This is a genomic window from Vibrio echinoideorum (assembly GCF_024347455.1).
Classification (GTDB): Bacteria; Pseudomonadota; Gammaproteobacteria; order Enterobacterales; family Vibrionaceae; genus Vibrio; species Vibrio echinoideorum.
Map to the genome: position 1 here is coordinate 1,787,448 of NZ_AP025484.1, position 57,671 is coordinate 1,845,118.

At 44.0% G+C, this 57,671-nt stretch carries 46 protein-coding genes and 1 pseudogene (2 of these 47 cut by a window edge); 19 read left to right on the plus strand and 28 right to left on the minus strand.

The genetic code is table 11. The features are described from left to right. From OCV36_RS23925 to OCV36_RS23935, 3 genes are all read right to left on the minus strand, one after another. A protein-coding gene (locus tag OCV36_RS23925; protein ID WP_135454212.1) for an ABC transporter ATP-binding protein crosses the window boundary here: on the minus strand, window positions 1–329 show its 5' portion. 1,492 nt of this gene lie to the left of the window's left edge; only the first 329 of its 1,821 coding nucleotides appear in the window; it begins with the start codon at window positions 327–329; its stop codon lies beyond the left edge, outside the window. Between the two features lie 6 nt (window positions 330–335). Continuing rightward, window positions 336–1,967, minus strand: a complete 1,632-nt coding sequence (gshA, locus tag OCV36_RS23930) for a glutamate--cysteine ligase (RefSeq protein WP_135454210.1) — start codon at window positions 1,965–1,967, stop codon at window positions 336–338. A 160-nt stretch (window positions 1,968–2,127) separates the two neighbouring features. Then, entirely contained in the window at window positions 2,128–3,063 is a 936-nt protein-coding gene (locus OCV36_RS23935; protein WP_135454208.1) for a LysR substrate-binding domain-containing protein, read from the minus strand. A gap of 120 nt (window positions 3,064–3,183) precedes the next feature. On the opposite strand from OCV36_RS23935, the gene add reads away from it, so the two are divergent. Further along, on the plus strand, window positions 3,184–4,182 hold the full coding sequence (gene add / locus OCV36_RS23940; RefSeq protein ID WP_054545970.1) for an adenosine deaminase: 999 nt from the start codon (window positions 3,184–3,186) through the stop codon (window positions 4,180–4,182). A 167-nt stretch (window positions 4,183–4,349) separates the two neighbouring features. After that, window positions 4,350–4,934, plus strand: a complete 585-nt coding sequence (locus tag OCV36_RS23945) for a sugar O-acetyltransferase (RefSeq protein WP_065206604.1) — start codon at window positions 4,350–4,352, stop codon at window positions 4,932–4,934. Between the two features lie 37 nt (window positions 4,935–4,971). On the opposite strand, the gene OCV36_RS23950 is transcribed toward OCV36_RS23945, so the two are convergent. Then, entirely contained in the window at window positions 4,972–5,928 is a 957-nt protein-coding gene (locus OCV36_RS23950; RefSeq protein ID WP_245300886.1) for a helix-turn-helix domain-containing protein, read from the minus strand. A 239-nt stretch (window positions 5,929–6,167) separates the two neighbouring features. Between OCV36_RS23950 and OCV36_RS23955 the strand changes: the two genes are divergently transcribed. From OCV36_RS23955 to OCV36_RS23970, 4 genes and pseudogenes are all read left to right on the plus strand, one after another. Beyond that, a complete protein-coding gene (locus OCV36_RS23955) occupies window positions 6,168–7,412 on the plus strand; it encodes a membrane dipeptidase (protein ID WP_135454206.1) in 1,245 nt (414 codons plus the stop codon). A gap of 629 nt (window positions 7,413–8,041) precedes the next feature. Beyond that, entirely contained in the window at window positions 8,042–8,809 is a 768-nt protein-coding gene (locus OCV36_RS23960) for a transcriptional regulator (protein WP_135454205.1), read from the plus strand. A gap of 168 nt (window positions 8,810–8,977) precedes the next feature. After that, a pseudogene (gene ygjK, locus OCV36_RS23965) lies at window positions 8,978–11,515 on the plus strand (alpha-glucosidase). A 363-nt stretch (window positions 11,516–11,878) separates the two neighbouring features. Next, window positions 11,879–12,592, plus strand: a complete 714-nt coding sequence (locus OCV36_RS23970; RefSeq protein ID WP_135454203.1) for a GntR family transcriptional regulator — start codon at window positions 11,879–11,881, stop codon at window positions 12,590–12,592. A 29-nt stretch (window positions 12,593–12,621) separates the two neighbouring features. Here the strand turns inward: OCV36_RS23970 and OCV36_RS23975 are convergent, their stop codons facing one another. Continuing rightward, a complete protein-coding gene (locus tag OCV36_RS23975; RefSeq protein WP_135454201.1) occupies window positions 12,622–13,821 on the minus strand; it encodes an enolase C-terminal domain-like protein in 1,200 nt (399 codons plus the stop codon). Window positions 13,822–14,082: 261 nt separating this feature from the next. Here OCV36_RS23975 and OCV36_RS23980 point away from each other — a divergent pair, with 261 nt between their 5' ends. From OCV36_RS23980 to OCV36_RS23990, 3 genes are all read left to right on the plus strand, one after another. Beyond that, window positions 14,083–15,516 carry a PTS transporter subunit EIIC gene (locus OCV36_RS23980; protein WP_135454199.1) on the plus strand — a complete coding sequence of 478 codons (1,434 nt, stop codon included), beginning with the start codon at window positions 14,083–14,085 and terminating at the stop codon, window positions 15,514–15,516. Between the two features lie 106 nt (window positions 15,517–15,622). Continuing rightward, the gene (locus OCV36_RS23985; RefSeq protein WP_135454196.1) at window positions 15,623–16,579 is read left to right on the plus strand and encodes a sugar kinase; all 957 of its coding nucleotides are present in this window, start codon (window positions 15,623–15,625) and stop codon (window positions 16,577–16,579) included. 15 nt (window positions 16,580–16,594) lie between these two features. Then, window positions 16,595–17,224 carry a bifunctional 4-hydroxy-2-oxoglutarate aldolase/2-dehydro-3-deoxy-phosphogluconate aldolase gene (locus tag OCV36_RS23990; RefSeq protein WP_135454195.1) on the plus strand — a complete coding sequence of 210 codons (630 nt, stop codon included), beginning with the start codon at window positions 16,595–16,597 and terminating at the stop codon, window positions 17,222–17,224. A gap of 103 nt (window positions 17,225–17,327) precedes the next feature. Here the strand turns inward: OCV36_RS23990 and OCV36_RS23995 are convergent, their stop codons facing one another. From OCV36_RS23995 to melR, 3 genes are all read right to left on the minus strand, one after another. Continuing rightward, on the minus strand, window positions 17,328–17,882 hold the full coding sequence (locus OCV36_RS23995; protein WP_135454193.1) for a disulfide bond formation protein B: 555 nt from the start codon (window positions 17,880–17,882) through the stop codon (window positions 17,328–17,330). Window positions 17,883–17,891: 9 nt separating this feature from the next. After that, a complete protein-coding gene (locus tag OCV36_RS24000) occupies window positions 17,892–18,047 on the minus strand; it encodes a DUF5993 family protein (protein ID WP_165689598.1) in 156 nt (51 codons plus the stop codon). Window positions 18,048–18,575: 528 nt separating this feature from the next. Beyond that, window positions 18,576–19,580 carry a transcriptional regulator MelR gene (melR, locus tag OCV36_RS24005; RefSeq protein ID WP_135454191.1) on the minus strand — a complete coding sequence of 335 codons (1,005 nt, stop codon included), beginning with the start codon at window positions 19,578–19,580 and terminating at the stop codon, window positions 18,576–18,578. A 327-nt stretch (window positions 19,581–19,907) separates the two neighbouring features. Between melR and melA the strand changes: the two genes are divergently transcribed. Further along, window positions 19,908–21,260: an alpha-glucosidase/alpha-galactosidase gene (gene melA, locus OCV36_RS24010; protein ID WP_135454189.1), complete on the plus strand. Its 1,353-nt coding sequence runs from the start codon at window positions 19,908–19,910 to the stop codon at window positions 21,258–21,260. 70 nt (window positions 21,261–21,330) lie between these two features. Beyond that, complete coding sequence (melB, locus tag OCV36_RS24015) at window positions 21,331–22,767, plus strand: melibiose:sodium transporter MelB (protein WP_135454187.1); 1,437 nt, start codon at window positions 21,331–21,333, stop codon at window positions 22,765–22,767. A 140-nt stretch (window positions 22,768–22,907) separates the two neighbouring features. On the opposite strand, the gene OCV36_RS24020 is transcribed toward melB, so the two are convergent. Then, entirely contained in the window at window positions 22,908–23,168 is a 261-nt protein-coding gene (locus OCV36_RS24020) for a DUF5062 family protein (RefSeq protein WP_076679323.1), read from the minus strand. Between the two features lie 447 nt (window positions 23,169–23,615). On the opposite strand from OCV36_RS24020, the gene OCV36_RS24025 reads away from it, so the two are divergent. Next, window positions 23,616–23,831, plus strand: coding sequence for a hypothetical protein (locus OCV36_RS24025; protein WP_029225137.1), 216 nt, complete (start codon window positions 23,616–23,618; stop codon window positions 23,829–23,831). A gap of 173 nt (window positions 23,832–24,004) precedes the next feature. Here OCV36_RS24025 and OCV36_RS24030 read toward each other — a convergent pair whose 3' ends face one another. Next, entirely contained in the window at window positions 24,005–24,661 is a 657-nt protein-coding gene (locus OCV36_RS24030) for a Qnr family pentapeptide repeat protein (RefSeq protein ID WP_017075695.1), read from the minus strand. Between the two features lie 319 nt (window positions 24,662–24,980). Between OCV36_RS24030 and OCV36_RS24035 the strand changes: the two genes are divergently transcribed. Beyond that, window positions 24,981–25,550 (plus strand): TetR/AcrR family transcriptional regulator, encoded by a 570-nt coding sequence (locus OCV36_RS24035; RefSeq protein ID WP_017075694.1) that lies wholly within the window; start codon window positions 24,981–24,983, stop codon window positions 25,548–25,550. A gap of 188 nt (window positions 25,551–25,738) precedes the next feature. Here the strand turns inward: OCV36_RS24035 and OCV36_RS24040 are convergent, their stop codons facing one another. From OCV36_RS24040 to OCV36_RS24105, 14 genes are all read right to left on the minus strand, one after another. Then, a complete protein-coding gene (locus OCV36_RS24040) occupies window positions 25,739–26,998 on the minus strand; it encodes an anaerobic sulfatase maturase (protein ID WP_135454185.1) in 1,260 nt (419 codons plus the stop codon). Window positions 26,999–27,172: 174 nt separating this feature from the next. Next, window positions 27,173–28,918, minus strand: a complete 1,746-nt coding sequence (locus tag OCV36_RS24045) for an arylsulfatase (RefSeq protein ID WP_135454183.1) — start codon at window positions 28,916–28,918, stop codon at window positions 27,173–27,175. 45 nt (window positions 28,919–28,963) lie between these two features. Next, window positions 28,964–29,380, minus strand: coding sequence for a tetratricopeptide repeat protein (locus OCV36_RS24050; protein ID WP_135454181.1), 417 nt, complete (start codon window positions 29,378–29,380; stop codon window positions 28,964–28,966). Between the two features lie 218 nt (window positions 29,381–29,598). Beyond that, entirely contained in the window at window positions 29,599–30,780 is a 1,182-nt protein-coding gene (locus OCV36_RS24055) for an iron-containing alcohol dehydrogenase (protein WP_135454179.1), read from the minus strand. Between the two features lie 224 nt (window positions 30,781–31,004). After that, window positions 31,005–31,448 carry a hypothetical protein gene (locus OCV36_RS24060; protein WP_017075689.1) on the minus strand — a complete coding sequence of 148 codons (444 nt, stop codon included), beginning with the start codon at window positions 31,446–31,448 and terminating at the stop codon, window positions 31,005–31,007. Window positions 31,449–31,516: 68 nt separating this feature from the next. Next, complete coding sequence (locus OCV36_RS24065; protein WP_135454177.1) at window positions 31,517–32,932, minus strand: coniferyl aldehyde dehydrogenase; 1,416 nt, start codon at window positions 32,930–32,932, stop codon at window positions 31,517–31,519. A 273-nt stretch (window positions 32,933–33,205) separates the two neighbouring features. Continuing rightward, window positions 33,206–33,688 carry a MarR family winged helix-turn-helix transcriptional regulator gene (locus OCV36_RS24070; protein WP_017075687.1) on the minus strand — a complete coding sequence of 161 codons (483 nt, stop codon included), beginning with the start codon at window positions 33,686–33,688 and terminating at the stop codon, window positions 33,206–33,208. A 361-nt stretch (window positions 33,689–34,049) separates the two neighbouring features. Continuing rightward, window positions 34,050–35,300: a choline ABC transporter ATP-binding protein gene (gene choV / locus OCV36_RS24075; protein ID WP_135454175.1), complete on the minus strand. Its 1,251-nt coding sequence runs from the start codon at window positions 35,298–35,300 to the stop codon at window positions 34,050–34,052. Between the two features lie 2 nt (window positions 35,301–35,302). Beyond that, window positions 35,303–36,145: a choline ABC transporter permease subunit gene (choW, locus tag OCV36_RS24080; RefSeq protein ID WP_009845976.1), complete on the minus strand. Its 843-nt coding sequence runs from the start codon at window positions 36,143–36,145 to the stop codon at window positions 35,303–35,305. A gap of 95 nt (window positions 36,146–36,240) precedes the next feature. Next, window positions 36,241–37,212: a choline ABC transporter substrate-binding protein gene (locus tag OCV36_RS24085; protein WP_135454173.1), complete on the minus strand. Its 972-nt coding sequence runs from the start codon at window positions 37,210–37,212 to the stop codon at window positions 36,241–36,243. 122 nt (window positions 37,213–37,334) lie between these two features. Further along, a complete protein-coding gene (gene betA / locus OCV36_RS24090; protein WP_135454171.1) occupies window positions 37,335–39,062 on the minus strand; it encodes a choline dehydrogenase in 1,728 nt (575 codons plus the stop codon). A 72-nt stretch (window positions 39,063–39,134) separates the two neighbouring features. Next, window positions 39,135–40,595 (minus strand): betaine-aldehyde dehydrogenase, encoded by a 1,461-nt coding sequence (betB, locus tag OCV36_RS24095; protein WP_135454169.1) that lies wholly within the window; start codon window positions 40,593–40,595, stop codon window positions 39,135–39,137. 96 nt (window positions 40,596–40,691) lie between these two features. Further along, the gene (betI, locus tag OCV36_RS24100; protein WP_135454168.1) at window positions 40,692–41,294 is read right to left on the minus strand and encodes a transcriptional regulator BetI; all 603 of its coding nucleotides are present in this window, start codon (window positions 41,292–41,294) and stop codon (window positions 40,692–40,694) included. A 429-nt stretch (window positions 41,295–41,723) separates the two neighbouring features. After that, a complete protein-coding gene (locus OCV36_RS24105) occupies window positions 41,724–42,824 on the minus strand; it encodes an alpha/beta hydrolase (RefSeq protein ID WP_135454166.1) in 1,101 nt (366 codons plus the stop codon). A 279-nt stretch (window positions 42,825–43,103) separates the two neighbouring features. Between OCV36_RS24105 and OCV36_RS24110 the strand changes: the two genes are divergently transcribed. From OCV36_RS24110 to OCV36_RS24130, 5 genes are all read left to right on the plus strand, one after another. After that, window positions 43,104–43,808, plus strand: a complete 705-nt coding sequence (locus OCV36_RS24110) for a response regulator (RefSeq protein ID WP_017075673.1) — start codon at window positions 43,104–43,106, stop codon at window positions 43,806–43,808. Window positions 43,809–43,844: 36 nt separating this feature from the next. Then, the gene (locus OCV36_RS24115; RefSeq protein WP_135454164.1) at window positions 43,845–45,164 is read left to right on the plus strand and encodes a sensor histidine kinase; all 1,320 of its coding nucleotides are present in this window, start codon (window positions 43,845–43,847) and stop codon (window positions 45,162–45,164) included. 219 nt (window positions 45,165–45,383) lie between these two features. Next, the gene (locus tag OCV36_RS24120) at window positions 45,384–45,659 is read left to right on the plus strand and encodes a hypothetical protein (RefSeq protein ID WP_017065177.1); all 276 of its coding nucleotides are present in this window, start codon (window positions 45,384–45,386) and stop codon (window positions 45,657–45,659) included. Window positions 45,660–46,216: 557 nt separating this feature from the next. Next, window positions 46,217–48,607, plus strand: a complete 2,391-nt coding sequence (locus OCV36_RS24125) for a M4 family metallopeptidase (protein WP_135454162.1) — start codon at window positions 46,217–46,219, stop codon at window positions 48,605–48,607. Window positions 48,608–48,767: 160 nt separating this feature from the next. Continuing rightward, complete coding sequence (locus tag OCV36_RS24130; RefSeq protein ID WP_135454160.1) at window positions 48,768–50,318, plus strand: M28 family metallopeptidase; 1,551 nt, start codon at window positions 48,768–48,770, stop codon at window positions 50,316–50,318. 177 nt (window positions 50,319–50,495) lie between these two features. Here OCV36_RS24130 and lhgO read toward each other — a convergent pair whose 3' ends face one another. The 4 genes from lhgO to OCV36_RS24150 form a co-directional block, all read right to left on the minus strand. After that, window positions 50,496–51,710, minus strand: coding sequence for an L-2-hydroxyglutarate oxidase (lhgO, locus tag OCV36_RS24135; RefSeq protein ID WP_135454159.1), 1,215 nt, complete (start codon window positions 51,708–51,710; stop codon window positions 50,496–50,498). A gap of 25 nt (window positions 51,711–51,735) precedes the next feature. Further along, window positions 51,736–53,913, minus strand: a complete 2,178-nt coding sequence (locus OCV36_RS24140) for a TRAP transporter permease (RefSeq protein WP_135454157.1) — start codon at window positions 53,911–53,913, stop codon at window positions 51,736–51,738. Between the two features lie 152 nt (window positions 53,914–54,065). Then, the gene (locus OCV36_RS24145) at window positions 54,066–55,079 is read right to left on the minus strand and encodes a TAXI family TRAP transporter solute-binding subunit (protein WP_135454155.1); all 1,014 of its coding nucleotides are present in this window, start codon (window positions 55,077–55,079) and stop codon (window positions 54,066–54,068) included. Window positions 55,080–55,400: 321 nt separating this feature from the next. Continuing rightward, window positions 55,401–56,741 carry a sigma-54-dependent transcriptional regulator gene (locus OCV36_RS24150; protein ID WP_135454153.1) on the minus strand — a complete coding sequence of 447 codons (1,341 nt, stop codon included), beginning with the start codon at window positions 56,739–56,741 and terminating at the stop codon, window positions 55,401–55,403. A gap of 229 nt (window positions 56,742–56,970) precedes the next feature. On the opposite strand from OCV36_RS24150, the gene OCV36_RS24155 reads away from it, so the two are divergent. Continuing rightward, on the plus strand, window positions 56,971–57,671 hold the 5' portion of the coding sequence (locus OCV36_RS24155; protein ID WP_135454151.1) for an ATP-binding protein. It continues 1,381 nt past the right edge of the window; 701 of the gene's 2,082 nt are visible here — the first part of the coding sequence; its start codon is at window positions 56,971–56,973; the stop codon falls past the right edge of the window.

The following is a 57,671-nucleotide window of genomic DNA, read 5'->3' on the forward strand; positions in this document are numbered from 1 at the left end:
CGAGAATAAAATGATGGCGATAAGCGTGAGAACTTATGGAAAAGCTCGCTACGCATGACTCGTGTAATGCCAATCGCCGCGCCATAGAGTTTGCTCTGCCATACATAACGCAACCCGTACATGGCAAATGCCGAACCCGCTATACCACCCACATAAAGCATGAGCAATGATAGAGTCAGTTCACCATCACTGATGCTATCAACGATGCGACCAATCAGCCATGAGGGTACTAGGTTGAACAATGCGACCACTTGTAAAACAACAAAGGCGATCAAATATTGGCGGCTGAACATTTTAATGTAGCCACGTAATTTCCAAAGAATATCCATAACTTGTTAAACCATCATTTCTTGTTGTTTGCAGTCGCGCTGTAGTTGATTTTGCTTTTTCAAAAAATCATCAAAGCTGATGTCTGGCTGCCTTTCCATTTGTTGTTGCTTGGAAAGCGATTCATCAACCAACGCTGTTAAGTTGTCCATTTTTTCCGTCTCAACTTGGTGTTGCAAATGCACTAACAAGTGCTCATCAGAAAGACGTTGCATTAAGCCTTGATGACTCAATCCTTGGTCTTTCATTTGTGCCAACAGTTTTGCCGAAGGGGTTAAGTCACTGTTTTGCAGTTTCATACGTTCACTGAAGATACTGGTTTGGTATGAATCCGTAGAAAAAGCATCATCAAACAGCGCTGCTATTTGTTGGATAGCGTCCAACAGATCAAGCCCCAAAGTTTCTAATGACACTTCGCCTTCTAATGTAGGAAGTGTTAAGTCCGGTTTTCGGCCTTGTGTTGCCACGAGTTCTTGACGTTGAACGACAATGGCGCGTTCCTCTTCGGTCAACTCGGGGCTTGGCGCTAATGCACTGTAAACCAGCAAAAGATCCAAAAAGTGGCTCTGCTCTTGCGCAATACCAAGTGGTAAATATGGATTGTTATCCATGCTGCGCAGCTCAACATACTGCACACCGTAATGACACATCGCATACAACGGACGCAGTGTATCGTTAACGATTTTTGGCCGCACCGAGCCATACAATTCGTTTTCCAGCTGTAACACAGAACCATTCATTTGCTGATCGATGTCTAGGTGCAAATAGCGCTCACTTGGACGAGTCAAAGCGTTATGCAAATCAGATAAATACTGCTGCCTGTTATTAAAACTTATTGGGTACGATGACTGCTCATCACTGCTGTAACCGAGATTACTCAGACGCAATGATGTCGCCCACGGTAAGTAACAAGTCTCGTCATCAAACACTTCAAGCGCATGTGCTTTGCCTTGCAAATAACTGTTATCTACCGCAGGGGAAGCACCAAATAAATAGGGTACTAACCAACCATGACGCAGCACGTTGCGAATCATATGAAAGTAGCGTTCAGAAACGAATGCTTCCAGAGGCATTTGAGCGACACTGCTATCGATACTCTTCTGGTGATCGTACAGCGCAATCCAAAATGCTTCCGGCAGAGAAAAGTTGTAATGAATTCCAGAGATAAGCTGCATGCGTTTGCCATAACGATTGGCTAACCCTTCTCGATAACGTTTTTTCAGTAGGCCAGCATTCGAAGTGCCATAGCTAGCGATTCTAATCGCGTCCTCACTTTCCGTCTCATCATTCGGCAATTGTGGTGGCATGCTCGCGGCCCATAAGGTTTCACCTTCAGGTAAGCGAGCCGCAACAAAATGATGCAGTGAAGCAAGCGAATCGAATGTCGCGGTTCGATCATTCATCGCTGGAGTCACTAACTCTAACTGAGCCTCGGCAAAATCAGTGGTGATATAAGGGTGTGTGAGCGCAGAACCAAGTTCGACTGGATGAGTTTTATCTGAGATACCACCGGTCGCTTGTGTGCGAATTAACTCTCGTTCAATACCGCGCCGGATACCCGCCAAAGAAGCATGAACTTGTTCATTTTGTAGGAAGGAAGCAAGATTGGCTTCAATTTTTAATACTTGATTATTTTTCATTGTTTCGTCTTAAAAAAGCTATAGCAACGTAATTAAGACGAGGCTCATAATAAAAAGACGAAATAAAAACAAAAAAATATCCAACAAGTTTCTAATTCGATATTTTTCTTTTAATTTTCAATAAGTAACTAATATTAACTCTTAATTATATTATCGTTTATTATTGAATCTGTTCGATGATCAAATCGCGAAGCCACTTATGGCTCGGCTCTGAATCGAAATATTTATGCCACAATAGGAACAAACCTCCCGGTACCAAATCGACCGGAACAGGCTTCATCACCAACTCTCCGCTATCAATGTAATCGCGTACCGAGTTGTATGGATAACACATCAGCAAATCACTCTGCTTACACAATTTAATGGCGCTGGTAATGTCTGACACGTTAGCGGCTTTATTGATTTCCAACTGCTTAGAGTTCAGCACTTCCATCAATAGCCAATCCCCCGCTCCGCCCGTCACCAACTGTATGTGTCGATACTTCAAGAAGGTGTCGAGGTTCCACTCTTCCTTTAACGCCGGATGGTCATTTCGCATAAAACACACAGAATAGTCCAAGCACAGTTCTACGTAATCCAGATCATCGGGAATACACTGCACATGGGTAGATGCTCGCTCATCCAGCTCAAAAATACCGATGCCAAAATCCACTTCACGTTTTAGCAAACGCTTGAAGCTGTCGCTGCTCCACGTTGAGCTGTTGATGGTAATGTGAGGCGCCTCCGCAAGAGCAGTCGGCATAAAGTGCGGATAAATCGCGGTGTAGGCGGTTTCGACAAGGTCTATAGTGAAGGTACGCTCACTGGCTTTAGGATCAAAAACTTCGGGAACGGTCAGCTTTTCAATTTGCAGTAGGATTTGGTGGACCTTAGGTGCCAAAGCGAGTGCTTTGGGCGTTGGGAACAACCCCTTTGATTCTCGCTCAAACAGCGGATCATCAAACAAAGCTCTGAGTTTAGTGAGCTGTTTACTTACCGCTGACTGGCTCAAAAAGAGTCGATCTGCCGTTTTGCTCACACTTCGTTCTTCAATAAGAACGTGTAAGCAAAGCAGCAAATTCATATCGCATTTAAGTAAGCTTTTCACATCTACCATGATATTCCCTAAATTCAGGTTAATGATGATTAATTGTCACTTTAAATCATATCATTGTCTTGGTAAATTTAGCGCATGTGAGTTAACACGCTCAAATAATAATAGAATTAAGGAATACTCATGGATTTTCTAGCACTACCAAAGATTGATTTACACTGCCACCTAGACGGAAGTGTTCGTCCAGATACGATTATTGACCTAGCAAAACAATACAATATCGAACTACCTGAAGATCGCGATGCGGTTGTTCAATCTCTAACGGTGCCAGAAGATTGTAAAAACTTAGATGAGTACCTGGCTTGTTTCAGCCTGCCATTACAAGTAATGCAGACTGAAGAAGCGATTGAACGTATCTCTTTCGAGCTTTACGAAGACGCTGCACTAGAAAACGTTAAGTACCTAGAAGTTCGCTTTGCACCAATCCTGCACGTAAACAAAGGTCTGTCTCTTGATGCAATAATCGCTAGTGCAGTTAAAGGCATGAAGCGTGCTGAAGAGAAATACGACATCAAAGGCAACTACATCATGTCTGTGCTTCGTATGTTCCCTAAAGACTCTATCAAAGACGTGATCGATGCAGGTCAACCTTACCTAGGTAAAGGTGTTGTAGCATTTGATATCGCTGGCGGTGAAAAGCCAGGCTTCTGCGCTGAATTCCCTGAGTACACACAATACGCTCTTGAAAAAGGCTACCGCATTACAGTGCACGCTGGTGAGCAATGGCATGGTCAAAACGTTTACGATGCAGTTACTTTGCTAGACGCTGAGCGTATCGGCCACGGTGTTCACATCCAAGGCAACGAAGACGCGTACAACATCGTGAAAGAAAAGCAGGTTGCGCTTGAAACTTGCCCAACAAGTAACGTGCAAACTAAATGTATTCACAAGTTCAGCGACCACCCAATTGCTGAATTCAAGAAAGACGGCATCGTTGTCACTATCAACACAGATAACCGCACTGTGTCGAACACAACCATGACTAACGAAGTGAAGCGTGTGTGTGAAACATTCGGCCTAACTAAAGAAGACTACGCAGAGATCTACAAATACTCTGTAGACAGCGCTTTTGCTTCAGACGAAGTGAAACAGCACCTAATGGGTTTCGTTGAGCAAATCTAATTTGGCAAAGCGCGCCTTTTGCTGAATAGCTGGGCTCACTTAGCATTAGTGCTTAAAGCACAAAATAGGAAGAGAAAGGCTGAGGCTTTTCTCTTTTTTTATGTCCAAAAATCGCTAATCTTGCAGTATTCGTCATTTAGACCGAGACTCTCGGAAAGTGGGTAAGCATGAGTAATACAAGCGATAAAACTGAACTGGAAAAGATGCTATCTGGGCAAGTGTATGACGGGGCAGACCAAGAAATTGATACCATGCGTTCCAATGCAAAAAAAGCGCTAATGGCTTTCAACAACCACCAAACCCCAGATCAACAACACACATTGCAAGAGCAGCTATTCGGTAAGGTTGGTAGTAGCAGCTTAATCCAGCCCCCTTTTCATTGTGAGTTTGGTAAAACCATTGAGATTGGTGACGACACCTTCATCAACATGAACGTGGTGATGCTGGATGGTGCGAATATCAAGATCGGTAACAATGTTTTAATTGGACCAAGTGCCCAATTCTATACGCCATCACACTCCCTTGATTATCGTAGCCGCCGTAAATGGGAAACCTTCTGTTTACCAATAACAATCGAAGATGATGTGTGGATTGGCGGTAACTCAGTGATCAACCAAGGCGTGACAATTGGGGCTCGTTCAGTGATTGCAGCGAACTCTGTGGTCAACAGCGATGTACCACCAGACTGCTTATACGGTGGTACGCCAGCCAAGTTGATTCGACACTTGAATACTGAGCAACAGAGCGACTAATTCAGCAACAGTCTAAATCTAAGAAAGGCCATGTTTATCACTCAACATGGCCTTTCTTCCATTGATAAGGTGTAATCCCATTTACTCGCTTAAATGCTCTTATAAACTGCGATGAATCGGCATAACCTAAGTGAAGTGCGACATCAGAAATAGTATAGGTTTGCTGAGAAATAACTCGCTTAGCGAAATCAAACGCGAGCGTCTCTTTTATCTCTTTGAAGGTTGTATTTTCTTTATTCAACGCTCTTTGAATAGTACGCTTTCCAATCCCGATCAAATCGCAAAATGTATCTAAGTCCATATCGACTCGACCAATATATGGCGACAAAGCCTCAGTGACTTTGCGAGTATCGGCCATGGGTTTCACTTTGGTTTCCACCAAATTTTCCACTTCAAACCGATCGTATTGAATACGCGTATTCTCTTGCCCAAGGTATTGAGGTGTCTCAGTTTGGATTTTTAACTCGCTTAATGCCTGCGACTTCGTTGTCACTAAATCATATCGAATTGGGTTACCGAGCTCAGCATATTGCGCCTTCAAATAAGCGTGAGTATAAGCGATAAGAAACAACTCAGATTCAACGTGACTAACTGACTGCATTGACGTCGTAAACGAGACAGAAAACTCTGCCCCACTTTGTTCCACAGATATCTTTTCAATGGGGAAAGAATCAAGGAAATCTTGCATCGAAAGAGCAGGAAATCGAAGTTCTTTAGCTGCTCGAGTTGCACTCTCTAACAGCACAGCAATGAAGTCATTCGGGCCTAGATTAACCCTGATATGGTGTAAGAAGAGGGAAAAAACGTTATACGGAACATAGCTAGCCGATGACGTATCCATACTGAATGGAAGTTTCACTTCTAACGCCAGATCTGCAACCAATGAACGGCCGAGAGCAAGCGAGTTATCTTCTTGCAAACACTGTTGAAAGTAGTTCACTACACGCTTATCAATCAGAGGAATATCAAGCCCCATCACTCTATCCTTTTCCATATTAACTAGTGACGCAAAATGCACATTTTCATTTCAGAGCTTAGCTACAATTATCTCAAGTTAACAAGGTTCACTTACAGTTTTCACTAATAAAGTGAACCACATAGCCAACAAGAGCAGCTTTGATTGCAAAGTATGACAGGGTTATCAATTTTAAATAATCCCGAGATACCGTCAGGGTCTACTATTAAATATAGATATTGAATAAATGGACTTAAACCAATAATTGAGAGGTTTTCATGTTTAAAAAGATCACGTTAGTAGCAGCGAGTATAGCAATGAGTTTTGGTGTTGCTAACGCCAGTGTTGAAAGCAAAACTTGGCCAGCATCAGACAAAGCCAAAACATTCGTTCAAGACACGATCGTCATTGGTATGCTCGCGAGCCCATATGGAGCGGGCTGGAGTGACGACCAACAATTATTGGATTACTTCCAAGGTGCACGTGACGCGGGTATTACAGGGCATGAATACACCATTACTGCTGCCGACCACAACTTTGATGACTTCTTGTTCCACCATCACAAGCATCGTTCTGTGATGGCAAAACAACCTGATAAGTTCATCGTTGCCCACTCTAATCACGATATTGAAAAAGCCCATACAGAAAGAAAGACTGCCGTTCTATGGAATAGCCAAATTGCGACAATTTTGGAAGAAGATGTCACCAAGATGGCGATTCTTAAAGACATGGGTCTCAAAAGCATGATCTTGTCTTATAACGACATTTTCAGAACAGGTTCGGGACAACTGGCTGCATATAATGGCAGAGACATCGGCTTAACATCTTGGGGAGAGTCTGTTATCGATTCGATGGTCAAGTATCAGGTGATTCTAGATCTCAGCCATACAGGCTCAAAAACGGCTAACGATGCCATGAGTTATATGGAAGAAAACTACCCTGATGTGCCATTTGTATACACCCACTCTGTGCCTGCCGGTTTATACAAAAACGAAGCGAATGCGACACCAAAAGGCTGTTACCGTGCCATTCCTGATGATGAAGCAATACGCGCAGCTAAATCAGGAGGCTACGTTGCTCCAACCTTCACGGAATGGATGATGGACGGCGTTTGGCCTGAAGATATCTCTCCAGTTCAAGCTGCCGATATGATCGACTACTACGTAAAATTGGTCGGCGTTGACCACGTAGGTATCGCCACCGATGACATGTTCTCAACTGACATGGTGGTTGATTTCGCAACCAAGAACGCGAAAATGTACGACGATGGTGGTTACATGATCGAGGCGTTCAACAAAGGCGCGACGGGCAATGGTGAATTAGCGAAGATCCTTGCAGCCATCACCGATGAACTGTGGAAACGTGGCTACAGCAATGATGATCTTGCGAAGATCTACGGCGGTAACAAGATGAGAGTTTACGCTCAAGTTTCTGAAGGTGCAGACCCCGACAAGTTCCAAAAAGAGTATGCAAAACGCCTAAAAGAACTAACCAAGTTAAGAAATGAAAACTTAGCCATGTAGCTCGCAACTAACAAAGCTCAAGCATTCGAAGCACGTCCTATTGGGCGTGCTTTTTTATTAACTGATTGTATGTAATCTCTCCCTTCCCCCTAACTAACCAGGAGGAAAATGGTGAGGCACCAAATAGTTTTCAGGTCTAACAATAAATAGAATAAATACATGAAAATTTGGAACATAACTATATAATATGATTACGCTTCAATAATCCCACTCTCCATTTAACTAACCTCCTTACTCCTTATAACAAGGTTTTTACTGGTCATCAACTCAATGAAATACCAGTCACTCACGAATATTTTGTGATATCAAGCTAGACTAAATCCCTAAGTACAGCTTTTTGATACTTCCCACCTAATAAATTAACCTCTCGAAAGAAAACTTTTACTAAAAACTACCGTGAACTTAATTTTATGCATCAAAACAATTATACTCATCGCATACTGACAAAGAGATAGCCACTAATCATATTGAGTAAAACTTGTACAGACAACAACAAGTAAAAACCTAAAGTTTGGCAATTATTTAACTCACAGTAAATGTTGAAAATATTTGGAACCAGAATCACAAGAGTAGGACTCTCTTGAATTTATTATCAGGGATGCTGACGAAAATAAAATAGGCATTGTTAGATGAATAATTCTGCAACGTATTTACTTGCTGCTTTACGAGACAAAATAAAAGAGAAAGGGATTTGTTATTCCGACCTCTCTGTTGGGATGGCAATCCCTCTCTCAACTATTAAAAGGCAACTGCACAATACGTCTTTGGGGCTAGACAAAATACTTTCGTACGCCACTCATTTAGATACTGACTTGGTAGAGCTATCTATGCGTGGCAAGCAGTTGCAACAAGATAACGAGCAGTTTATCACCGATATTAACAGTGAAATATTTCGCCAATATCCATACTTGTTTGATTTTTTGTACCTATTACGAAGAAAAGGCTGGTCACCACATGATATCGCCAATAAATATCAACTAAGTCATACCTCTATGGCCATATATTTTCGTGCATTAGAAATGATGAATTACATTGAATTAAAAGGCGATGACCAATACAGATTTAAAGATCAAGGTCGTTTTATTTTTGAAGAAGGTTCCAAGCTGGATACTTTATTCGCTAAACGTTTTCGAGATGAAGTGTTCAGCCATGATGTACGGCCCCCAATCTGTATAGGACGTATCGCTATTACTGAAGAACAAGAAGAGAAGCTGGCGAACGAAGTTTACAACAAGCTGATTGAGTTTGATGTACAAAACAAAAATGGAGAAGGCGGAGAACGGCTAAGAAATGTATTGATGACCTACACGCCGGGCAATCAGATATTTCTTTCTGATACGATCCCTAATATTGATGGCGAATTATTAAAGTCTATATCGATAGCTAATGAACAATAATTGATACGTAATAAAAAATAAATAAAGAAAAGACGTAAATAAGCGATCTTTTCTCACATCCATACGTGAAATAAATAAGGCTGAATCTTCATCACGAAACTCGGCAGGGATTGTCTCGACCTTTTTTCGCCTGATCAGGTTCAAAAACCAATAAATGAGGGATATAACATGCACTTTAAGACGTCTTTATGCGCAATTGCTGTCGGGATGGCTCTAACACTAAGCGGATGCAACAGTAGTGATAATAGCTCGAATGTGGATGTTCCACTTAAAGCGACCGAATTCCACAACACCATCGATCGTGCAGGGGTACCAGTGGCATTGCGTGATTTACACGGCGGTCACCTGCGCTACATTCCAATGTTCGATAACGGCTCATGGCATGGTCACACGTTAGACACCAAAGGTGGTGAAATCACTCTAGGCGGTACGGCGCTATTGACCGAAGAATACGTGTCATTCATGGCTGCACGTTTCGACCGTTTGGCGCTGACTGTCGATGGTAAGCTTATGCCACTTAAACTGACAGACGCATACTCACAACCTGGCGCGTTGATTCAAACGTATACTGGCGAGAACGGTATTGAAGCCGAGCTAGAAATACGTTTTGTGACCAATCGTACTTCTCTTGTAAAAACCACCATCAAAAACCCAAATAAGCTAGATATTCAAGGCGAATGGGATGGTGAGTTGATGCAAAACTATCGCGCGGATGATGGCACGGCATACAAGAATGAAGACAGTACAGTCCGTAGTGTTGAAGAAGCTTACCCAACATACTCTCGTGAAATTACAGCGACAGACAATGGTGTAGAAGTCTCTTTTGGCGCAGTTCGTGATTCCTGGTCGTTGCTGACTTCTGGCGATTCAAAGTTCGAAGTAACGCGCTCTATCAAACCAGAAACTTCTACCATCAATGATGACAAGATAGGTTTCGTGCAAACGGCCTCTCTAGGCGATGGCGAAGAGATCACGTTATACACGGCTTACACTCACGTTCAAAACACCAAAGAGCAAGCGTCTGAGTTTAAAAAATTGAATAAGGTGATGGCCGATCCAAAAGGTTACATGCACGATTCAGCTATGCGCTGGGAAGAATACCTAGAAAACGGTCTCACCAACGATGCGGCTTCAAAAGAACATGAGTTTGTTGCAGTAAAAGCAATGGAAACATTAAACGCGAACTGGCGTGGTGCTGCGGGTGCAATTGATCACGACACCGTTACACCTTCCGTTACGGCCCCTTACTTCTCGGGCAACATGACATGGCCGTGGGATACGTGGAAACAAGCTTATGCGATGTCTCACTTCAACCCAGATGTAGCGATGGAAAACATTCGCACTGTATTCCAATACCAAGTGCAATCTGATGATCCCGTACGCCCTTGGGATGAAGGTTACCTGCTTGATGTTGTGACATACAACCTACCAGAAGAACGCTGGGAAGGCATGTCAGCGGAATACAAAAAAGTGTTCCCTCAAGCGACCGATGGCCTGAACTGGAATGAACGAAATACCAAACCATCACTGGCGGCATGGGCGGTATGGGAAGTGTATACCGCGCTGAAAGACGAACATAATCGTCCAAAAGAAGCACAGAAATAGCTGGAAGAAATGTATCCGAAGCTAGTTGCGTTCCACGATTGGTGGTTACGCGCTCGTGATACGAACAAGAACGGCATTCCAGAATACGGCGCAGCGAAAGATCCAATCCACACGGTTTTCGAAGGTGACGTGAATGACGGTTCTTGGGGATCAGATGCGTCTGTTGACGATATGAAGTTCCAATACAAAGACCAAGCAAATGGCGATAAGTGGATCAAAGAAACCGGCATCGAAAAGTACAATGAATTGCTGACTTCTGGTAATTACACGGCGATGAGTATCCCTGCAAAAGTCGCAGCGGGTTGGGAATCAGGACGTGATAACGCGGGCGTGTTTGGCTTTATCAACACTATCGATAACCTACAAGGATTGTCTGAACAACCAACGCAAGAAAAAGGGGAAGTGAAATTCAATGAAAATACTGACGATTCAAACAACTTATCAGGTTACTCACTGATGCAAGAATCGGTAGACCAAGCCTCTTACTGGTACTCAGACAACCTATACCTATCGCAAATTGCCGACGTATTGGGTAAAGCCGACAAAGCCGCTGAGTTTGCAGAAAAAGCAGCTGACACCAAAGAGTACATCAACCGTTGTATGTACGATGAGTCAACGGGCTTCTACTACGATATCGAAGTGGTACCAAATGGACTCCCTAACCAATGTGCAGGTCCGGTACTGGTGAAGCGAGGCATGGGGCCTGAAGGTTGGTCACCACTATTCAACAACGCAGCGACGCAAGAACACGCAGACAAGGTCGTGGAGAACATGCTAAATACCAGCAAGTTTAACTCGCCTAAGATACCGCTAGGGACGGCATCAATGGACAACCCGGCTTACGGCCCAGACATTTACTGGCGTGGTCGCGTATGGCTTGATCAGTTCTACTTTGGTGTACGCGGTATGGACAACTATGGATACGGTGTAGAAGCGCGTCAAATGGTCGACAAGCTATTCCAAAATGCGCAAGGCCTAACAGAAGCTACCCCTATTCAGGAAAGCTACAACCCAGAAACGGGTGAGGTTCAGGGCGCGAATAACTTCTCTTGGAGTGCAGCGCACCTTTACATGTTATACAACGGTTTTGTGGGCAAATAGCAACTACACTCACTAGGTATTAGGCGTTGCAGATGACCCTCTAGCATCTGCAGCTGTTTAAACCTCTTCAAGTCAGGTTCAATTAAGTTAGGTTCAATTAAGTTAGGTTCAAAAGTCACAGTAAATACTGTGGCTTTTGTACTAGTTACTTGCATGTGAGCTCGCCCTCCCCTTTATCTAATTAAGAAAGAGAATGAAGTCACACACCCAGAAGTAATACTCAAATTCGCCCTCAAAAACGCCCTATATCCATCATCTAATCGGCCTTCTATGTTAGAATTAACGGCTAGTTCGGAATGCGCTGAGTATCTGATTTAGTTAACTATAATTTAATCACCATGAGTGCTTTTTTAAGTTTTTAGAATGAAAAAATATGAATTAGTTGTCCAAGATATTGTTAGCAAGATCTGTCAAAACAGTATCAATCATAAGCTTCCTGCAGAAAGGGAACTCTCTGAAATATATGGCTTATCTCGATTTACTATTCGAAAAGCGCTAGCCAAACTAGAAGCGATTGGCATGGTGACATCTAAGGTGGGCTCAGGGTACTTTGTTAATACATCTTTGGTTGGAACCCCTCTAGTTTATAACTCGATTACTGAAAACAGCTTTGAAGAAATATCTTATAAAAAGATTCAATTAAATAAAGCGTTACCAAACAACCACGAACAACAAACATTTTCTCTACGTGACGATGAATATATTTGGAAGATCAAACGTCTTAGGTTAATTAATAATAAAGTCGTTCAAATTGAAGAAACAAAAATACCTGTCAGTATCTTTCATGAAATGAACACAGACATCATCGAGAGTTCGCTTCAAAAACACGCACTCGCTCAAGGCTTAGAGATCGACAGTTACTTAACGACTTATCAAGCCATCAACGTATCCAAAGATGATGCCGATTTACTGGGCTGTAAGAAGAATGTCGCGGCAATGAACATCACCAACCGTGGCTTCCTTACCTCTGGCGAATTGTTCATCGTCAGTGACATTATCGACATCAACTATCAATGCACTTATCACACGCCTTTTAACAACGAGAGCATGAATTTCAGAGATAAAAATAGCCGCTAGTGCGGCTAAATTTTGATTGAAAAAACAGACTATGGCGTATGAATTGAGCCATCTGGTAGTCGACTTTGAGTCCACTCATGAGGGCGGTACATCACAGGAAACTCTGCAGCAACCTCTCGATCCATCTCTACGCCGATCCCGACGATTTCCGATACATACAAATAACCGTTGATAGGCTCTGCGGCATTCGGGAATACTTTGTGTGTGTTTGCGTTGTATTCAACATGCTCTTGAATTGCTGCATTGTGTAGGTGCACATTCAAATGCGTATTTACCGCAGCGCCAATTGGCGTCATGTCTGGCGGACAGTGCCATGCAATACGAACACCAAAGTTCTGACATAAATGTCCGAGTTTAAGCGCAGGTGTAATGCCACCTATTTGTGAAACATGGCAACGAATAAAATCAATACGGCGGTTGGCAATCAAAGACTTCCACTCTTCAGGGTTGTTAAACAACTCCCCTAAACCCAATGAAACCGAGCTTTGGCTACGAATGTTATCCAACCATTCAGTTTGGTTTGGCGGAAGAATATCTTCAATGAAGTAAGGCTTATATTGCTCAACTTCTTTGGCAAATTGTATTGCTTGATTTGGGAAAAGGCGCTCATGAACATCATGAAGAATATGGAATTTATTACCATATTTCTCTCTAAGCGACTTAAACATTGTCAGTGTATTGTCCATGTACTGATCTTGGTCGTAGTACGAGCCTTCAGTCGGATTTTGAGTGGTATGTAAATCGGTTGGAACACCACCATAGAAACCAAGCTGACAGCGAATATGCTTGTAACCTTTGTCTAGGAAAGATTCCACCAACTCATAAATACCTTCCATTGTGTCGCTAGTCGCGTGTGTGTATACAGGAATAGCATCACGAGACTTACCACCAAATAATTGATGTAACGGCATACCCGCTAATTTGGCTTTAATATCCCACAGTGCCATATCAACACCGGAAATTGCATTATTGATAACAGGGCCATTTCGCCAATAAGCATTGACCATCATCATTTGCCATAAGTCTTCAATATTATTGGCATTTCTACCAACTAGAAGAGGTTTTAAATACTCATCGACCATAGTTTTTACGGCAAGCGGTCGTTGTTGGAAGGTCGCGCAACCAAAGCCTGTCACACCTTCATTGGTTTCAACAACAACCGTGATGAGGTTATGCCTATCTGGCTTGGTAATAATACAATGGATATCGGATATAATAGTTTCTTTCACAATTAAATAACCTAAACTAACTTCAACTCTTATTATCTAACCGTGTTAAAAAGCACATTTCAAGCGTTAAATTTCATGCGAAAATAATTGGTACGTTTAGTGTTTTTTTTTGATAAACAAAACATACCAATTGGCCCAAAACGGTCGAAAATAATTTATTCGAATTTTAAGTGTGATTGAAGTCTCTTTTTATCCCATTGGCTTTAAATAAGTTATCGATATGATTACTGGAGTTAAATATATCCCAGTAACAGGTGTAGTATGCAAATTGTTGAAAATAATGATGCTGTTATGAATAACTCTAAGTCATCGTCTAAAAAGAAAAATTTCAGAGAAAATATACAGTTATTAGTCACTGCACTTGGTGGTGAAGATAATATCGTGAGTCTCACGCACTGTATGACAAGACTAAGATTCAAATTGGCAGACGAGTCTCTGGTAGACGAAGAGGCTATCAAGCAGATCGCTGATGTGAAAGGTGTGGTACTTCAACAAGGTCAAACTCAAGTCATCATCGGTGTTGAAGTAGAGAAGTGGTTTAACGCGCTATCAAACACTCAACAAGCTGACGCTAATCCGGCTGATGAGCTAGAGAAAGGCAAGCTGTTCCAGGGTGTGATGCGCATTGTCGCAGGCATCTTTGGTCCTGTCGTGCCTGCAATTGCGGGCGCTGGTATGTTGATGGGCCTGTTGTCTGGTCTTATTGCGACCAATGTTATCTCTGAAACCTCAGACACAGTTTATTTCTTCCGCTCAATCTCTGTTGCTGTGTTCTTCTTCTTACCTATGCTGGTTTCTTTCTCTGCAGCTAAAGTATTCAAAGTAAACGAATACATTGCGCTTGCTGTTTCCTCCGCAATGTTAGCACCCAAGCTAGTAGATAAAGCGGCGATGCTAAAAGATGCTGGCGCTGCTCCGGAGCTAACGGTTCTTGGCGTGGTTCCGATTGAACTGCTCAACTACGGCGGCGCAATTGTTCCTGCGATTCTAGCAATCTGGTTATTGTCTAAAGTGACTCCGTTAGTTGACCGTCTAGTTCCTTCTTCTGCGAAGCCTGTATTTACACCACTGCTTGCCTTTACGGTAACTTCGACCATCACGCTATCATTTGTTGGCCCTGCTGGTATCTGGCTAAGTAACGGCGCGGGTTGGGTAATGAGCTCGCTACTGGAGATATCTCCTACGTTAACGGGCTTTGTGTTTGGTCTAACTCGCCCGATTACGATTGTGTTTGGTATTCACCACAGCATGACGCCGATTAGCCTGAACAACTTTGCTCTGTATGGTAAGGATTTACTAATGCCGATCATGTGTTTAGGTAACATGGCAATTGCTGGCGCGACAATGGCTATCTGGCACAAGCAACGTAAAACAGTTTCTAAAGAGCAATCTTCAATCACGATGGGCTCAAGTGTTACCGCTATCTTAGGCATCACGGAGCCGGCTCTATTTGGTGTACTAACGAAATACACCAAAGCGATGATGACCGCGAGTTTGGCGGCAGGTGTTTTCGGCGCTATCTCGGTAACGATCGATACTCACTTAACGAGCTACATTCTTTCTTCTGTCTTCAGCTTGCCAGCTTACCTTGCTGGCGGTACGCAGAACTTTATCCAAGCGATTATGGGTGTGGTTGGTGTGTTTGTACTGTCTTACGTACTAACACTGTTGTTCGTAAAGCTAGACAACAAATAACACTTCCTCCCAACCTATTGGGAACAGAATCAACGTGGCTACCTTCCTTGTAGCCACGTTCCATCATTTATAGCTAGCAATACCCATTCTTCTGTAAGGGCCACTTATGAGCCATATTGCGATTATCGGCGAGTGTATGATTGAGCTGAACGGCGCTCCATTCGGAACCATGCAACAAACCTATGGTGGAGATACGCTCAATGCCGCTGTGTATTTGAACCGAAGTGCCACCAGCCATTCCAGTTCGACAAATACTCCTAGGATTCGTACCAGTTACGTCACGGCTCTTGGAGCAGATTCCATTAGCCAAGAGATGCTTAAGCGTTGGCAAGATGAAAGGTTATCAACCGATTTAGTGCTTATCGACGAACAGCGCTCGCCAGGCCTGTATCTGATTCAACTCGACGATGTTGGCGAACGCACATTTCTATATTGGCGTAATGACTCCGCGGCTCGCTACATGGTACAGCACCCAGATTTCGACAAGATAACCGCCCAACTTTGCGATGTTGATATGGTATTTTTGAGCGGTATTTCTCTCGCGATATTGCCACATGGCGATCAGTTAAAGTTACTCACTATCATTCAAGGCCTACGTGAACGTGGCGTTACCATCGCCTTTGATAGTAACTATCGACCAAAGTTATGGGACTCAGAAGACGCAACCAAAGAATGCTATCTATTGGGCTATAAAGCTACAGATGTCGCCTTGGTTACCTTCGACGATGAGCAACTTTTGTGGCAAGACGCACACCCACAAGACACCATAAAAAGATTGCATGCACTCGGCGTCAAAACCGTTGTTGTGAAGCTTGGTCCTGAAGGCTGCTTGATCAGCGAAAACCCCGAAAATGAGCCAGTAAAAATCAAAACGACACCTGTCGAGACTGTGGTCGATAGCACCTCTGCTGGCGACTCTTTTAACGGTGGTTTCTTATCTTGCTATCTCGCTGGAGGTTCTATTGAAGAAGCTTGCCACCAAGGTAATGCATTAGCCAGATTGGTGATTCAACATCATGGTGCAATCATCCCAAAATCCATCACAGACACTCTTTCAAACTGATATTAAGAAGTACACATGTCTACAATTAACGAACAGCTAAAAGCACTTAAAGTCATCCCTGTTATCGCAATTGATAACGCAGAAGATATTATTCCACTCGGTAAAGTCTTGGCTGAGAATGGCATTCCCGCCGCTGAAATTACGTTCCGTTCAGACGCCGCTGTTGAAGCTATCCGACTGCTTCGCCAAGCTCAGCCTGACATGCTGATCGGCGCAGGCACGATTTTGAATGGTGAACAAGCACTGGCCGCGAAAGAAGCAGGCGCAACCTTTGTGGTATCACCGGGATTCAATCCAAACACAGTTAAAGCATGCCAAGAGATCGGCATCGATATCATTCCTGGAGTGAACAATCCAAGCACCGTTGAAGCGGCATTAGAGATGGGCTTAACAACCTTGAAGTTCTTCCCTGCTGAGGCGTCTGGCGGTATCAATATGGTGAAATCGCTAGTCGGACCTTATGGCGATATTCGATTGATGCCTACTGGTGGTATCACGCCATCAAACATTGGCAACTACCTAGCCGTTCCTCAGGTATTGGCATGTGGTGGCACTTGGATGGTGGATAAGAAGCTCGTCGAAAACAAAGAGTGGGATGAGATTGCACGCCTAACAAGAGAGATTGTTGAGCAGGTGAATCGCTAAGTAGATCAGTCGCTAGCCCAAAGCGTTAGCGGGATTTGAGAATACAACGTATACAAAAAGAGCGAGAGGTTAGCCTCTCGCTCTTTTTATTCAAACCCAGAAATTATCCTCCAGCACCTTGATTGAGTAACCAATAGCTCACCGGGTTATCTGGGCACTGATAAGGACCACATTCGACAAATGTAGCAATAGCATTCAATGCCACTACCGCTATTGCCAATAGACACACAATGCGTCCAAAACTACTCATTTTGTAGGGTTCGTGAGACTCGACTTTATTGGTTAGTATCAGGATCACGGCAACACCCAATATAGTTGCAGCGAACAACACAAAAGCCCAAGTGTAATAATGCATCCCAAAAATAGGACTGCCATAACCAGGAGTTCCGGGAATTACGTGCAAAGAGACTTGTCTTAGCGATGTGGCCACACCATATAAAGCGCCAATCAGAATGACGCCATAATGACGAGATTGAGGCCCATAAACCACATTCAACATGAAGCCAAAAGCGACCATCACAAAGCCAATCCGTTGCAATAGACACAATGGACAAGGAAGCTCATTGAGAACAAACTGAAGAATGAAGCCGATCAACAAAACGGCTGTCATCCCCAGCAAACCAAGCGTATTCAGGAAAGTTAACTGATGTCGATTCATGCTAGCTCCTTACAATAAGATCGAGAGTGGGTCAGTCGCATGGTGGTTAAACCAATACAAACCCAAGATCACTGAGCTAGCGAAAAAGCCATACGCGGCGGTCTTCTTGCCGAAAAACCCGCACACCATCGCCACAAGTAATAACAAAAACAGTAAAGACATCATAAGGGGAATCCCCTCCTTATTTATCGAGTTCAGTCATATTGAACATCACAAAAACACCCACACCTACGCCCTTAATCATGCAACTTCGGTAAATCTATGGATTACGGATTTAAAATCATCAACTTAATAGTTGTTAGTAACCCCTAAACTGTCAAGTTAGAGACTATCTATTGATGCCTATGCAACCTTCACGATATGGTTTGTAAAACTGACAGTCGATAGAAATGACAGCATTGGAGGTCATGTGGAAGCAGTTAAGCTTGGTGGTTACCAAGATTTATTTCTGCTTTACTAACCCATAGCCCTTTAACTTTGTTAACTCAACCTTGGCCCTTTTCCTGCCATCCCACCCTCCACCCCAAGAGCTAATAAATGGTCACTAACCTGAGGCCTGTCATATGAAAACATCTTCCTTTCACAACTAACTCCGACTTCAACAAGTCGATTTAAGGCTATGAACTAATTTGAACAGGCTACTTAAGGATTTTCATCCAAACATCGAACAACTCGCTTAAGATTTAGTTACCCCTAACTATCCGTCACTGTTAACGGCCTTTTACCATCACACGCACCTTTCTCAAGATCGTATAGCGGACTGGCTCCATGGCTGCTCCATCGATGATCTTCCCGAGCCAATTTTCTATATTGAGTCGGCGTGACGCCAATGTATGTTTGAAAAGTTTCATAAAATCGGCTGCTCGAATTGAAGCCCACCGTGAGTGAGATATCGAGAATAGTTCTATCCGTATCACTCAACAAAGCGCGAGCATGATTAATACGCATCGCAGTAATGTACTGCTTAATGGTCATTTGCATCGTTCGCTGAAAAACGTTCATGGCATAGTTACTATGTAGTCCAATATGTTCCGCAATATCTTTAACGGTTAATGGCTGGTTATGATGAGTGGCAATATACTCCAGCATTTGGCTTACATAGAATTGAGAGTGTTTCGATACCCCTTTCTTGGTCGACTTGTCCTGTCGATTTACGAGCAGTTGCTGCCAACCATCAAGGCAGATTCGCTTAAGCATCAAGCCAATTTCATCCATAGCCAACTGTTGGCGACTTTCTGACGAGTGCTTTATCTCTTGTGCCCAACGTGAGATTTCGAATTCACTGATCAACGAACAAGAATTCGATTGCAGCACACTACCGTGAGTTATCTGATTGACTAAATCCCGACTGAGAGCCCACGACATAAAGTGGTGAATCGGTATATTGATGATCCCCATATTATGGCATTGACTAGGATTCGTAAGTCGATGCGGTACCGACGCCCAAAACAATCCAATCGACCCACTTTTAACCACAACAGGGCTGCCGTTAATGATGTACTCAACATCATCCCCAAAGGGAATGTTCACCTCAATTTGACCATGCCAATGATAGCCGGGCATGGAGTGAGGAGCCCTGAGTTCGATATCGATTTTCTCATAGGAAGAATAAAGAGAAAGCGGGCTTACCGATACGGTCTCGGATGAGTACTTGTCTAAAGTGATAATTCTCACCGTATCAGGGGTTGATTGCGGCATATCTCGTTCCTTAGGAAATCGTATAAATGACTTTTAGCAATTCCTCGATAATAAAACTCTGAAGGCGATCATAGTGCCGAAACACCCCATTTCATAAGATCAGCACAATGTGATTAGAGTCAGCATCTTAAGTGCAAAACTCGCTTCATTGCACAACCCCTCTCCTCAAAAGCCAGTAAGTTATCCCATTTCCTAAGATTTCCATTCAATGATTTAGAAATATTAGAAAACGGGAGAGCTATTTGATTATCTGAGACGAATCGACGTGGGTTCTAGGTGTAATTTATCTGCATCAACAAAGAACTCAGAGAGATAAAGGATTCCACTATGCAAAGCCCTAAAATCACATTCATCGGTGCTGGATCAACCATTTTTGTTAAGAACATTCTTGGTGACGTTTTCCACCGCTCAGCACTACAAAACGCGCATGTCGCCTTGATGGATATTGATGAGACCCGATTAGAAGAGTCTCATCTTGTCGTCAGTAAATTGATGGAATCATCAGGTGCTACTGGCTCTATTTCGTGTCATTTAAATCAGAAAGAAGCGCTACAAGGTGCAGATTTTGTCGTCATTGCTTTCCAAATAGGCGGTTATGAACCCTGCACAGTCACAGATTTTGAAGTGTGTAAACGCCATGGTCTGGAACAAACGATCGCAGACACGCTAGGTCCGGGCGGCATTATGCGTTCACTACGCACTGTCCCACACCTTTGGAGTGTCTGTGAAGATATGACCGAGGTTTGCCCGAATGCCACCATGCTCAACTACGTTAACCCAATGGCGATGAACACATGGGCAATGTACGAGAAATATCCGCACATTAAACAAGTCGGTTTGTGCCATTCAGTACAAGGTACTGCTGAAGAACTAGCACGAGACCTAGACATAGATTACGCAGACCTTCGCTATACCTGCGCTGGTATCAACCATATGGCTTATTACCTGACACTTGAGAAGAAAACAGCAAGTGGCGAGTACGTCGATATTTATCCAGACCTACTTGAAGCCTTCGAGAGTGGCAAAGCACCTAAGCCGGGTATTTATCACAATGGTCGCTGCACCAATTTAGTTCGCTATGAGATGTTTAAAAAGTTGGGTTACTTTGTGACAGAGTCTTCTGAACATTTTTCTGAATACACCCCCTATTTTATCAAGCCAAACCGTCCAGATTTAATCGAACGTTATAAAGTGCCACTTGATGAGTACCCTAAACGTTGCGTCGAACAAATTGCCGATTGGAAGAAAGACCTTCAAGAACTCAAAACAGCTGACAAAATTACCGTTGATGAGTCTCATGAGTACGCCAGCACCATAATGAATTCTATCTGGACAGGTACACCCAGCGTCATCTATGGCAACGTTAAAAACGAAGCTTTAATAGACAACTTACCGCAAGGCTGCTGTGTTGAAGTCGCCTGTTTAGTTGATGCTAATGGTGTGCAACCAATCAAAGCTGGACGTCTACCAAACCACTTAGCCGCATTGATGCAAACCAATATCAACGTCCAAACTCTATTAACCGAAGCCATTCTCACTGAAAACCGTGATCGTATTTATCATGCTGCGATGCTCGACCCTCATACAGCTGCAGTACTTGGAATAGAAGAGATATACGCGCTGGTTGATGACTTGATTGAGGCACATGAAGGTTGGTTACCAGAGTGGGTTAACAAGTAATTTCATACTAATAAAAATACAATAACGTGAATATTAACGCCTTCTCAGCGAGGAGGCGTAAGGAGTGGCAATGAGTATCTCTATGAATACCAAACTAAGTTATGGCTTTGGTGCCTTTGGTAAAGACTTCGCAATCACCATCGTCTATATGTACCTTATGTACTACTACACGGATGTGGTTGGTATCTCTGCCGCCACCGTCGGTACCATCTTCCTCGTTGCGCGTATCTGGGATGCGGTCAATGACCCAATCATGGGCTGGCTGGTCAACAACACGCGTACCCGTTGGGGCAAATTCAAACCTTGGATATTGATTGGCACACTCGCCAACTCTGTCGTCTTACTGATGGTGTTTAGTGCTCACTATATTGAAGGCCCATGGCTCATCGTATACGCCACGATCACCTACATCCTTTGGGGCATGACTTACACGTTAATGGATATTCCATTTTGGTCACTGGTTCCCACGCTCACTTTAGATAAACGCGAACGTGAAGAGCTAGTCCCGTACCCTCGCTTCTTTGCCAGCCTTGCTTGGATAATAACCGCCGCCATTGCAATGCCCTTCGTGAACTATGTAGGTGGTGACGACAAAGGGTTTGGGTTTCAGATATTTACGTTATTACTGATCGCTTGTTTCTTGGTGTCGACCTTTATCACATTGCGAAATGTCAAAGAACGCTACTCAACCGCGAATCTCGACACCACGCAACCTGAAGAAAAAATATCATTGAAAAAGCTTCTTTCACTGATCTACAAGAATGACCAACTGACCAGTGTTCTGTGCATGGCTCTGTCATATAACCTAGCCACTAATATCATTACCGCCTTTGCTGTTTACTACTTCACTTATGTTGTTGGCAACGAAGAGTTGTTCCCGTACTACATGGCTTATGCGGGTATCGCTAACCTCATCACCTTAGTGTTGTTCCCAAAACTAGCACAAATATTCTCACGTCGAGTTTTATGGGCTTGCGCATCAACCTTCCCTATTTTAGGCAGTGCAGTGCTCATTTATGTCGGCATGTATGACAAACAAAGCATTTTGTTGATTTCTACAGCAGGTGTCTTCCTACAAATTGGTACCGCTTTATTCTGGGTACTCAACGTGATCATGGTTGCGGACACTGTTGATTACGGCGAGTTCAAACTAGGATCTCGTTGTGAAAGTATCGCTTACTCAGTACAAACACTGGTGGTCAAGGCTGGGTCTGCATTTGCCGCTTTCTTTATCGGTATCTCGCTCACTGCTGTCGACTATGTGCCTAACATAGAACAAAGCCCAGAAACCGTATTTGGCATGCAATGCATCATGGTGGGGTTGCCAACGTTCTTTTTCGCTATCGCGTTAATCATTTACTTCCGCTTCTATAAACTGAACGGAGCGTATCACCAACAGATTCAAGATCACCTCACTGAAAAGTATGACCACATTACACTTGGCACCTTAAGAAAGAATGAGACTCCAAAATCAACGAAACCAACGGAACCTGCGCAAGTGGTATAACGAGAACTTACAAAGTACCGCTGTTCAATGGTTTATAAAAACAAAAAACCTAGCGAGTGATCGCTAGGTTTCTCTTCTAAAATGCCAATGAATCATGAACCAAAAATAAACGAGTTCAGAAATATCCGCTTGGGTAGAGCTTACTTTAGAGGGTCGTTATCAGGCAGTGCTTTATGTATCCATAGCGCTAGACGCTTTTTTATGTTCGCCCCATCAAGCTTGCTTTCGGGTAACGGCGTGATCTGATTGACTTCAACAAGGAACAAATACACCGATTTAACCTTTATCGGTTGAGATGAATGCGGCAAATCAAAACCTTGCAATTTTGCCATTTTAAAACCGACCTCTACTGCTTTTTTTACCAGCTTATCTTCATTAATGATCTTAGCGGTTTTCGACATTTTATCTCCATCATCTTTACCGAATAAGCATTGAGTATATCAAACAGAATAGAAGACAAAATTACCGCGATCTCAAATCGAAAACTCTTTCTGATAAATAACATAAAACGAATCACCGATTAGAAGTCAATTATAGTCTGGCTCACATTCGTTAGGTGAATAACAATAAGCAAACGGTATCTTAATAAAACACTCAATAAATGAGATCCTCAGCCAAGAAACTAAAAAACAAGTAATATTTGACTTACCACTCTAAAGAATACGGAATATTATTATTCAAGCTTAGATATGAGTATTTCATCAAAAATCAATAAGATACTGTTATTTAACTAGTTTTATACGAAGCTGACTCAGATCATATTTACAGTCACCCGTAACGAAAACTTATTTACAAAACACTCATTAAGAAAATAGAATAAACCCACTAAATTTATAATGGTGTTAAAAATGCGTTACCTTTGGGCTTCATTCTGTCATAAAAACCCGATTCTAGGCCGAATCGTTCATATCGCGGTTATGCTGGTAGCGTTAGCTTCTATCGTCATTCCATTGATTTCAAAAGACGCTACAACGATCTTAGTGTCACTGAGTGTCGCTGTAGTATGTATTTTGTTGTTCGTTTTCTTTGCGCTCAGCGACAAAATGCGTTCAGGTATGCACTAATTAGCCCTAACCCCACCTAGCATTCTCTTTTTAAAATTCATTCTAAAATGCTGGTTGCCAAATACGGAAAAGCCCAAAGTGATTAGCTTTGGGCTTTTCTTTTAGGAACTGTGATTGATTACAACAGAGTGGTACGGACAGCACCATGTGCAGAATTGAAAAAGGGGACTCTATCAATCCGGCATGACAACAATACCCATAGTTTCAAGTAACTGCTCTTGTTGCCATGCAACAATTTTAACCCCTGTAGTATCGACTTTTCGGGGATCTAACCCTTCTAATTCAGCATGGCATAAATTCGCCCCTTGCATACTGAATTGCCCCCATACATCTTCCGAGAATACACCTCGACTAAGATCGGATTCTTTCAGTGATGCGCCGCCAAGGTAAGTACCTACCCAACGGTTCTCAAACAACTCGCACTTTTCCAAGCAAGCCTGCTCAAAGTTTGCGTAAGACAGGTTACAGCCCGTGATATAGGCCGAACAGAAATACATTCTATTGCTCACCTGATTGGCAAAATTAGTGCGAGTGAAATTCGCTCCCTTTAAATCGCAATCACGCAGCTCAATGCCATAACAATTTGCATTACTAAAGTTAGCCATCGCCATCTGACAATTTTGAAAGCTTGCTTCTCGTAAATCAGCAATATCGAAGTGGCAACCTTCGATATCACCTTGCTCAATAAACTTACAATTAATAAAAGTCGCATCGCGCAAATTCGAACGCCTAAAATCACATCGGATAAAGGTGCATGCCGTAAACGTCATATCAGATAAGTCTTGCTGAGCAAAACTGTGTTGATGGTAAGTGCTGTTATTAGTATCCATTTAGCCCCCTAAAGAAATTAAGGTAAGACTATCATTGTGATCTCCAGAAAACATCAAATTAAAACCCAACAAAAACAGCGACTTAAAATACCTCAATTTGCCCATTTTAAGGCACTAAAGGAGGCCATAGAGGGTGTCATTTCCAAATGATCGCAGTGTTTATTTGAAAAATAGTTTTATCTCTTAGGCGAGCACTGAGAGAGTTACTAAAAATTCAAACATAAGAACATTTCTAACGTTGGATAAATCAAACTAGACTGGACGGTTGGTATGTAGCTCGCTACACTAATCCTCATTCTCAGCACAAAGAGTAAGAACGATGAAAGACATGCGACAAGCTATGCTCGATGCCGGGTTTAGCCTCATAAACGAACATGGTTTTGCAGGCGTTGGTCTAATGAAGATCATCAACCAAGCAGAAGGAACGAAAGGTTCTTTCTACCATTACTTCAAATCTAAAGAACACTTTGGTGAGATTCTTCTAGCCGACTACTTTGATGAGCACCTAGTTAAGCTTGATGACTTTCTGAGTGATGAAACTCTGTCTCGTCGTGACCGCGTAAGAGCATATTTTGATTTTTGGTGCGCTTCTAAACTAACCGAAGACTTCAGCATTCAATGCCTTGTCGTAAAACTGGCGGGCGAAGTCTCTGGATCGTCAAATCAACTGCAAATAACGATGTCAGAGGGTGCTGAGAAAATAATCTTACGTCTGGCTGAGCTGTTTAAAGAAGGAAACGAAGCCGGTGATTTCAATATTGCGGAGCCAGAGACTCTCTCTAGAACGCTCTATGGCCTATGGTTAGGCTCTACTTTAATGGCTGCAATGCAACGTAATCGCACAGTTTTAGACAGTGCAATGGAAGAAACGCTGCTATCTATGCAATAAAGCTTTCGGCCTATAAAACAGATTAACGATGTTACAAAAGCAAAAAGGCTCGCATAATAGCGAGCCTTTTTACATTCTGTATGCGATCGATAACAAACGAAATAAGTTAATACTTATCAACACTTTAATTAAATTTAATATCAGTTGGTTAACTGAATCATAGATTAATAGATCTATAGGTTAATCGCTTAATCGCTTTTCCGACTCAAACGTGAAGGCATTTCGTTCGCTTCTAGTAGTGTATTAATCAACGGATCAACATGCTTAAAAAAACGTAACCACCCTTCACAAAGGTAATTCAATCCGGCTTCACCATCACGGCTTTTGATAATACGGTTCTTAGGGCACTCGCCATGGCAGGCAAATTTGAACTCACAAGTTTGACATTGTTTTGGCAGCGATTTTTGTTTGGCAAACCCAAAACTCTGCTGCGCTGATGAGAAAGCTAAGGTGGAGAGTTCTTGCTCCTGAATGTTACCCAACTGAAATTCAGGAAAAACATAATGGTCACATGAATAGACATCACCATTCGGTTCAACCGCGAGCCCTTTCCCGCAAATCTCACTCAATGTGCACATCGTGCTTTCTTTCCCCATCCACACACCAAAGAAGTTTTCAAAATAAGGCACGAGCACCTGACCAAAATCATGTTGGTACCATTCATCAAAAATCGTAGAGAGAAACTCTCCCCATTGTGCTGATTCAACACTCCACGGCTCTAGATCGCCTGAAACAGGAATGATCGCCTTCTGGTTGGTTAGCCATTTGTTGTTAGTATGAGCAGCACGCTTATCCACGACAGGGATGAACTGCAGTTGCTTTGAACCTACTTCATCACGTAGAAAACGATAGACCTCTAAAGGATGCTGACTTGTCACATCGTTGACACACGTTAGAGTGGCAAAATTCACATTGTGTTTTTGTAAGAAACGAATGCCTCGCATTGTTTGTGAGAAAGTCCCTTTGCCTGCACGGTTGGTTCGGTAGTGATTATGTAGGTGCTCTGGGCCATCAATGCTCACACCAATGATAAAGTCATTCTTTTTGAAGAATTTACACCAAGCATCATTCAACAAAGTGCCATTGGTTTGAAGGTCATTGCTGATCTTGCTGTAGCTAGGACAATATTTCTTCTGTAACTCAACAACCTTTTGGAAATAATCGACACCTAATAAGGTAGGTTCTCCACCATGCCAAGAAAATATGATTTCAGGCGTATTCTGCCCTTCAATGTATTGTTTGATATAACGCTCTAGAAGCGCTTCATCCATCGTATATTGAGAACCTTTTGGGTATTCAAGTAGTTGTTGTTTTTCTAAATAGTAACAGTAGGTACAACTGATGTTACACACCGCTCCAATCGGCTTTGCTAACGCTTGAAGCTTGCTGTGCGCCTTGCCATTGAACTGCGGAACTGAACTCAGATTTGATAGCGATAATGTCGTCATGAAGAGTGCCTCGATGTAAAAGTCTTTGTAGAAATAAGCTCGATTCGTAAATCCTTTTACAAAGAAGGAACCCCGCAACGGGCTTCCTATCTCTGTTTGTATTTATGTTCACCAACCAAACAAACTCAATTTAACTTTGCTGCTTATTTGGTTGGTTGGGGTAGTGAATTACCCTTATTTCACATTCTCAAACGGGTTCCAACGTTCATCGACAGGAACGATATTTTGCTCCTTCGCGTACGCCTTGTATTCGCTCAACATCTCGTTGAACTGTTGAGGCATTTGTTCACGAAGATCGTTCTGTTCCGCAGGGTCTTTTTTGGTGTTGTACATATGCCATTCACTGTCGCCACCCATGCCTTTTGAAATACGAATAATCTTGTAGTCACCCTTCAATAGAATACCGCTCCCAAACAACTCAAATGGAATGGCATTGTCTGCTGTGTGGATCGTGTCAGATTCTCCTTTGAAATAAGGCAATAGGCTGACTCCACTCATAGGGGCAACTTCACGACCTTGGTACTCTTTACCTGGATGCTTAACGCCAGCGATATCTAAAATCGTTGCAGCGATGTCTTTCACTTGAGATAAGTCGTCAGTTTGTGTTCCCGGCTCTAGCGCTTTCTTACCTTCCAATACTGGTTTTGCAGGCTTAACAATTAACGGAACACGGATACCACCTTCTGCCGTATACGCTTTATACCAAGACAATCCCCCCGTAGAAGCACTTGCCCACTCAGGACCTAACGACACACTTGAGTTCGCTTTACCAATATTTTCAGTTGAATTATCAAAGTGATGTTCAGTCCAAGTACGAATCAGATCACTGATGTTTTCACCGGTAACATCAGCCGCTTCTGGACCATTATCAGCTAGGTACACAATGTACGTATTATCGTATTCACCAATCGCTTTTAAGTAATCGACCACCTGACCAATTTGTTGGTCTTGCATTTCCATCATGCCCATCGCGACAGCCATTTTCTTACCATACCATTTCTGTTCTTTTTCAGATAATGAATCCCAAGGGCGGCTTAGGGAATTACGATCAGAAATGTCGGCATCTTTAGGGATCACGCCCATATCTTTCATGCGCTCAAAGCGGTCTTCTCGAATCGAATCCCAACCATGTTCTGCGTAGTAGTCGACTTTGTCTTGATAAGACGCTTCTGGTGCTTGAAGTGGCAAGTGAATTCCCGTGAATGGCAGGTAAGCAAAAAACGGTTTGCCATCATCTTTTTGGCTGTCGATCATTTTGATAATTTCATTGGCGTAAACTTGGTCAGAGTATTCACCTTTGTATTTATCCATGACGGCTTCACCGTTGCGATAAAGCGGTTCTACTTCGACTCCTGGAATCTCACCTTTTTGAATCGCTTCAGCGGTTGCTGCGTTTTTGGCAGGGAACATCATGTCTCGATTAAAGTGATTCGACCCTCCAGCTAAAATCCCATAACTTTGAGTAAAACCGCGGTCATCCGGCAAAAATCCATCGTCATGCCCTAAGTGCCACTTACCTGAAAGATAGGTGTTGTACCCGTTGTCTTTAAGTAACGTCGCAACCGTTACACCCTTTTTCGTAAGATAGCCTTCGTAACCTGGTTTGCCTATCGCATCCGGATAAACCGCATAATCAAACGTTCCAAGTCCAACCTCGTGGCTATTAGCACCCGTTAACATCATGGAACGAGTGACTGACGATGTGGGAGAAGCATGGAAGTTGGTAAATTTAACCCCTTCTTCAGCCAACGCCATCAAATTTGGCGTGTCCACTTCAGATCCATAAGGCTGTGTATCAGCAAAGCCGACATCATCACCCACGATGATAACGATATTAGGTTTTTCAGCGTCAGCCGCGATGACAGAACCGCTTGCCGCTGCAATAGCTGTAAACACTAAAGATTTCTTAAATGTCTGCATAAGACGTTCTCCAATTATTGTGATTAACTTTCGTTAGGATTTGAATTAGTGCGCGGCTTGAGACATCCAATGTAATAAGTCGAGCGCGGGATCGTAGTCTTGAGCTGCCGCCTTACCAATCCACATGACGGCCTCAGCTTGGCTGATTTGAACTCCATTCCCAGAAAAGTACATCAAGCCAAGTTGCGTTTGAGCTTCAGGTCTACCGCTGTTGGCTGCCGTTTCAAACCATTGAGCAGCTTTTTCATCACTTTGTTCAATATGCTCACCACTTAGATAGTGGTAAGCGATAGAAAGCTGAGCATCTGAGTTACCGTTGCCGGCTTCACCCAACAATTGAACAACATCGAGATACTCTCCCGATTCAGATGCATTGGCTTGCTCTCCTAGGCTTTGTGTTGCCCAAAATAAAGAAACTAAAACACCAAGCAGTGCTGCGATAGTTAAACGTTTATTGAACATTTTTGTCCTCCTAGGAGAATAAAAGTCACAACGTCCCTGTTGAATGAGTTAGGTAAAAAGTAAGAATGGCGCGATGATAAATAGGCTCGAAAGCAACACATTTTCAATTTTCATAAGTAACCTTTTGATAGCTCGTTGGTTAATTCAATACTCTGCTACACCAGTGACGAAGGCCTGATAACACAGCTTTGCGACGTCACGGTGGCGGAAGGAAGTGGTTAAACGGCTTGCTCGATGATGTGTTCAATCACTTGTTTAGACATTGGGTAAAATTGGAAACAGATATCCTTTTCAATCGCCTGTGCAATGTTTAACTTCGCTTCCGCATCAAAGCTCCAATCATTAAAACGCTGCATAGCACCGACACTGTCTTGGAAGTTACGTAAAAAATTCAGAACTCGTTGGTAAACCATTTCATCACTTCCCGATGTATCGACCGAGAATGCTTGAGCTAATTTACCTGCGTTAGGCATATAAAATTCAGGTAGCGCTTCTATTACAACAGGCATCAATACTGTGTTGGCGTCACCATGTGGAATATGACTAATTGCGCCAAATGCGTGAGCACAGTTATGGATAGGAATGCCGCCTAAAGAAGAATAAAAAGCCGAAATCGCCATAGTACTCGCTTGAAGCAAATTGCCTCTCGCCGTCAGGTTTTCAGGCTCTTTAAGTGCCACGGGTAAATTCTCAACAATCAACTTGGCAGCTTGAATACCATACGCATCAGTAAAGGCATTACTCATCGGTGACACAATCGCCTCAACAGCATGTGTTAGCGCATCCATGGCAGTAGAACGAGTCAGGTGAGCCGGTAGTTTAGTGGTAACGGTTGGATCAAGAATCGCGATATCAGCTTCCAATCCAGACGCAACTAGGCTTGCCTTAATGTTTTCATGTTCATTGTAAAAAACAGCGATAGGAGACGCTTCTGCGCCCGTGCCAGCCGTTGTCGGAACAGCAATGTGGGGTACTTGGATATCTTCATTGTTTGGCCATACATCCATATGACCACCGCCTGCAATCACCGTACGAATATCATCAATCTGCTTATGGAAAGCATATTTCACACCTTTCGAGGCATCAATCACGCTTCCCCCGCCCACAGACAGAATGGCATCAGCGTCGACACTTTTAGCAAACCGAATCGCAGAGTTAATATTCTCACAAGTAGCATCCGGGGCAATATCGGTATAAACACCAACCAATTGAGTTGCCTGTTGCCCAGTAAACAATGCAGAGAACTTTTCAACGTAACCTAAAGACTCCAAACCTTTGTCTGAAAACATAACGACTCGCTTGGCGCCCAAGCGAGCAAATAGTGAAGGTATGTTCTCAGAACCGTTCTCTTGAGCATGAACAATGGTTTTAAGTTGAAAGTTAAAATTATTGGTTGTCATGGTGTTTACCTCATTTATATTTGATGACTAAACAATAACCAATACAAACCGGTCGGTCTAGACTATTGATGTCAAAGATATGTCAATTAATATCCCCATTGATCATTTTCTTGTTTCAATGAAAAACAAAAAAGCCCGCAAGTGCGGGCTTTAAAATGGTTAAGATATTGATAATATTTAAATTTAAGTTAACTGACTGTGAGCGATCAACTGATTTTTAGCGGTTAACGAAGGTGAGCTGGAACCTTGCTTTTGTCTCTGGTGAGGTAGTAGTACAGGTAAACTAACGAGTAGACAGTTACAAATCCATCGAGCGCAAACACACCGCTCCAACCATAGAACCACTCATAATCGTTGATACACACATTGTATAAGAAGATGCCAACAAACATCGACTTCTCAAATGCACTGTAAATCATGGTCGATGTACGCAGCGACTTATATTTGGCCGAGAACATGAGTAGGATGCCAATACAGCCAACCATAACGCCCCAGTGCTGGTAAGTTCCCATAAGGTACTCTTTGTTCACCATCATGGCTTCGTTGTACGAGAATAGGGTCTGCATGCTCCAATCAGGCGCAAGAAAAGTAGAGAAAGCGGTTGCGGTTAAAAACCCCGTAACCATCAAATACGCTTTCATCGTTCGTTCAAAAAAACGTTCTAACATAAAACAACCTCTCAAAATAATTTCTAAAAATAACGTTTCAAAATAGATAGGGTAATGGCAAAAATGATTTACTTGCGGAGCATGCCCATCACTGCCGCCTTTAATTCGTTGTCTTCTTTTGAAAACAGATGTTTCACTCGATGCTCTAAACCCGTTTCCAAGACTGTTTTTGCATGGGAGAAAGTGAGGAAACCTTCTTTACCGTGGTAATTACCCTGCCCAGATTCCCCGATACCACCAAACGGGGCATCATCAACCGCCAGATGGAAAACACAGTCATTGATGCACATTCCACCGGAGTGAACTTGGTGCTTAACTTGAGTCTGTAAACTCAAATCAAAGCTCATCAGATAGAGCGCTAAAGGCCTTGGTTTACTATTGATGACTTGGAACGCCTCTTCGATATTGCGATACGTAATCAAGGGTAATAGTGGGCCGAAAATCTCTTCGTTCATCACCTTAGATGACAGGCTTGGTTCAACAATCAGATGTGTCACCAGTCGTTGGCAATCTAAGTCCATCGCGTCGTCATGGCAGGCCACGGTTCGAGTTCCAGCTTGTTGTTCTTCATTCAACAAACCCACTATGCGGTCGCATTGACGAGGATTGATTAGGGACGTCAAATTCTCAGAATAGACCCCTTCATCGAACAGCAATTGGTATTGTTTTTTATACTCTAGAATGAAAGATTCAACTTTCCCTTCAGGTAAAAGCACGTAATCAGGAGCAACACACACCTGCCCGTTGTTTAGGCTCTTACCATAAATAATTCGCTCAACCGCGATATCTATCGGCATATCTTCCGCTACGATAACCGGAGACTTTCCACCAAGTTCTAGAGTGACGGGAGTAAGCGTATCAGCGGCTGACTTCATCACTTGGCGACCCACTTGGGTTGAACCCGTAAACAAAAGGTGATCAAACGGCAACGCAGAGAATGCAGCTGCTACTTCAACCTCGCCTTCGACCAAACACACCTCATCGGATTGGAAGACTTCCGCTAACAACTCTCTTAACACTTGGTTTGTCGCAGGTGTGAATTCACTCATCTTGATCATGGCGCGATTTCCTGCCGCCAATGCCGAAATAAGCGGGCCGACTGACAACATAATCGGAAAATTCCACGGGGCAATGATCCCGACGACACCTTTGGGTTGATAAACCACTTCAACACGAGAGGTTGAAAGCAAAGGGCCGGAATGACGAATTGAAGATGTCGACCAGTGAGGCAGACACTCAATGCTGTGATCGATATTTCCCAAGCAAGGAAGTATGTCGGCCATCAACGTGTCTTGACGGCTTCGGTGGCCATAGTCCTCACTGACCGCCGCACACAAACGATCTGTGTAATCGATAAGCGTAGATTTAAGTGCAAGCAGCTGCTCAATTCTCACCGATATCGCTGGCATTGGGCTCTGTGCAAAAGCTCCCTGCATGTTATTCAACGTCATGGTCATTTGTGTTGGCGTCAATTCGTATTTCATACATCACCTCGTGGTTAAGATGAGCACACAATAATACAAAGCAGACCGGTCGGTCTACATCTTTATTGTCAGAGAATCGTCAATGTATTTTGGGACACAACAAAATGAAGCGTAAAAAATTAGGGGGGAAATCCGGAAGATTAAAAATAGAAGAGCGTAAATAAGAAGTCGTAGAGCTAGAGAATTTGAATGATGAGATCAAAAATGGCCGCTCAAAGCGACCATTAAAATCAATTTAAATCATTAATTTTAAATGATTAAATAGAAATACACTTAGCTTTTAGCTACGTTGGCAATACCTTCAAGCTGAAGAACGGGAGCGGCGTCGATGTCTTCTGCGTTCATCATTGCCGACACACGTTGCATTGAAGAAAGCAGTAAACTTTGCTCCCATGTCTCAAGGTTTTGGAATTTTTTAACGAAGTTATCTTGTAGCGGTGGTGGCGCATTACTTAACAACTCTTGACCCTTTTCAGTCAAGTTTGCGTGCACTTTACGTCGATCTGACTCACTGCGCACTCGTTGTACATAACCGTTCAATTCCAAGCGATCAATGATTGTCGTGGTGGTTGCTTGGCTCACATTAGTTTGATTAGACAACTCTTTGATCGTCACATTACCCATCTCTTGGATTGCTCTCATTAAGATTAATTGAGGGCCAGTCAAACCATACTCTTTACTCAGCTTTTTCGAGTGTAAATCGATAGCGCGAATAATTTGGCGAATAGCGACCAGGATTTCGTCATGTTTGTCCAAGATGCAGACCTTTGTACTAATTATATTGTGAGTGGCTTTACAGTGTCTAAGCAATGAAATGTCCTGAAAGATTGAGTCAGGTGCGCTCGAATTACACTGTAAATTGATAAATTACTTCATTAATTTTTCCGCATTGTACTGATGTTCATACTATTCTCAATCTTTTCTATGCATCTGAATTTGCGCAGGCCAACACTTTTGCTCAATGAGTACCGATTTTGGGGCTTATATCGGCTAACAAGGTAACAAAAAGCCAGAAGTCGTGAACAAAGAAAAGGCAGAGTAGTCAAATAGGTAGAGAGAACGACTGAACCCCACTACCTATTTAATGTTTCGACAATTTATATTTTAGCTCAAATGATTAAGCGGCATTATTAAGTTGGAAATTGCCTGTGAGCGCATTATAAAACTCACTGTTATCCAAGATCCCAACCAATTGATTGTCTTCGACAAGTAAAATCGGATGATTACTGATCTGCTTTAGCTTAATCGCATCACGCATACCGATCTCTGGGCTTGTCACCACAACACTCGATGCGCTGATTGCGGTTAAATCGTCAGTTTCGTTCCACTCAACAAGAGCCAACGTGGGTTCACCTTTTACAGATAATATACCTTCACTCTGTTCTATCCATAAATCTTTTGACTCACAGATCTTCCAGCTCTCGTTATCTTGTGTCAGTGAATCAAGAGGCTGCATGAGTGAACGACCTTTAAGTACATTCAATGGGTTGGTATGAGCAACAAAGTCCTTCACGTATTCCGTTTTTGGCGTTAATACGATGTCTTCTGGCTTACCGTGTTGAATCAGTTTACCTGACTCCATGATTGCGATGTTATTACCAATTTTCAGCGCTTCATCAAGATCGTGACTCACAAACAGAATCGTTTTATTGAGTTTACTTTGTAATGTAAGCAATTCATCTTGAAGCTGTGCGCGGATCAAAGGGTCAAGTGCAGAGAAAGGTTCATCCATCAAGAGGATATCTGTATCCATCGCAAATGCACGCGCCAAACCAACACGTTGCTGCATACCGCCAGAAAGCTCGTGGGGATATTTGGTTTCCCATTCAGCTAAACCCACCATCTCTAACTGTTCACGCGCCTTTTCACGACGAACGTCTTTGGCTACGCCTTGCATTTCAAGACCAAATGCCACGTTGTCTAATACGTTAAGCCATGGCATCAAAGCAAATTTTTGGAAAACCATTGATACGCGGTGAGTACGAAGATGACGCAGGGTCGCTTCATCACATTGTTCGCCTAAATCCACCAACTTGTCGCCATCTTTGATTGCTAAAGAACCTCGGCTAATTTCATTCAAACCGTTTACAGCGCGAAGCAGTGAAGATTTACCCGATCCCGATAAACCCATCAATACACATATCTCGCCCTCTTTAACCGTCAGCGACACATTATCCACACCAACAACTTGACCTGTTTCATCGATGATCTCTTGGCGAGTTTTACCTTGGTCGAGTAGCTCAAGCGCTTGTTTCGATTTATTACCAAACACAACATCGAGGTTTTTAATGGTAATCGCGTCCATTGCTGTCTGTTCTTGAGATGCAGCTTTGTTTTCTTGAGACATCGCTTTATTTACTAGAGACATAGCTACGCTTCCTTCTGGTTTGGTGTTTTGCACAAGCGATCAAGAATGATAGCGACTAATACAATCGCCAGCCCGGCTTCAAAACCTTGTGAGATGTTTACTGTGTTCAATGCGCGAACAACAGGCTTACCAAGGCCGTCTGCACCGACAAGTGCGGCTATAACCACCATCGAAAGCGACAACATAATACATTGAGTTACACCCGCCATAATGCTTGGTAAGGCAGCCGGTAATTCGACCTTCATCAGCAATTTCATGCGGCTTGCACCAAACGCTTTACCCGCTTCAATCAACTCTTCAGGCACTTTAGTTACCCCTAAGTAGGTTAAACGAATCGGTGCAGCTATCGCGAAAATAATGGTAGAGATTAAGCCAGGAACAATACCCAAGCCGAATAGAACCAGAGTTGGAATCAGATACACAAACGTTGGAACCGTCTGCATTAAATCAAGAATGGGTCTAAGCACCGTATATAACCAAGGGCGATGCGCGGCCATAATGCCAACTGGAACGCCAATTAATACGGAAATCGTTGTCGCTGCAAACACGAGGACAAAGGTTTCCAGCATTTCTTGCCAGTAGCCAAGGTTTAAAATAGTCAGCAAAGCTGCAACCACGAAAATCACAAGCGAGGGTTTACGGTGTAAGTACCATGCAATCGCCGCGGTCATCACGATTGGTAAAGCCGGTGGCATCCACTTAAATACATCGACTAAAAACATAATGACGGTTTCTAAAAAGATAGAAATAGCATCAAAAAAGCCTGCTGCATTGATTGTTAGCCAATCAACACCCGCTTCCATCCATTGTCCGACAGGGATTTTGTTTTCCGTAATAAAATTCACAATATTGCCTTTTATTATGGGTGGGCTACTTCAAACCAATCGATAAATTGGCAAGCCCACCTTTATTATTTATGTAGCTGTTGAGATAGGTAGAACTAAGCTTTAACTTGCTTTAGGTATTCAGTAACGGCTTGAGTTGCTGATTCACCTTTATGTGTTTTTACATTGTCTAACCAAGCTTCAACTTGTTGAGAATTGTTGATCAACCATTGTTGTGCGGCTTTTTCTGGCTTAGTTTTCTGGTTAAGAATCTCTTCCATCAACTGGTTTTCCATCTCTAGAGTGAACTCTAGGTTTTGCAGAAGCTGACCGACGTTTGCACACTCAGACAGGTAGTTTGAGCGAACATTGGTGTAGACATTCGCGCCACCGTAGTTAGGGCCAAAGAAGTCGTCACCGCCAGAAAGGTATTCCATTTCAACATTACTGTTCATTGGGTGTGGTGCCCAACCAAGGTAAACAATCCATTGGCTACGACGCGCAGCGCGTGATACTTGCGAAACCATGCCCGCTTCACTTGATTCAACTAGGCTGAAATCTTTCAAGCCGAACGCGTCAGAATCAATCATTGATTGGATTAAGCGGTTACCGTCGTTACCCGGCTCGATGCCGTAGATGCGGTCTTTAAATTTGTCGGCATGTTTTGCTAAGTCAGCGAAGGTTTTCACACCAGAGTCGTACACGTATTTCGGTACGGCTAATGTGTATTTTGCACCTTCAAGGTTGGCACGAACGGTTTCAACCGTGCCCGCTTCACGGTACTTAGCAATATCGCCTTCCATCGTTGGCATCCAGTTACCTAGAAACACATCAATGTCACCGTTCGCCATTGAAGAGTAAGTCACCGGTACTGAAAGTAGGTCGGTTTTGGTTTTGTAACCAAGGCCTTTTAAGAGTTCAGAAGTAACGGCGGTTGTTGCGGTAATGTCTGTCCAACCTACATCAGCGAAACGTACGTTTTCGCACTGTTGTGGTTCAATAGAAGCGTTAGCACCAAATGTAACTGAACTGATGGCTAGTGCTGTTAACGTTTTCGTGGTCACGTTCTGAATATTTAGAGTCGTCATAATGGTTCCTTTTTATCTTTCCTTTTGCTGCTCGATATCAACACCGATAGAGAGCAGTTCTTCTGACTTTTGACTAATTTTTGTTGCTACGTTTTTGTTGTTTTTCAACCAGTAACAGAGATTTACGCTTCTCTTACTGGTTTATTTATTCTTTGTTTCTCTTCCCACTCAGGTGCAATCCACACTGGAGCGTCTTGTTCTTTAAGCATTGGCTTACCAAGAATCAAGTCCGAAGCTCGCTCAGCAACCATGATGGTCGGGGCATTTAAGTTGCCGTTTGGAATGGTTGGGAAAACCGATGAGTCGACAACACGTAAGCTGTCGATGCCGCGAACGCGACACTCTTCATCAAGCACCGCCATTGGATCATCATCTGAACCCATTTTGCAGCCACAAGAAGGGTGATATGCACTTTCAACGTTCTGCTTAACCCATTCATCAATCGCTTCATCAGAAGTAATATTTAAACCCGGCTGAATCTCTTTGCCTCGGTACACATCCATCGCCGGTTGAGACAAAATCTCACGCGTCAGACGAATACAATCGCGCCAATCTTGGCGATCTTGTTCAGTCGAGATGTAGTTGAAAATGATCTCTGGCTTGGCATGCGGATCAGCAGAAGTGATCGCAACCGTACCGCGGCTTTCTGGTTTGTTCGGGCCAACGTGTACTTGGAAACCATGGCCATCAAAAGCTGCCTGGCCGTCGTAACGCATCGCTGCTGGCAGGAAGTGATATTGAATGTTTGGCCACTTCAATCCTTTGCGAGAACGAATGAACGCGCACGATTCAAAGTGGTTAGTGGCACCAAGGCCTTTACGAGTCAGAATCCATTCCGCGCCAATCATGCCTTTGCTGACCAAGCCAAGCTTGCTGTTGAGCGTGATGGGTTCGTTGCAGTGATATTGGAAGTACACTTCTAAGTGATCTTGAAGGTTTTCACCGACGCCATTCAGCTCGTGTTTAAGCTCAACGCCTGCCTTTTCAAGCACGGCTTTCGGGCCGATACCAGAAAGTTGCAGCAGTTGAACGGAACCGATAGAACCCGCAGACGAGATCACTTCTTTGTTCGCCACAGCAACTTGAGTATTGCCTGACTTTTCAAACTCGACACCAACTGCTTTCAGACCTGATTGGCCTTTTGATGACTGGTCTTTTACGACGAGAGCTTCAAGTAAGAAACGGCGCGCCACGATGCCTTTCTTCAAGGTCAGGTTTGAACGCTTCAATGCTCGACGTAGATAAGCGTTAGAGGTTGAGGCTCTAACACCCTTGTCTACCGTCATATGCATGGTGCCGAAGCCTTCTTGCTGGTAGCCGTTGTAATCGTTGGTTTCTGGGTAACCGGCGTCTTTACCTGCATCGATGAACGCTTGGTAAAGCGGGTTAAGCTCCATATCGTTACCGTTACAAGTGCCTACTGGGCCATTGTCACCACGGTATTGATCGCCACCTTTATTCCATGATTCAGCACGGCGGAAATAAGGCAAACACGCTTGGTAATTCCAACCCGCAGCGCCCTCTTCTTCCCATTGGTCAAAATCACACGCGTGACCACGCACGTAAACCATGCCATTGATTGATGAGCTACCACCTAACACTTTGCCGCGTGGGCAGTGCAGTTCGCGTCCATCAAGGCCTGGCTCTTGTTGAGTCTCAAACTGCCATGCGTACTTTTCGGTATTCATCGGGTAAGAAAGCGCCGTTGGCATTTGGATAAAAATACTCTTATCCGTACCACCCGCTTCCAGTAATAAAACGCTATGTTCACCGCTTTCCGTTAGCCTATCCGCTAACACACAGCCGGCCGAACCCGCGCCGACGATAATATAATCGTAGCGTTGTTCCATATTTTAAGTTCCCTGAGATGAGTCAGTGAGGCTAACTCTTTTAAGCTAGCCCGTTGAATTAAGTGTTACGCGTTAGGCATAAGGGCTGGCGTAGTCGCCTAGCTCAATAAGAATGCTCTTAGTTTGCGTATAGTGGAGTAGAGTTTCTGGGCCATTTTCACGACCAACACCCGAAAGCTTGTAGCCACCAACAGGCATTTCTGCAGGTGAGTCACCCCACGTATTAACCCAACAAATACCAGCCTGCATTTGATGGATCACGCGGTGAGCACGAGAAAGATTTTGCGTGAACACGCCAGCCGCAAGGCCATATTTGGTGTCGTTAGCACGGCGAATAACGTCGTCTTCATCACTGAATTTTAGAACCGACATTACAGGGCCAAAGATCTCTTGTTGAACGTGTGGCATGTTGTCTTCGCAGTCCACAAACACGGTTGGGATAACAAAGTTGCCGTTCGCTAGCCCGTTGTCTGTCACTTGATAACCGCCAGTCAGCAATGTTGCGCCAGACTGTTTTGCTAGCTCAATCGCTTCGAGCACTTTTGAAAGATGTTCTTTAGAAATCAACGCACCAATTTGAGTCTCCATGTCCATTGGATCACCAATGATCAGCTTTTCAGTACGTGTCTTAAGTTGGTCGATAAAATCGTTGTAGATGCTTTCGTGTACATAAACACGAGTACCATTAGTACACACTTCACCTTGGGTGTAGAAGTTTGCGACCATAGAAGCGGAAACCGCATCATCCAATTTCGCATCATCAAACACAATCATTGGTGATTTGCCGCCAAGCTCCATGGTGACCGATTTAAGCGTCTTAGCACTATCTGCCATTACTGCTTTACCCGTGCCCGTTTCACCTGTGAAAGACACTTTAGCGATATCGGGATGAGCCGTTAGCATTTGGCCGACACGGTAGTCACCCTGAACCACGTTAAATACGCCATCAGGAAGGCCAGCTTCGGTAAATATCTCAGCAAGCTTAAGCGCAGTTAGCGGGGTTTCTTCGGAAGGTTTGAAAATCATCGCGTTACCCGCAGCCAATGCAGGAGCTGATTTCCACATCGCGATTTGAATCGGGTAGTTCCACGCGCCAATGCCTGCACAGATGCCAAGCGGTTCACGACGAGTGTAGAAAAATTGAGATTCACTAAGAGGTTGTTGATCACCTTGTAGCGTAGGCGCAAGGCCTGCGAAGTATTCAATCACATCGGCGCCAGATGCCACGTCCACTTCAATCGCTTCTTGCAGTGGCTTACCCGTATCAACAACCTCGAGGTTTGCAAGGTCATCATTTCGAGCTCTAAGTATTGCTACCGCTTTCAAAAGAATACGACTGCGTTCCACGGCTGTCATTGCTGACCACACCGCAAATCCACGTTTCGCTGATTCAATAGCGCTATCCACGTCCGCTGAAGAGGCTTGGCCTAGCGTTGCATTAGGCTCGCCGTTTGCTGGGTTGATGCTATCAAAGGTTTCACCAGACGTAGCTTTAACCGCTGCGCCATCAATGTATAACGAGTTCATTTCCATTTGAGATTCTGACTTAATTATTGTTATTAGACTCTGCTGGTCTATATGTGAGTGTTTGCCGTTCAGATACTATGATTGCAATGCTACGACCGCGTTCTATGCGGTGTTACACGAGTAGAACGTCAGTTGTTTATCAAGATAATCATTGATGATGGCGCGAGCCTTTTGAGCATCGATACCTTCAGGGTTTAACGTGCCTCTCAGCCATAACCCATCAATCAGAGAAGCAATCCCGTGAGCAACGAGATCCGCCTGTTTATGATTCAAAATACCTTTCAACTCAAGACGTAAATGCGAAATCAAACGTTTTTCATTCACACGCTGCAGTCTTTTCAGTTGTTGGTCATGCATTGAATAGGACCAAAATGCCAACCATGCCTTCGCGACTTTATTTTCGGCTTGGTAACCTTCGAAGTTACCGTCGATGATCGCGTTAATTCTCTGTTGGTGAGCATCAACAGGAAGCGCTTTTAGTGAAGTCGTGATGGTGTTGGATAATTGGCGAAGGATTTCACGCATCGTCTCTTCGAGCAGACCGTGCTTTCCACCAAAATAGTGATTAATGATACCCGTAGACACGCCCGCTTCTTTGCTGATTAACGCAATACTCGCGGCATGTAAACCCACTCGATCAATCACCGTCATGGTGGCTTGAACAAGCTGTGGTTTACGTATGTCAGGCATCCCAACCTTCGGCATTTCTTAGTCCTTTTATTTTATATTGAACGTTCAGTTAAGTATAAAATGACAGAAATTTAATTAGGGTTCAAATGATTATTTAAAACAAACCTGTAACAATACAGCGTTCAAAAACAAAAATAACTCACAAAAACAAAAGGTTAAATATCATTTAGACCACTAATGAAATTAATTAAAGATTTGAGGTGTGATAGTTATTGGTCAAATGTTTTTGCTCTAAAAGTGCAAAAAACAACCAGTGGGAATCCGTATAGAAATTTTTTGAGTAGAGAAATGGAAGGTGTTATCAATGAGTTGTGATTCTGAAATTTAAGACTAGGAAATCCATACTCACATCAGTCCCGAATCAAAAAATTGACAACAAAAGGTTGGCGATAACATCGTCATCACCAACCCTCTAGTCGTTAATAATTTTAATTCGAGCCTAAGCTACTCAATACGTGTAATGAACCCATACTTGTCAGAATCGGCTTTGGTCATCCAGTGCTCACCGGAAGCTGGGGCAGAATCTAAAGTGAAGATATAGAAGTCGATCCCTTTGTCTCCCATCACCTTTTTAAAGTAGGTCGCTTGCTTGCGATGGCTTTCGTCAGTGTATGGGAAATCTTTGGCTGTTTTATCATCCTCAGCCCAACTGTGCACACCAACCTGTTTATTAAGCTCAATGGCTTTGGTGGTATCTGCTCGTTGCAAAACCCGTGGGTTACCCGCAGCGAACAAATCCGTCCCGCCAGAGAACACCGAACCCGTAGGCGTTACGATCGTCGTCATGTTGTTACTGTGGATCATGCGTCCGGTGTACATATTGATGTCATCGTCGCCACTGCCACCAATATGATTGTTAAACTTCAAGGTCATCTCACTACCTTGGTATAACTTCACAATATCGAAAAGCTGGGAATAGGTTGTCGCCCCAAGGGTAGAGGTAATGCGCTCAACGGTTCCAGTGTCTCTTAACACATCACGATAAAAGGCATTGAAAGCAAACGAAGTAGTGATCGTGACTTTGTTACCATTTTTAGTTTTGCTCAGAATCGTCGAACCAAGGCTAGTCACGTACTGCGACATCACATTGTGATATTCAAGCTCAACCGGTCGTTTTTTATCACTCGTCGTCGTTTGAATTAACGTAGTGTCATTCCCAATTGAGCGTTGAGCCACACCACAATCAAATGAATCAAAAAAATTACCCTCGCTGTAAATCGCACAGTCATCAGCTCCAGCATCAGGGAGGTACAGATCCACGCTTTGACCTAAACTATCCGCAAGCCTAATTACTTTTTGTTCGTCACTAATATCTTCAGCAAACTGCACTGTTTCATACTGCACACCATCATAAGTCAGTTTCATTGACTCTTGGATCTCTTGTCGCTCTTGATACAATTTACCGAGTTTAGCCGATGAAAATACGTAATCCGCTTTAGGTTTAACTTGCGCTTTAGTTGGCGCTTTACCCGAGTTAGAGCTTGAGTTACACCCAACTAAAATAATCAAAGGTAATGCCAGTAACGTTTTTCTATAGCTATTCATGTGGTAATTCCCAAAAATGTTTGATGGGAAAATTCTATTATTTAAAAGCGCAAACATCTGTCGTGCGAATGTATGAGAATGTATACCTTTTTGAACATTGTTTTTTATTTTCGCATAAATTCAAAATCATCATTGAACTGGCGTAGAAAGTGTTTAATCATTCACGTCAGGTATTTTACGTAAAGCATGCAAATTGGAGATGCCACAATAGCTAACCACTAGATAAGGCACCCTCACGTAATCTCAATACGAGAAACGCACGACAAGGCTGATAATGGAATGACAAAACCTAAAATGATCATCGTGGAAGACGATTTGAAACTTCAGAAAATGTTGCAAGACTACTTTGTCGCGCAAGATTTTGACGTCACTGTGCTAGGTGACGGCGGTAATGCCGCGCAGACCATCCTCGCGGAACAACCTGATATTGTACTGCTGGATTTGATGCTTCCTGTAACGGATGGACTGACAATCTGCCGACAGACGCGTACACACTATAAAGGTAAAATCTTGATGCTCACCGCTAGCGATGACGACTTTGATCACGTCGCTGGTTTAGAGACAGGGGCTGATGACTATGTCACTAAGCCAATCAAACCAAGAGTTCTGCTGGCAAGAGTTCGTTCGCTATTACGCCGCCAAGACGCCAATACCGCTTCAGTCGATGACTCAGACAACCTTCAGTTTGATCAACTCGTTCTGAAAAACACTTATAAGAAGTGTGAACTTTCAGGTGCGGTTTTATCACTTACTGACAGTGAGTTTGACCTACTTTGGTTATTAGCGAGCAACCCTGATACTCCGCTATCACGTGACTATTTGACGCAAACACTGCGCGGCATTGAGTACGATGGGATCGACCGAACGATTGATAACAAGGTCGTGCGTCTAAGAAAGATACTCGGTGACGACCACGCCCCAGCAGAGAAAATTCAGACCATTCGCGGCAAAGGCTACCTATTTGTTTCAACCGCCTGGCATTAACTTCGCTCACTACGAGCGTAATGAAAGAGATCGATTATGCGACGTATCTATTTGGAGTCCTTAATAGGGCTGTTAGTTTGCTTTATGGTCGGCCTGGTCGCCTACGAGATTAGCGTCTACGAGCTCAATACCGACTACGAATATGTACTGGAAGATTACGAAGCGGCTGCCCACCAGCAACTCATAGAAAACATTGCGAAAAATCAGGGGCTTGAAGCGGCTCAACAAGCCATGAACCAGTTTGTAGAAACCACACGAAATAAATTGGTTACATTCAGCCCAGACGATGAAATACCTAGCCCCGTTTCAGAGTTCTTCAGCACTAACCCGAACACTTTTGTTTTTCACGATGATGAACGAGACCTATGGTTTCGCTTGGCAAGCAGTGACAATACCTATCACTACCTCCCCAACAGTGAAGCGTTCGTTAGGCAAAAAATAGAGTTGGAGGATGACCTCATTTGGTTGTTCTTTTTAGCGAGCTTTATCTTATATGGCTTATGCCATCTGATAATTATATTCCGCCGAGTTAAAAAGCTTGAATCGGCGACGCTAGCCTTTGCTGAAGGGGATCTCTCCTCGCGGGCCGAAACGTCAAGCGGCATTGCCATCGGCTCACTCAATAAATCCTTCAACCTAATGGCTGACCGCATTCATCGCTTGATTGAGAGTAACCGCTCGCTCACCAATGCGGTAGCTCATGAACTGCGCACGCCAATATTCCGTATCCAATGGCAAGCTGAAATGCTCAAGGACACGCCACTCAACGAGGCACAACAAAACACCGTAGAAAGTATTGTCGAAGATACCGAAGAAATGGAAAAGATGGTCGACGAACTATTGTGTTACGCCAAGCTCGATAGCATTGACCTTGAAAACCTACAGCAACCACTAGAGATAAGAGACTTTCTTGATCACGCATTGGCACGCTGGAGCAAAGACACTGAGCTCAACATTGACCTATCACTGCCTGAACAAGCCCACTCAATTCTGGCGGATAAAATATTACTCAACCGCGCCTTAGATAACCTAGTACGCAACGCGATGAAATTCGCACGCTCACAGGTTTCTATTGAAGTAAACGTTCACCAAGATCAGCTTCAAATTGCCGTGCATGACGATGGTGATGGCGTGGCACAAGAACACCAAGCTCGCCTGTTTGAACCCTTTTACGTTGGCGATAAGGCTCGTAACAAAGCCAAGAGTGGCCATGGATTGGGGCTTTCTATCGTCGAGAAGATCTGTGCTCAACACGGCGCGAGCGTGGAGGTTGGTCAGAGCCAAACTTTAAAGGGTGCGGTATTCACCATAACCATTCAGCTATGTAATGATTCAGCTGACAAACCCATACAGTAACTACAAAACACCTCTGGAATAATGTTCAACATCGGTCGGGAGATGCTGTCTCCCAATGAACTTATGAGTCTAGATAATCATGACACTGTCGTTTATGGCTTGTCATCACAGCACTGCTGAGTAGTAGCAAAGCAACCCGTTACTCGTTAACTCGCGCTTTGCTAGCAGTTCAAGCCATAGGCTTACTATCTAAATTCCAATCATTCTTAAGGTATTTTTATGAAAAAGTTATTAGTTGTTTTAGGCATTGTTTCTTTGGCAGGTTGTTCAGGTATCAGCCACAACGAAGAAGTTTACACAGCGCACGCTGAGAGCTTCAACATTGTTGGTTTCCAAGTTCCTGGTAACACACAAGATCGTGCAATGGAATTAGTACCTGAAGGTGCAACGGTTGATACTATTCGTTCAACAAACTCTGATACAAGCTCTGTGCTAGGTATCATCAACCGTATTATCGGTATCGACTACGTTCAAGTTGGCGGTAAAAAGCAATAATCCTAAAAAACAGCAGCTTGCTAAAGCTTGCGTGCCTTTAAACGCTAGCTAGTACAAACTGAAACAATCTAAGCCAGTGACCATCCGTCGCTGGCTTTTTCATACTGCTTGTTTTGTGCTCTGTGCCAAAGAAATACCCAATTACCCTTCCCTCTTGCAACTAACAATTCGAAAAATCAGCGTAAAAATCTTCAATTTCTTATCAAAATGGCACTTAAATTCGCTTAATAGTCTTTCGCTTAAACTGACACACTCAAATCATTGATCCTTCTATCAGCCCAAAATCCGTTAATTGAGGCACAGATCAATTCCCCCTGAAATCTTAATTTCCATAAGAAAACAACACTTAATAAAAGTGTCATGATTTTATAAATAAAACATATGTGTGCGTTCAAAAATAAACAGAAACGATAACTATCTGTAAATATGAAAAGTATAAGTTTCATGAATAAAAGAGATCATTGCCATGCTACTAATTAATCAGATCGAATGATGTGAATTCATTGTGATAATTTTGTTACGTTTTCTTTGTTTTTACATGGAAAGAGAAAATAACAATGAAAATAAGAAAACGTTTAGTTGCCGTTGCTATAGCCAGCGCTATGTCTTTGTCTGTTCATGCAAGTGAATCAGTTCAAATCAATCAACCGATCAACTTTACTAGCTTTTCTGGGTTAAACGCTCAGTTGGGTGTCAGTAACGCTTCTAGCTTCAAGATGGTAAAAGAAGTTAACCTCAAAAAGCGTGGTCTCTACAAAGTTAAGATCCAACAGAACATCTGGGGAACACCTGTTTGGGGGCATTACCTAAACGCCACTCAAAGTGTACAAGGTGGCGCACTTAAATCTGTTCAAGGCAGCTACCTTAAAACGACAACCCTAGAGCGTTCTTTTGTTAAGCCATCAATCAACAGCTCCCAAGCCGTTGAGCTTGCGAGTAAAGATCTCAAGGTCCAGGGCTTAACCAGCAAATCTCTAGACAACGTACAGCATGAGTTGTTTATTTATCAGGGCATTGCTAACCAAGGAGCCGATAAACAAGGCCTTGGCAAACAAGGTATCGATAAAACACGCCTAGTCTACGTTATCTCTTATCTTGTCAAAGGCAGCGAACAGCCGACTCGACCATTCACCATGCTAGACGCGCACACCGGCGAAGTTATCGACCGTTGGGAAGGCATTGCTCACGCACAGATCGGAACAGGCCCGGGTGGTAACGAAAAAACGGGCATGTACGAATACGGTACCGACTACCACTACCACTACCTTGATGTGGTAGAAAATGGCACAGAGTGTGTGATGGAATCGGAAAATGTTGTCACCGTTGACCTAAATGGTGCGACCGATGGCGACACCACGTATAGCTACGAATGTCCTCGTAACGAACATAAAGAAGTGAACGGAGCCTTCTCTCCACTCAACGATGCGCACTACTTCGGTAACATCGTGTTCGAGATGTATAAGAACTGGTTCGACACTGCACCACTCTCTTTCAAACTCATGATGCGTGTTCACTACGGTAACAACTACGAGAATGCATTTTGGGACGGCAAGGCAATGACCTTTGGCGATGGTGAAAGCTTCTTCTATCCACTTGTTAGCCTAGACGTGTCGGCGCATGAAGTGAGCCACGGTTTCACAGAACAAAACTCAGGTTTGGTTTACGCGAATCAATCCGGTGGTATGAACGAAGCGTTTTCTGATATGGCAGGTGAAGCGGCAGAATACTACATGAAAGGCACCAACGACTGGATGGTCGGCCGTAATATCTTCAAAGGAGACGGGGCGCTGCGTTACATGGACGATCCATCACGAGATGGTTCTTCAATCAATAATGCATCCGAGTACTACGATGGTTTGAACGTGCACTACAGCTCTGGGGTGTTCAACAAGGCCTTCTATCATCTTGCAACCACGCAAGGTTGGGATACAAAAAAAGCATTCGAGCTTTTCGTACTATCCAATCAAATCTACTGGTCTGAAAACAGTGATTTTTGGCAAGGTGCTTGTGGCGTGAAAAACTCAGCAACCGACCTTGGCTACAATGCCGATGACGTTGTTTCTGCGTTCGCTCTTGTGGGTGTTACCCCATGTGCAGAGCCACCACTGCCGCCAGAACCGGAATATCAACGCCTTGAAAACGGTGTTGAAGCTGCGGTTGCTGGTGAAACCGGCTCAAAAACTTACTTCGATATCGAAGTACCAGAAGGCCAAGACAAGCTAACGATTGATCTTGCTGTGTCTACTGGTGATCCGGATATGTATGTCGGTCTAGATTATGCGCCAAGCTCTCAAGAGAATATCTGTAAGAGTGAAAGCGTAACCGATGAAGTATGTGTGATTGAAAACCCAACAGCTGGTCGCTACACGGTGAACATTCTGGGTTACTCAGATTACACCAGTGCAAATCTGAAAGCATCGTACGAATCAGGCAATGCTAACGTACCGCCAGTTTCTTCTTTCGAACACACCATTGTCGGCAAAGAAGTAGAACTGCGCAGCACAAGTTCGGACAGCGATGGTCAGATCGTCTCTTACCAATGGAACCTTGGCGATGGCAACACACAAACCGGTGAAGTAACTCGCTATACCTACACTGAAGCTGGCGACTACGTGGTGACTCTAACCGTGACTGACGATGCAGGCGTTGCAACATCAACAAGCAAGTCGATCACGATTGAAGGTGACTCAGCGGAAGGCTTCCCACTAAAACTGAAGTTTGGTAACAAAAACCCGAATGGCAAAGCTCGCGTTAAGCTGGCATGGGATTACGACACCAATGACTACTTCGTGATTAAACGTAATGGCAAAAATGTTGGTGCTACAGACTTCAACTCATACGTCGACAAGTTCCGTCACAACGGCACAGTAGATGTTGAGTACCAAGTGTGTACCTCAAGCGATATCTGTTCAGAAACCAAGCACTACCGTTTCATTAAAACACAATAATCGATAGTAAATTCAGGGCTCCGAAAGGGGCCCTTTTCGCGATTGAGCTACTTGGCTTCTTGGTTAATGAGCTAATGAAACGCCTACACAAAAACATCCACGCACTAAACAAAATTCACACCCATCAACACAACAATACTCACTATAAAAAGGACGACAAATGGCTATTCAAAAAAGCATGCTAGCTTTGGCTGTACTCGGAGGTTCTTTAGCCTTAATCAACAGTACTTCGGCTTACGCATCCCTAGGTATCACACCACCAGCGAACCAAGAAGTTTGGATCACCACCGATGCTGACGCACAACATATAATGACTCAGCATGGCGCAACGGTTTACCCGGGAATAACGGGAAACAAGCATTCCATCGTCGCGAAAATCAACGCAAAACAGCTGGCTAAACTCTCTAGCCACATGCACGAAGAAACCCACCGTTGTGGTGGTTACATGGTGCACGAAGACAAAGCAAGCGCACTCAAAGCCGCAGCGATGCCACTGACAATGAGCACCTTCGAAAAGCCGGTGATCAGTCATCAAGATACGGTGAACGACCTGCTCGCTCAGGTCGAGCCGAACAACATGGTCACGACCATCGAAAATCTAACCAACTTCACCAACCGTTTTTATACTACTTCTACTGGTGTCGCTGCTTCAGATTGGCTTTTAGAACGTTGGGAAACAGAAATTAAGGATGTGCCGTATGCGTCAGCACGCCAGATCACGCATGCCGAATATCCGCAAAAATCCGTTGAAGTGACACTGCTTGGCGCTAAATATCCTGAAGAGATCGTCGTTGTTGGCGGACACCTTGATTCGACCGTTGGATCTTGGACAAGCGAAGGCACCATCTCACCGGGAGCCGATGATGATGCGTCTGGTATTGCGACCGTAACTGAGTCACTTCGCCTGATGATCGCCAGTGGTATTCAGCCAGACAAAACCATTAAGTTCTATGGCTATGCCGCAGAAGAAGTGGGGCTGCGCGGTTCACAAGATGTCGCCAATGCATTACGAGACGAGCAAGCAAACGTTGTGTCGGTGTTGCAATTAGACATGACCAACTACAACGGTTCAGCGCACGATATCACCTTCATCACGGACTATACCGACAGCAACCTAAACGCCTACTTAAGCGAGCTGATCGACACTTACGCTAGCGACATTAGTTACGGTTTCGATGATTGTGGCTATGCCTGTTCTGACCACGCCTCTTGGCACAATGTTGGCTACCCAGCTGCCATGCCATTCGAGAGCATGTTCAACGACTACAACCCAAGCATTCACACTGAGCACGACACGCTTGAGAACTCCGATCCTACGGCGACACACGCGACCAAGTTCGCCAAACTGGCGATTGCTTACCTTGTTGAAACCAGCCTTGATTCGCCAGTTTCAGGCCCTAAAGAGCTGCAAAATGACGTGCCTGTTGAAGGACTTACTGCAGGATATGGTGAAGAGCAGTTCTTCACATTTACGACGGAAAGTGCAGGTCAGTTAACGGTAGCATTAACAGGCCCTCGTAGTGGCGATGCCGACCTATACGTGAAACACAACGGCACCGTATCCAAAGCGAGCTACGATTGTCGTCCATACCAAAATAGCAGCAACGAACAGTGTGTATTGAACAAACCAGCCGGTGAATTCAACATCATGGTGCATGGTTATCGTAACTTTAACGATGTCACCATCGTCGCAACCTTCGTTCCTGATTAGCTTTAAGTTTAGTTGCTTGCTAACCACTAACCCGAGCAAACACGGCTAAAACTAAAAAATCCGCGAGTTCGATCCTAAATAGGATGGAGCTGGCGGATTTTTTATCGTCTACGTTCTTCACTTGCTATGAACAGCCCTGTTCGAACAAACAAGCCATTAGTTCAATTCAATTCACAGTTAAGACGTTTTTTTCATCACCTTGCCACAAATATACTCACCAATCGGCATTGCCGAAGTCGCTGCCGGCGATGGCGCATTGCACACATGCAGGCTTCTTGGGCTTTCGGCAAACAGAAAATCATGAACCAAAGTACCATCATTGAGTACCGCTTGGGCACGAATGCCTGCTGGGTAAGGTTTGAAATCTGACACCGTAATGCTCGGGCAATATTTGTTTACCAACTTTAGATAGCCCGGCTTCCACCAGGAGTTCTTAAACTCGACCAAACCGGTTTTTAGATTATTCGCAGTCACTTTCCAAAAGCCCGTAAAACTCAGCATCTGCCAAGTGTCCTTGAAACTAAAGTTAAGCTTGCCATAACCTTCTCGTTTCCAGCCTTGAACTGCATTTGGTCCTACTGTTACGGAACCATCAATCATGCGTGTTAAATGCACGCCCAAGAAAGGCAGTTCTGGGTCAGGGATCGGATAGATAAGGTGATTCACCACTTGGTTGTGTTTCGCGTCCAACTGATAATATTCACCGCGATACGGCACGATTTGGAAGTCGGTTTCAATGCCAAGCATGCTGGTCATTCTGTCGGCCATCAAACCAGAGCAAGTGATTAAGAATCGGCTGTTCAATTGTAGAGTCTGACCATCTACTTTGCACGTCAACTGCACCTCATCTTCTTGCTCATCGGCTAAAATCACTTCAGTGCCTAGACTGATCTTGCCACCCGCTTCAACAAACTCTTGAGCCATCACTTCGGTGACTTTTTTGTAATCGACGATACTGGTGGTTTTGACATAAATCGCGCCCAAACCCGTGATGTTCGGCTCTGCAAGTTTCAGTTGCGCTTGATCCAAGAGGTCGACATCAATGTCGTTATCATGACAACGTTGATAGAGCGCGTTCATACGCTCCACTTCCTGCTCATTGGTCGCGACCAACAACTTACCGCAGTTTTCGACTGGAATATCGTGTTGGCTACAAAAGGCGACAGTTCGCTCTACGCCACGCTTACAAAAATCCGCCTTTAAACTGCCCGGAGCGTAGTAAACGCCAGCGTGAATCACACCACTGTTATGACCCGTTTGGTGTTGTGCAAAGCCACGCTCCTTTTCAACTAAAAGGATACTTTTATCAGGGTGAGCTTGCTGTAATTGCCATGCAGTAGACACGCCAACAATGCCACCACCAACGATAATATAGTCGTATGTTGAGTTCATAATATTCCTACATTCAATCCTTTAGTTATAGGGAAGACGCGGCAGTATCAGGTTCGGTTTGAGGCAACGATTCTTGCTCATCTTCCGATTCCTTTTTCACTTGATTAGCATCGTATTGACGGGCCGTGTGAATAAAGAGACCAACGAAGAGTGCTACACACACTAAGCGAACCACGACTGAAATATCAGGCCAAACTAAAGCTACACCCAGCACGATTAGAACAACACGAGTCAGTAGATTAATTTTATTTTCTAGATAGCCTTCAATCGCAGCAACAAACGCGTAAGTACCAATAATAGCAAAACCACCCGTGACCAAAACGGAGGTCACATCCCAACTTACTAAGTTGGTGTAGGCGATAAGTAGTGGCACTAAGTACAGGCCTTTTGCGATCTTCCATGCCATTAAGCCAGTTCGCATTGGTGGAGTTTTAGCAATGGTCGCGGCGGCAAATGCGGTTAAACAAACTGGCGGGGTCACGTTGCTGTCTTGTGATAACCAGAAAATAATCAAGTGTGCAGAAAGCAGTGCAAGGCTGATCGCTTCTAAGCCTAAGCTCTGTTCAAGCAGCGTTTCCACAAAATCAGCAGGAACCAACGCAATCATCTCTTTCGCCGTTTCCAACGCCATCGGTGCATTCAATAAATCAAGTTTATCTGGCGCAGCCAACATGAAGATGGCTTTCGCCTGCTCAGGAAGCTGCCCTGATACCAACAAGTCGAGGAGCTGGCTTTCAGCAATCAATTTGTACAAGGCAGGTGCCGACAGAGTACCCAACACGATATAAGCCGCCGTTACTGGCAAGCCCATACCGAGAATCAAAGACGCCAACGCGATCAAGGCAATCATTACCAATAATTCGCCGTTTGCCCAACTGTTGATCATCAATGAGAAAGTATTACCAATCCCCGTAGTGCTAATGACATTAACGACTAAACCAATACCCACCAACAGCACCGCCGTTGTCGCCATGTTTTTTGCGCCTTGAGACAAAGCTTCAATGATCGCTTTCGGTCCCATTTTGTGATTTTTAGAGAACCATGATGCCACCACCACAGAAAGAATCGAGATACCCGCTGCGTAAGTCGGCGTAAAGCCCTTCACCAACAAAGTCACTAACACGGCCAATGGGATCAGGTTATGCCAGCCCGACAGCAATACCTTCAATAGAGGCTCACAACCAGAAGTGACTTTTTGCACGCCACTGCGTTTTGCTTCAATACGCACAAAAAAGGCCACAGACAAAAAGTAGATAAGCGCAGGTAAGAAGGAAACCGCAATAATATCGACATAAGGGATCTGTGTGTAAGACGCCATGATAAACGCCCCCGCACCCATCACTGGTGGCATCAACTGCCCGCCCGTCGATGCAGCCGCTTCAACACCGGCCGCGAAACGCGAAGGGAAGCCTGCCTTTTGCATTAAGGGAATACTGATCACGCCCGTCGATACCGTATTTGCTACGCTCGATCCGGACACAGAGCCCATCAAGCCAGAGCCAATCACGGCAATAAAGCCAGGGCCACCAATCACCTTACCAGCCGCTGCGCGAGACACATCAATGATGTAATCACCGACACCCGAACGCACTAAGAATGCGCCAAATAGGATGAACATAAACACGAAGGTCCAACTAATTCTTGAGATAGAACCGAACATCCCTTCTGATGAGTAAAAGCTTCGATAAAGCAGTGTTTCAAGGCTCAAACCCGGGAAGTGGAAGATGCCGCTAGTCCATTGTCCCCAAAGCACCACATAACTCAAACACACCAAGATAAGCACCGGAATAAACCAGCCCATGGTGCGGCGAATCAGCTCAATAACGATGGCAATCGCCAAGATAGAGAAGAACCAATCACTGGCGATGAACTTCACGCCTCGCTCATAAAGGGCGTCTTCCGCAAAGGGAATGTAGATAAGACAAGCCAGAGCCGCCAAAGCAATTCCGATATCCACTGCCAGAGCTATCTTGCTCTTTTTTAGCGAGATATGAGCGGGATACCAAAGCGCACAAATGATCGCAAAGCCAGCAAAGTGGGTCGCCGAGATCCAAAGCTCTGGCAAGGTAGATAAGGTGTTGAACCAAATGTGTAACAGCGAGAGTATCACTCCCATTGTCGTTATCGCTTTGCCTACCCACGGAAAATCCGTTCGGGTCGGCAGTTCAAATTTTTTCAGTTCCTGCTGCAGCGAATCGCTCATAGAAAACTCCTGCTCTCCGCAGCAAACACGAAGAGAAAATCCATAAAGTGAGGAGGTGCACGAACACATTCTTGAGCGAACGTGCACCAAGCAATTAAGTCACGAAAGGTGTCTTTGTTTAACTAACGTAAACCGTCATTCGGCGAAAGCCGTTAGTTAACGATCAACTCAGAAGGGATATCGATGCCCACTTCTTGGTAGTAACGTGCAGCGCCCGGGTGAAGTGGAACAGGCAGACCTGCGATCCCTTTCTCGAGTGCCATTGCTTTGGTTGCTTTGTGGATACCTTGCAGGAAAGATAGGTTTTCATAGATAGCTTTGGTCAGCTGGTACACATCTTCTTCAGAAATGTCTTCACGAACCGCTAGGAAGTTAGGTTGGGCGATTGTAGTGATCGGCTTATCAACACCTGGATAAGTGTTTGCCGGGATCTCATATTTAGTCCAGATATTGTAATCGCCGTTCGCTTGTTTAATTTGCGCATCGGTAAATGACAAAATTTGAATGTCTTCACCCAAGGCTGCAAACGCTTGAGTTACCGCACCAACAGGTACACCAGCGGGCGTATTCATGCCATCGATGGTGCCATTTTGTAGTGCGCTAGCGCTGCCGCCGTAACCCATAAAGGCGAGTTTAAATTGTTCTGGGTTAACCGACAGGCCTTGCATGATCTGGCGTCCTGAATTCTCTGTACCTGAGTTCTTCTTACCGATAGAGAATTTTTTGCCGTTTAGATTTTCTAAATCACTCATGGTGCCCGTTTCTGTGAGATCAGAGCGCACAATAAAGTGTTCAACGTTTTGCCATAGCATAGAGACTGAACGCAGTTGTTTTTGACTGCCTGACTTCTCATATGGACCAAGCCCTTGCCACGCCCACGCGCCATACAGACCTTGTAAAATGGCAAACTGTGCTTCGTTCTCATTAAGAAGTTTCACGTTTTCACCCGATCCCGCAGAACTGATAGCCGCCAAAGAAAAGTGCTGCTTTGGCGCAAGCTTAACTTTACTCAATGTCGCTAAAGCCACACCCACTGGATAGTAAGTACCACCCGTTGAGGCCGTCGCTAAAATGTAGCTACGATCTTCTTGAGCTGAGGCGTTGCTGATAAGGCTAATAGAGGCCATTGCGATTGCTAAAGTTTTAACTAGCTTGTTGTATTTCATTATTACTCTCCATGTAGAGTTATTCACGTTATATTTTTGTTAACAACAATTGCTAGATAGCAAGCACAATGCCAATTTTTAAATAACTGTTTTTATTGGTATTTCCTTAATAACCCACCTAAAGTAAGCCATTTTTTGCTTATTTGGCTACGAATCAGTGAGCTATTTTTTGCTTATCCCAAGCAACGAATAACATCGATTTAAAGGTAGCCAAATCACACTATGTTACATTTACGTGATCAATGTTTATAAAATGATAAATATCTGATGAGCCATTTTTTGCTTATTGAAATCAGACAGCACCTCTAATCTCATCATCATTTACGAATCGACATAGTCACTTCGGTTCAACGCATAGCGCACCATTTTTTGGTTCAATGTTCGACGGGGTAAATCCAAGTCTTGCATCACATCATTGATGCGCCCCTGATAACGCACTAACGCATCATGAATCACTTTCCGCTCAAAGCTCTGCACTTGAACCGCCAACGGGATGCCTGCCGTTGTGGACTCTGTGACAGAATTGGGGCGACACGCCAAAATATCCCCAACAGTCAGGCTTTCATCCAGTGCAAAACGAATCGCGATATTACGCAGTTCACGCACATTGCCCGGCCATGCATACGACAACAAGGCATAGCGATCAGCCTCACTGGCGACTCGAGTTTCACTGTTCGCTTCTTGAGTGAAGTGTTCGAAAAGGATCAAAGCATCGTCTTCTCGTTCACTAAGGGGAGGCAAATGCAGTTGGGCAACGTTCAAACGATAGAAAAGGTCTTGGCGAAAATCGGGGTGATTCAGTAGATCGCATTTCGAGGCAGAGACCACTCGTAGATCAACATGTTGTTGCTGATTCCCACCCACGCGTACAACGATATTATCTTGCAAGGTGCGCAGCACTTTGACCTGCATCGACAGCGGCATACTCTCTATTTCATCGAGAAACACCGTGCCTTTGTCGGCAAATTCAAGCTTACCAATACGTCGCTTGGCAGCACCAGTAAACGCACCTGCTTCGTGTCCAAATAGCTCGCTTTCAAAGAGGTTTTCTGGAATCGCGCCACAGTTTAACGGCACAAATGGGTGGGTTTTACGCTGACTGAATTCATGCAAACAAGAGGCGACCAGCTCTTTACCACAGCCGGTTTCACCATAAATGATCACATTGGTATCAATCGAGGCAACTTTTTGTATTTGCTCTCGCAATTCACACATCACTTTGCTGCGGCCAATCAGAACCTGTTCAATGCCCTTCAGGTTATCCAGATAGTTCTGACGACTGTTTCTGTCTTGGCCACTTTGATGCTTGTCGACCGCTTCCGAAACCGTTTGAGACAAACGCTCTGGGTCGAATGGCTTTTCAATGAAATCATACGCCCCTTGCTGCAACGCTTTCACCGCCATGTCGACATCACCGTGACCGGTGATCAAGATGACAGGCACATCTGGCACAAGATGTTTAAAGCGCCCCAGCAGTTCAACACCATCAATATCAGGTAACCGTACGTCACTAATGATAGTTTGGAAATCACCCTGCTCTACCGCGTTTAACGCATCTTGCCCAAACTCAAATGCGGTGACATCGAAGCCCGCTAATTGTAACCATTGGCTGGTTGCCTGACGCACAATTGCATCATCTTCAATCAAAGCTATACGCTGCATGGTTTGGTTCCGCCGCTTATATCTGAATAATATCGCCCACGGTATGTAAAAAAGCTGCAGACGAAAAGGAGCTAGCTCCCACTTTGAATAACACTCCTTTAACAGTTTTATAATGTTTGTTAGCGTCAACTTGTCTCACTTGCCATCCGCTTAAAAAGCAAACAGAAAACCTTATCAAGCCACTAGTTTAAATGGACAAGTCACTAATTTTAAAAGGATTTAATCAAAAATGGTTAACAACAATCGATATTGGTTGTTCCTATGTGCCTGTTTATTAATTGGTTTAGTTCAGGTAACCACCAAAAGTGGCATAAGCCAATGGAAGCTCGAACAAGCCCAACGCTATGCAGAACAACGCTTCCTCGGATACATTGCAGAAGCCAGGCGCACGCTCAAACGTTTCTATTATCTGCCCTACTTGGTGACGAACGATGAAACTAGTGTGCGTTTCATTGATGGTGAAGTACGCCTCGAAAATCGCATTAAGAAGCAGCTGATTCAATTGGATAAAGCCGCCAATACTAAGGGCTGGTATCTGCTTTCTGGCGAAGGTGATTTGTTGGTATCGAGTGTCGAAAGAAGCAAGCTAAGCAAAAAGAACGCCAGCACGATTGTCTCTAAGATCCACCAGCAAGGCGGTGCGATTTCGGTAGTGACCAAAAATAAAGGCGTGACACCCGATTACTTCATTGCCGCGCCGGTTTATCGGGCGTCCGATGTGGTCGGTATTGTTGCGGTGCAGATCGATTTGTCATTGTTAACCGATCAATGGTTCGCCGATGGTGAAGCGATACTGTTCCAGAACCCTCGTGATCAGTTCTTTCTCTCCAGTGATCACCGACTGAGTGCCGATTGGTTCAACGACACATTCAATTCTCAGCCCACAGCGACAAAGCGTGAGCTATACGACCAAACCCATATTCGCGTGTG

Bases quoted from the DNA above. Each gene is read 5' to 3' on its own strand.
- OCV36_RS24035 (WP_017075694.1), top strand. From the start codon at position 24,981: ATGAAAGACATGCGACAAGCTATGCTCGATGCCGGGTTTAGCCTCATA.
- OCV36_RS23985 (WP_135454196.1), top strand. From the start codon at position 15,623: ATGAGCCATATTGCGATTATCGGCGAGTGTATGATTGAGCTGAACGGC.
- OCV36_RS23970 (WP_135454203.1), top strand. From the start codon at position 11,879: ATGAAAAAATATGAATTAGTTGTCCAAGATATTGTTAGCAAGATCTGT.
- OCV36_RS23935 (WP_135454208.1), bottom strand. From the start codon at position 3,063: ATGGTAGATGTGAAAAGCTTACTTAAATGCGATATGAATTTGCTGCTT.
- OCV36_RS24060 (WP_017075689.1), bottom strand. From the start codon at position 31,448: ATGTTAGAACGTTTTTTTGAACGAACGATGAAAGCGTATTTGATGGTT.
- OCV36_RS24145 (WP_135454155.1), bottom strand. From the start codon at position 55,079: ATGAAATACAACAAGCTAGTTAAAACTTTAGCAATCGCAATGGCCTCT.
- OCV36_RS23945 (WP_065206604.1), top strand. From the start codon at position 4,350: ATGAGTAATACAAGCGATAAAACTGAACTGGAAAAGATGCTATCTGGG.
- OCV36_RS24105 (WP_135454166.1), bottom strand. From the start codon at position 42,824: ATGAATAGCTATAGAAAAACGTTACTGGCATTACCTTTGATTATTTTA.
- OCV36_RS24150 (WP_135454153.1), bottom strand. From the start codon at position 56,741: ATGCAGCGTATAGCTTTGATTGAAGATGATGCAATTGTGCGTCAGGCA.
- lhgO (WP_135454159.1), bottom strand. From the start codon at position 51,710: ATGAACTCAACATACGACTATATTATCGTTGGTGGTGGCATTGTTGGC.
- OCV36_RS23995 (WP_135454193.1), bottom strand. From the start codon at position 17,882: ATGAATCGACATCAGTTAACTTTCCTGAATACGCTTGGTTTGCTGGGG.
- betA (WP_135454171.1), bottom strand. From the start codon at position 39,062: ATGGAACAACGCTACGATTATATTATCGTCGGCGCGGGTTCGGCCGGC.
- OCV36_RS24030 (WP_017075695.1), bottom strand. From the start codon at position 24,661: ATGGATACTAATAACAGCACTTACCATCAACACAGTTTTGCTCAGCAA.
- OCV36_RS24085 (WP_135454173.1), bottom strand. From the start codon at position 37,212: ATGACGACTCTAAATATTCAGAACGTGACCACGAAAACGTTAACAGCA.
- OCV36_RS24040 (WP_135454185.1), bottom strand. From the start codon at position 26,998: ATGACGACATTATCGCTATCAAATCTGAGTTCAGTTCCGCAGTTCAAT.
- OCV36_RS23950 (WP_245300886.1), bottom strand. From the start codon at position 5,928: ATGGAAAAGGATAGAGTGATGGGGCTTGATATTCCTCTGATTGATAAG.
- OCV36_RS24020 (WP_076679323.1), bottom strand. From the start codon at position 23,168: ATGTCGAAAACCGCTAAGATCATTAATGAAGATAAGCTGGTAAAAAAA.
- OCV36_RS24125 (WP_135454162.1), top strand. From the start codon at position 46,217: ATGAAAATAAGAAAACGTTTAGTTGCCGTTGCTATAGCCAGCGCTATG.
- OCV36_RS24050 (WP_135454181.1), bottom strand. From the start codon at position 29,380: ATGTTCAATAAACGTTTAACTATCGCAGCACTGCTTGGTGTTTTAGTT.
- melA (WP_135454189.1), top strand. From the start codon at position 19,908: ATGCAAAGCCCTAAAATCACATTCATCGGTGCTGGATCAACCATTTTT.
- melR (WP_135454191.1), bottom strand. From the start codon at position 19,580: ATGCCGCAATCAACCCCTGATACGGTGAGAATTATCACTTTAGACAAG.
- betB (WP_135454169.1), bottom strand. From the start codon at position 40,595: ATGGAAATGAACTCGTTATACATTGATGGCGCAGCGGTTAAAGCTACG.
- OCV36_RS24000 (WP_165689598.1), bottom strand. From the start codon at position 18,047: ATGATGTCTTTACTGTTTTTGTTATTACTTGTGGCGATGGTGTGCGGG.
- OCV36_RS24130 (WP_135454160.1), top strand. From the start codon at position 48,768: ATGGCTATTCAAAAAAGCATGCTAGCTTTGGCTGTACTCGGAGGTTCT.
- OCV36_RS24120 (WP_017065177.1), top strand. From the start codon at position 45,384: ATGAAAAAGTTATTAGTTGTTTTAGGCATTGTTTCTTTGGCAGGTTGT.
- OCV36_RS24115 (WP_135454164.1), top strand. From the start codon at position 43,845: ATGCGACGTATCTATTTGGAGTCCTTAATAGGGCTGTTAGTTTGCTTT.
- choV (WP_135454175.1), bottom strand. From the start codon at position 35,300: ATGTCTCTAGTAAATAAAGCGATGTCTCAAGAAAACAAAGCTGCATCT.
- OCV36_RS23955 (WP_135454206.1), top strand. From the start codon at position 6,168: ATGTTTAAAAAGATCACGTTAGTAGCAGCGAGTATAGCAATGAGTTTT.
- OCV36_RS23960 (WP_135454205.1), top strand. From the start codon at position 8,042: ATGAATAATTCTGCAACGTATTTACTTGCTGCTTTACGAGACAAAATA.
- OCV36_RS24055 (WP_135454179.1), bottom strand. From the start codon at position 30,780: ATGACAACCAATAATTTTAACTTTCAACTTAAAACCATTGTTCATGCT.
- add (WP_054545970.1), top strand. From the start codon at position 3,184: ATGGATTTTCTAGCACTACCAAAGATTGATTTACACTGCCACCTAGAC.
- OCV36_RS24110 (WP_017075673.1), top strand. From the start codon at position 43,104: ATGACAAAACCTAAAATGATCATCGTGGAAGACGATTTGAAACTTCAG.
- OCV36_RS23980 (WP_135454199.1), top strand. From the start codon at position 14,083: ATGCAAATTGTTGAAAATAATGATGCTGTTATGAATAACTCTAAGTCA.
- gshA (WP_135454210.1), bottom strand. From the start codon at position 1,967: ATGAAAAATAATCAAGTATTAAAAATTGAAGCCAATCTTGCTTCCTTC.
- melB (WP_135454187.1), top strand. From the start codon at position 21,331: ATGAGTATCTCTATGAATACCAAACTAAGTTATGGCTTTGGTGCCTTT.
- OCV36_RS24065 (WP_135454177.1), bottom strand. From the start codon at position 32,932: ATGAAATACGAATTGACGCCAACACAAATGACCATGACGTTGAATAAC.
- betI (WP_135454168.1), bottom strand. From the start codon at position 41,294: ATGCCGAAGGTTGGGATGCCTGACATACGTAAACCACAGCTTGTTCAA.
- OCV36_RS24025 (WP_029225137.1), top strand. From the start codon at position 23,616: ATGCGTTACCTTTGGGCTTCATTCTGTCATAAAAACCCGATTCTAGGC.
- OCV36_RS23990 (WP_135454195.1), top strand. From the start codon at position 16,595: ATGTCTACAATTAACGAACAGCTAAAAGCACTTAAAGTCATCCCTGTT.
- OCV36_RS24140 (WP_135454157.1), bottom strand. From the start codon at position 53,913: ATGAGCGATTCGCTGCAGCAGGAACTGAAAAAATTTGAACTGCCGACC.
- OCV36_RS24045 (WP_135454183.1), bottom strand. From the start codon at position 28,918: ATGCAGACATTTAAGAAATCTTTAGTGTTTACAGCTATTGCAGCGGCA.